The organism is Tropicibacter sp. S64 (genome assembly GCF_049803835.1).
Classification (GTDB): Bacteria; Pseudomonadota; Alphaproteobacteria; order Rhodobacterales; family Rhodobacteraceae; genus Pacificoceanicola.
In genome coordinates, this window is sequence record NZ_JBNAGK010000001.1 from 508,883 (window position 1) to 564,220 (window position 55,338).

The 55,338-nt window shown below is 65.9% G+C and carries 53 protein-coding genes and 1 pseudogene; 23 read left to right on the plus strand and 31 right to left on the minus strand.

The annotated features are described in order from the left end of the window. Nucleotides 1-122 precede the first annotated feature (122 nt). Nucleotides 123-1,355, plus strand: coding sequence for a mandelate racemase/muconate lactonizing enzyme family protein (locus tag ACP159_RS02370; protein WP_425098014.1), 1,233 nt, complete (start codon nt 123-125; stop codon nt 1,353-1,355). A 96-nt stretch (nt 1,356-1,451) separates the two neighbouring features. Further along, entirely contained in the window at nt 1,452-1,751 is a 300-nt protein-coding gene (locus tag ACP159_RS02375) for an ArsR/SmtB family transcription factor (protein ID WP_425098015.1), read from the plus strand. Between the two features lie 57 nt (nt 1,752-1,808). Here ACP159_RS02375 and rlmH read toward each other — a convergent pair whose 3' ends face one another. The 5 genes from rlmH to deoC form a co-directional block, all read right to left on the minus strand. After that, nucleotides 1,809-2,279: a 23S rRNA (pseudouridine(1915)-N(3))-methyltransferase RlmH gene (gene rlmH, locus ACP159_RS02380; protein ID WP_425098016.1), complete on the minus strand. Its 471-nt coding sequence runs from the start codon at nt 2,277-2,279 to the stop codon at nt 1,809-1,811. Between the two features lie 6 nt (nt 2,280-2,285). Beyond that, a complete protein-coding gene (gene rsfS / locus ACP159_RS02385) occupies nt 2,286-2,660 on the minus strand; it encodes a ribosome silencing factor (protein ID WP_425098017.1) in 375 nt (124 codons plus the stop codon). A 194-nt stretch (nt 2,661-2,854) separates the two neighbouring features. Then, complete coding sequence (locus ACP159_RS02390; protein WP_425098018.1) at nt 2,855-5,188, minus strand: aldehyde dehydrogenase family protein; 2,334 nt, start codon at nt 5,186-5,188, stop codon at nt 2,855-2,857. Continuing rightward, nucleotides 5,185-5,475 (minus strand): hypothetical protein, encoded by a 291-nt coding sequence (locus ACP159_RS02395; protein WP_425098019.1) that lies wholly within the window; start codon nt 5,473-5,475, stop codon nt 5,185-5,187. The genes ACP159_RS02390 and ACP159_RS02395 overlap by 4 nt, the downstream gene beginning before the upstream one ends. 54 nt (nt 5,476-5,529) lie before the next feature. Next, nucleotides 5,530-6,525, minus strand: a complete 996-nt coding sequence (gene deoC / locus ACP159_RS02400) for a deoxyribose-phosphate aldolase (protein ID WP_425098020.1) — start codon at nt 6,523-6,525, stop codon at nt 5,530-5,532. 208 nt (nt 6,526-6,733) lie between these two features. Here deoC and ACP159_RS02405 point away from each other — a divergent pair, with 208 nt between their 5' ends. The 6 genes and pseudogenes from ACP159_RS02405 to ACP159_RS02430 all read left to right on the plus strand — a co-directional run bounded on the left by ACP159_RS02405 (nt 6,734) and on the right by ACP159_RS02430 (nt 11,867). After that, nucleotides 6,734-7,693 (plus strand): metal ABC transporter solute-binding protein, Zn/Mn family, encoded by a 960-nt coding sequence (locus ACP159_RS02405; protein WP_425098021.1) that lies wholly within the window; start codon nt 6,734-6,736, stop codon nt 7,691-7,693. 3 nt (nt 7,694-7,696) lie between these two features. After that, nucleotides 7,697-8,458 (plus strand): zinc ABC transporter ATP-binding protein AztA, encoded by a 762-nt coding sequence (gene aztA, locus ACP159_RS02410; protein WP_425098022.1) that lies wholly within the window; start codon nt 7,697-7,699, stop codon nt 8,456-8,458. A 1-nt stretch (nt 8,459) separates the two neighbouring features. Next, nucleotides 8,460-9,356: pseudogene (locus ACP159_RS02415) on the plus strand (metal ABC transporter permease); the annotation flags it as partial. 18 nt (nt 9,357-9,374) lie between these two features. Then, entirely contained in the window at nt 9,375-10,280 is a 906-nt protein-coding gene (locus ACP159_RS02420; protein WP_425098023.1) for a metal ABC transporter permease, read from the plus strand. Between the two features lie 88 nt (nt 10,281-10,368). Further along, nucleotides 10,369-11,046, plus strand: coding sequence for a haloacid dehalogenase type II (locus ACP159_RS02425; RefSeq protein WP_425098024.1), 678 nt, complete (start codon nt 10,369-10,371; stop codon nt 11,044-11,046). Further along, nucleotides 11,046-11,867 (plus strand): alpha/beta fold hydrolase, encoded by an 822-nt coding sequence (locus ACP159_RS02430; RefSeq protein ID WP_425098025.1) that lies wholly within the window; start codon nt 11,046-11,048, stop codon nt 11,865-11,867. The genes ACP159_RS02425 and ACP159_RS02430 overlap by 1 nt, the downstream gene beginning before the upstream one ends. Nucleotides 11,868-11,949: 82 nt before the next feature. On the opposite strand, the gene truB is transcribed toward ACP159_RS02430, so the two are convergent. Continuing rightward, on the minus strand, nt 11,950-12,858 hold the full coding sequence (gene truB / locus ACP159_RS02435; RefSeq protein ID WP_425098026.1) for a tRNA pseudouridine(55) synthase TruB: 909 nt from the start codon (nt 12,856-12,858) through the stop codon (nt 11,950-11,952). A gap of 195 nt (nt 12,859-13,053) precedes the next feature. Between truB and ACP159_RS02440 the strand changes: the two genes are divergently transcribed. Beyond that, on the plus strand, nt 13,054-14,487 hold the full coding sequence (locus tag ACP159_RS02440; RefSeq protein ID WP_425098028.1) for a methyl-accepting chemotaxis protein: 1,434 nt from the start codon (nt 13,054-13,056) through the stop codon (nt 14,485-14,487). Between the two features lie 155 nt (nt 14,488-14,642). On the opposite strand, the gene metG is transcribed toward ACP159_RS02440, so the two are convergent. The 3 genes from metG to ACP159_RS02455 form a co-directional block, all read right to left on the minus strand. Then, complete coding sequence (metG, locus tag ACP159_RS02445; RefSeq protein WP_425098029.1) at nt 14,643-16,355, minus strand: methionine--tRNA ligase; 1,713 nt, start codon at nt 16,353-16,355, stop codon at nt 14,643-14,645. Between the two features lie 87 nt (nt 16,356-16,442). After that, the gene (locus tag ACP159_RS02450; protein WP_425098030.1) at nt 16,443-17,195 is read right to left on the minus strand and encodes an SDR family NAD(P)-dependent oxidoreductase; all 753 of its coding nucleotides are present in this window, start codon (nt 17,193-17,195) and stop codon (nt 16,443-16,445) included. Between the two features lie 99 nt (nt 17,196-17,294). After that, the gene (locus ACP159_RS02455; protein WP_425098031.1) at nt 17,295-18,542 is read right to left on the minus strand and encodes a UbiH/UbiF/VisC/COQ6 family ubiquinone biosynthesis hydroxylase; all 1,248 of its coding nucleotides are present in this window, start codon (nt 18,540-18,542) and stop codon (nt 17,295-17,297) included. Nucleotides 18,543-18,587: 45 nt separating this feature from the next. Here ACP159_RS02455 and ACP159_RS02460 point away from each other — a divergent pair, with 45 nt between their 5' ends. After that, nucleotides 18,588-19,919: an amidase gene (locus ACP159_RS02460; RefSeq protein WP_425098032.1), complete on the plus strand. Its 1,332-nt coding sequence runs from the start codon at nt 18,588-18,590 to the stop codon at nt 19,917-19,919. Here the strand turns inward: ACP159_RS02460 and ACP159_RS02465 are convergent. Beyond that, nucleotides 19,916-20,395, minus strand: a complete 480-nt coding sequence (locus ACP159_RS02465) for an SRPBCC family protein (protein WP_425098033.1) — start codon at nt 20,393-20,395, stop codon at nt 19,916-19,918. The genes ACP159_RS02460 and ACP159_RS02465 overlap by 4 nt on opposite strands. Nucleotides 20,396-20,400: 5 nt before the next feature. Further along, entirely contained in the window at nt 20,401-20,730 is a 330-nt protein-coding gene (locus tag ACP159_RS02470; protein ID WP_425098034.1) for an ArsR/SmtB family transcription factor, read from the minus strand. A 375-nt stretch (nt 20,731-21,105) separates the two neighbouring features. Between ACP159_RS02470 and ACP159_RS02475 the strand changes: the two genes are divergently transcribed. The 4 genes from ACP159_RS02475 to ACP159_RS02490 all read left to right on the plus strand — a co-directional run bounded on the left by ACP159_RS02475 (nt 21,106) and on the right by ACP159_RS02490 (nt 27,507). Further along, a complete protein-coding gene (locus tag ACP159_RS02475) occupies nt 21,106-22,293 on the plus strand; it encodes an aminotransferase class I/II-fold pyridoxal phosphate-dependent enzyme (RefSeq protein ID WP_425098035.1) in 1,188 nt (395 codons plus the stop codon). 25 nt (nt 22,294-22,318) lie between these two features. Then, the gene (locus tag ACP159_RS02480) at nt 22,319-25,528 is read left to right on the plus strand and encodes a DNA translocase FtsK (RefSeq protein WP_425098036.1); all 3,210 of its coding nucleotides are present in this window, start codon (nt 22,319-22,321) and stop codon (nt 25,526-25,528) included. Between the two features lie 179 nt (nt 25,529-25,707). Next, nucleotides 25,708-26,307: a LolA family protein gene (locus tag ACP159_RS02485; RefSeq protein ID WP_425098037.1), complete on the plus strand. Its 600-nt coding sequence runs from the start codon at nt 25,708-25,710 to the stop codon at nt 26,305-26,307. Between the two features lie 573 nt (nt 26,308-26,880). After that, the gene (locus ACP159_RS02490; protein WP_425098038.1) at nt 26,881-27,507 is read left to right on the plus strand and encodes an OmpA family protein; all 627 of its coding nucleotides are present in this window, start codon (nt 26,881-26,883) and stop codon (nt 27,505-27,507) included. A gap of 56 nt (nt 27,508-27,563) precedes the next feature. On the opposite strand, the gene ACP159_RS02495 is transcribed toward ACP159_RS02490, so the two are convergent. Then, on the minus strand, nt 27,564-28,469 hold the full coding sequence (locus tag ACP159_RS02495; protein WP_425098039.1) for a LysR family transcriptional regulator: 906 nt from the start codon (nt 28,467-28,469) through the stop codon (nt 27,564-27,566). A 184-nt stretch (nt 28,470-28,653) separates the two neighbouring features. Here ACP159_RS02495 and ACP159_RS02500 point away from each other — a divergent pair, with 184 nt between their 5' ends. After that, on the plus strand, nt 28,654-29,103 hold the full coding sequence (locus ACP159_RS02500; protein WP_425098040.1) for a DUF4399 domain-containing protein: 450 nt from the start codon (nt 28,654-28,656) through the stop codon (nt 29,101-29,103). Between the two features lie 65 nt (nt 29,104-29,168). On the opposite strand, the gene ACP159_RS02505 is transcribed toward ACP159_RS02500, so the two are convergent. The 5 genes from ACP159_RS02505 to ACP159_RS02525 all read right to left on the minus strand — a co-directional run bounded on the left by ACP159_RS02505 (nt 29,169) and on the right by ACP159_RS02525 (nt 35,470). Next, nucleotides 29,169-29,729, minus strand: coding sequence for a type 1 glutamine amidotransferase domain-containing protein (locus ACP159_RS02505; protein WP_425098041.1), 561 nt, complete (start codon nt 29,727-29,729; stop codon nt 29,169-29,171). Between the two features lie 97 nt (nt 29,730-29,826). Further along, nucleotides 29,827-31,257, minus strand: a complete 1,431-nt coding sequence (gene creD, locus ACP159_RS02510) for a cell envelope integrity protein CreD (protein ID WP_425098042.1) — start codon at nt 31,255-31,257, stop codon at nt 29,827-29,829. Nucleotides 31,258-31,405: 148 nt separating this feature from the next. Then, nucleotides 31,406-33,430 carry an FAD-dependent oxidoreductase gene (locus tag ACP159_RS02515; protein WP_425098043.1) on the minus strand — a complete coding sequence of 675 codons (2,025 nt, stop codon included), beginning with the start codon at nt 33,428-33,430 and terminating at the stop codon, nt 31,406-31,408. A gap of 192 nt (nt 33,431-33,622) precedes the next feature. Further along, nucleotides 33,623-34,525 carry an EamA family transporter gene (locus ACP159_RS02520; protein WP_425098044.1) on the minus strand — a complete coding sequence of 301 codons (903 nt, stop codon included), beginning with the start codon at nt 34,523-34,525 and terminating at the stop codon, nt 33,623-33,625. 21 nt (nt 34,526-34,546) lie between these two features. Continuing rightward, nucleotides 34,547-35,470 (minus strand): fatty acid desaturase, encoded by a 924-nt coding sequence (locus ACP159_RS02525; protein WP_425098045.1) that lies wholly within the window; start codon nt 35,468-35,470, stop codon nt 34,547-34,549. A gap of 111 nt (nt 35,471-35,581) precedes the next feature. On the opposite strand from ACP159_RS02525, the gene ACP159_RS02530 reads away from it, so the two are divergent. Beyond that, nucleotides 35,582-36,439, plus strand: coding sequence for a helix-turn-helix domain-containing protein (locus ACP159_RS02530; RefSeq protein ID WP_425098046.1), 858 nt, complete (start codon nt 35,582-35,584; stop codon nt 36,437-36,439). On the opposite strand, the gene ACP159_RS02535 is transcribed toward ACP159_RS02530, so the two are convergent. Beyond that, nucleotides 36,436-37,671 carry an MFS transporter gene (locus ACP159_RS02535; protein ID WP_425098047.1) on the minus strand — a complete coding sequence of 412 codons (1,236 nt, stop codon included), beginning with the start codon at nt 37,669-37,671 and terminating at the stop codon, nt 36,436-36,438. The genes ACP159_RS02530 and ACP159_RS02535 overlap by 4 nt on opposite strands. Nucleotides 37,672-37,797: 126 nt before the next feature. Here ACP159_RS02535 and ACP159_RS02540 point away from each other — a divergent pair, with 126 nt between their 5' ends. Beyond that, the gene (locus ACP159_RS02540) at nt 37,798-38,307 is read left to right on the plus strand and encodes an REP-associated tyrosine transposase (protein ID WP_425098048.1); all 510 of its coding nucleotides are present in this window, start codon (nt 37,798-37,800) and stop codon (nt 38,305-38,307) included. A 210-nt stretch (nt 38,308-38,517) separates the two neighbouring features. Here ACP159_RS02540 and ACP159_RS02545 read toward each other — a convergent pair whose 3' ends face one another. Beyond that, a complete protein-coding gene (locus ACP159_RS02545) occupies nt 38,518-39,171 on the minus strand; it encodes an ImuA family protein (protein WP_425098049.1) in 654 nt (217 codons plus the stop codon). Between the two features lie 112 nt (nt 39,172-39,283). Between ACP159_RS02545 and ACP159_RS02550 the strand changes: the two genes are divergently transcribed. Continuing rightward, complete coding sequence (locus ACP159_RS02550; protein WP_425098050.1) at nt 39,284-40,327, plus strand: aldo/keto reductase; 1,044 nt, start codon at nt 39,284-39,286, stop codon at nt 40,325-40,327. A 61-nt stretch (nt 40,328-40,388) separates the two neighbouring features. Here the strand turns inward: ACP159_RS02550 and mutY are convergent, their stop codons facing one another. Further along, complete coding sequence (mutY, locus tag ACP159_RS02555; protein ID WP_425098051.1) at nt 40,389-41,435, minus strand: A/G-specific adenine glycosylase; 1,047 nt, start codon at nt 41,433-41,435, stop codon at nt 40,389-40,391. Between the two features lie 87 nt (nt 41,436-41,522). On the opposite strand from mutY, the gene ACP159_RS02560 reads away from it, so the two are divergent. The 3 genes from ACP159_RS02560 to ACP159_RS02570 are packed head-to-tail and all read left to right on the plus strand — an operon-like array spanning nt 41,523 to nt 43,895. Continuing rightward, on the plus strand, nt 41,523-42,035 hold the full coding sequence (locus tag ACP159_RS02560) for a DUF721 domain-containing protein (protein ID WP_425098052.1): 513 nt from the start codon (nt 41,523-41,525) through the stop codon (nt 42,033-42,035). Nucleotides 42,036-42,078: 43 nt separating this feature from the next. Beyond that, the gene (locus ACP159_RS02565) at nt 42,079-42,774 is read left to right on the plus strand and encodes a DsbA family protein (RefSeq protein WP_425098053.1); all 696 of its coding nucleotides are present in this window, start codon (nt 42,079-42,081) and stop codon (nt 42,772-42,774) included. Further along, on the plus strand, nt 42,771-43,895 hold the full coding sequence (locus ACP159_RS02570; protein ID WP_425098054.1) for a CaiB/BaiF CoA transferase family protein: 1,125 nt from the start codon (nt 42,771-42,773) through the stop codon (nt 43,893-43,895). The genes ACP159_RS02565 and ACP159_RS02570 overlap by 4 nt, the downstream gene beginning before the upstream one ends. A gap of 137 nt (nt 43,896-44,032) precedes the next feature. Here the strand turns inward: ACP159_RS02570 and ACP159_RS02575 are convergent, their stop codons facing one another. The 4 genes from ACP159_RS02575 to ACP159_RS02590 form a co-directional block, all read right to left on the minus strand. Beyond that, nucleotides 44,033-45,166: a saccharopine dehydrogenase family protein gene (locus ACP159_RS02575; RefSeq protein WP_425098055.1), complete on the minus strand. Its 1,134-nt coding sequence runs from the start codon at nt 45,164-45,166 to the stop codon at nt 44,033-44,035. Then, complete coding sequence (locus ACP159_RS02580; protein WP_425098056.1) at nt 45,163-46,218, minus strand: saccharopine dehydrogenase; 1,056 nt, start codon at nt 46,216-46,218, stop codon at nt 45,163-45,165. The genes ACP159_RS02575 and ACP159_RS02580 overlap by 4 nt, the downstream gene beginning before the upstream one ends. 49 nt (nt 46,219-46,267) lie before the next feature. Beyond that, the gene (locus tag ACP159_RS02585; protein ID WP_425098057.1) at nt 46,268-46,927 is read right to left on the minus strand and encodes a histidine phosphatase family protein; all 660 of its coding nucleotides are present in this window, start codon (nt 46,925-46,927) and stop codon (nt 46,268-46,270) included. Nucleotides 46,928-46,990: 63 nt separating this feature from the next. Next, complete coding sequence (locus ACP159_RS02590) at nt 46,991-47,938, minus strand: mechanosensitive ion channel family protein (protein WP_425098058.1); 948 nt, start codon at nt 47,936-47,938, stop codon at nt 46,991-46,993. 146 nt (nt 47,939-48,084) lie between these two features. Between ACP159_RS02590 and map the strand changes: the two genes are divergently transcribed. Next, nucleotides 48,085-48,894: a type I methionyl aminopeptidase gene (map, locus tag ACP159_RS02595; protein ID WP_425098059.1), complete on the plus strand. Its 810-nt coding sequence runs from the start codon at nt 48,085-48,087 to the stop codon at nt 48,892-48,894. Nucleotides 48,895-48,981: 87 nt separating this feature from the next. Here map and ACP159_RS02600 read toward each other — a convergent pair whose 3' ends face one another. The 3 genes from ACP159_RS02600 to ACP159_RS02610 form a co-directional block, all read right to left on the minus strand. Continuing rightward, nucleotides 48,982-49,947, minus strand: coding sequence for an MBL fold metallo-hydrolase (locus tag ACP159_RS02600; protein WP_425098060.1), 966 nt, complete (start codon nt 49,945-49,947; stop codon nt 48,982-48,984). A 118-nt stretch (nt 49,948-50,065) separates the two neighbouring features. After that, nucleotides 50,066-50,623 (minus strand): 16S rRNA (guanine(966)-N(2))-methyltransferase RsmD, encoded by a 558-nt coding sequence (gene rsmD, locus ACP159_RS02605; RefSeq protein WP_425098061.1) that lies wholly within the window; start codon nt 50,621-50,623, stop codon nt 50,066-50,068. Further along, entirely contained in the window at nt 50,620-51,828 is a 1,209-nt protein-coding gene (locus ACP159_RS02610; RefSeq protein WP_425098062.1) for an NAD(P)/FAD-dependent oxidoreductase, read from the minus strand. The genes rsmD and ACP159_RS02610 overlap by 4 nt, the downstream gene beginning before the upstream one ends. A gap of 83 nt (nt 51,829-51,911) precedes the next feature. On the opposite strand from ACP159_RS02610, the gene ACP159_RS02615 reads away from it, so the two are divergent. Beyond that, complete coding sequence (locus tag ACP159_RS02615; protein WP_425098063.1) at nt 51,912-52,400, plus strand: peroxiredoxin; 489 nt, start codon at nt 51,912-51,914, stop codon at nt 52,398-52,400. 83 nt (nt 52,401-52,483) lie between these two features. Here the strand turns inward: ACP159_RS02615 and ACP159_RS02620 are convergent, their stop codons facing one another. The 4 genes from ACP159_RS02620 to ACP159_RS02635 are packed head-to-tail and all read right to left on the minus strand — an operon-like array spanning nt 52,484 to nt 55,222. Beyond that, nucleotides 52,484-52,774: a 4a-hydroxytetrahydrobiopterin dehydratase gene (locus ACP159_RS02620; RefSeq protein WP_425098064.1), complete on the minus strand. Its 291-nt coding sequence runs from the start codon at nt 52,772-52,774 to the stop codon at nt 52,484-52,486. Continuing rightward, entirely contained in the window at nt 52,771-53,970 is a 1,200-nt protein-coding gene (locus tag ACP159_RS02625; protein WP_425098065.1) for a GNAT family N-acetyltransferase, read from the minus strand. Before ACP159_RS02625 ends, ACP159_RS02620 begins: the two co-directional genes overlap by 4 nt. A 32-nt stretch (nt 53,971-54,002) precedes the next feature. Next, nucleotides 54,003-54,758, minus strand: a complete 756-nt coding sequence (locus tag ACP159_RS02630) for a glycerophosphodiester phosphodiesterase family protein (RefSeq protein ID WP_425098066.1) — start codon at nt 54,756-54,758, stop codon at nt 54,003-54,005. Beyond that, the gene (locus ACP159_RS02635; RefSeq protein WP_425098067.1) at nt 54,758-55,222 is read right to left on the minus strand and encodes a RidA family protein; all 465 of its coding nucleotides are present in this window, start codon (nt 55,220-55,222) and stop codon (nt 54,758-54,760) included. Before ACP159_RS02635 ends, ACP159_RS02630 begins: the two co-directional genes overlap by 1 nt. Nucleotides 55,223-55,338: the final 116 nt, after the last annotated feature.

A 55,338-nucleotide genomic window follows, 5' to 3' on the forward strand; every position in this document is an offset into this window, starting at 1 on the left:
CCGCTACCCGCCCCCCCGCGGTTCTTTTTTCCCCCCCCCCCCCGGGGGGGGGGGGGGGGGGCCCCCCCCCCCCCCCCTCGGTCGGATCGCAAGGCGATCCGAAAAACCTGAAAGGCAAAACGATGAAATTGCAGGACCTCGACATCATCGTCACCGCGCCGCCGCACCCCGGCTGGGGCGGGCGCTACTGGATCCTTGTCAAGCTGACCACCGCCTGCGGCATCACCGGCTGGGGCGAGTGTTACGCCTCCTCCGTCGGACCCGAGGCGATGAAGGGCGTCATCGCGGATGTCTTCCAACGCTACTTCGAGGGGGAGAACCCCGAGAACATCGAACGGATGTTCCGCCGCACCTATTCCTCCGGCTTCACCCAGCGTCCTGACCTGACCGTCATGGGCGCCTTTTCCGGGCTGGAGATCGCCTGCTGGGACATCCTCGGCAAACACCGGGATCGCCCGGTCTGGGCGCTTCTGGGCGGGATGATGAACGAGCGCGTGCGCGCCTACACCTACCTCTATCCCCTGCCGCAGCATAACCTCAACGACTTCTGGACCAGCGCCGAACAGGCCGGGGAGGCCGCCGCCGACTGCGTGGCGCGGGGATACACGGCGGTGAAGTTCGACCCGGCGGGTCCCTATACCATGCGCGGCGGCCATCAGCCCGCCCTGTCCGACATCGCGCAATCCGTCCGCTTCTGCAAAGCCATCCGCGAGGCTGTCGGGGAAAGGGCGGACCTGCTGTTCGGCACCCATGGCCAGTTCACCACCGCCGGGGCGATCCGTCTCGGGCAGGCTTTGGAGCCCTATAATCCCCTTTGGTTCGAAGAGCCGGTGCCGCCGGACAATCTGCTCGAATATGCCGAGGTCGCCCGCGCCGTGCGCATCCCCGTCGCTACCGGCGAGCGGCTTACCACCCGTTCCGAATTCGCCACGGTGCTGCGCTCGGGTGGCGCGAAGATCCTGCAACCGGCGCTTGGCCGGGCAGGGGGGCTTTGGGAAGGGCGGAAACTTGCCGCTCTGGCCGAGAGCTTCAACGCCGAAATGGCGCCGCACCTCTATGCCGGCCCCGTGGAATGGGCCGCGAACATCCAGCTTGCCGTGGCCATTCCGAACCTGCTGATCGCCGAGACCATCGAAACGCCGTTTCACGAAAAGCTGATAAAGCGCTCTATCTGCGTCGAAAACGGCTTTGTTTCCGCACCGCAGGCCCCCGGCCTCGGCATCGAGGTGGACGAAGCGCTGGCGCGGGCGCATCCCTACACAGGCCGCGATCTGCATCTCCAGATGCAGGATGCGCCCTGCAATTACGCGGAGGGCAATAGCTTCCAGGGAGGCGCCCCCGCCAGCGAACCGTGATCTCGCCTTTTTCGAATCGCGCTGGTATAAGGGCGGAAATCTGAAATCCGAGATATACCCGTGAACGTCCAGACCCCTCCTGCTCCGCCCAGCGAAATGGCGTCGAATGCTGCCAATGCCGCGGCCTTCCTCAAGACGCTGGCCCATGAAGGGCGGCTGATGATCCTGTGCCACCTCGGCTCGGGCGAGAAGTCCGTGGGCGAATTGGAAGACTTGCTCGGCATCCGCCAGGCCGCCGTCAGCCAGATGCTGGCGCGGCTCCGCGAAGAAGGGTTGGTCGTGACCCGGCGTGACGGCAAGACGATCTATTATTCGCTGGCGGATGACAACACGAGCAGGGTCATCGGCCTGCTTTACGAATTGTTCTGCGCCGGACCGGACGGGGACTGCACCTGATCCGGGAGGCGGTACGCCTTTTGGCCCGCGCGACCGGGTGAAGACGCGGCAGGGCGATCAGACGCGGTGATACGGGCTTCCCGCCAGGATGGACGCCGCGCGATAGAGTTGTTCGGTCAGCATCACCCGGACAAGCATATGTGGCCAGACCATCTTGCCGAATGACAGGCTCAGGTCCGCCTCGGCGCGGAGCGACGGGTCGATGCCATCCGCCCCGCCGATGACGAAGGCCAGGTCGCCGGCGCCATCGTCCCGCACCCGGCCCATCCAGTCCGCGAACTCCGGCGAGGTCATCACTGTGCCCCGCTCATCGAGGCAACACAGCGACGCGCCGCCCGGCAGCGCCCGGCGGAGCAGTTCCGCCTCGCCAGACATGCCGCTGCCCTTGCGGTCGTCCACTTCATGCACGGAAACCGGGCCAAGGCTCAGGGCCCGCCCGGTTCGGTCGAATCGCTTGATGTAATCGTCAATGAGCGCACGTTCGGGGCTCGCCCGAAGGCGGCCCACCACGCAAAGATGGATGCGCACGCGGGATCAGGCGCCGGTCGGCGCGGCTCCGCGGGCCATGGGCACCCACATCTTCTCGAGCTGGTAGAACTCGCGCACTTCCGGACGGAAGATGTGAACGAGCACGTCGCCGCTGTCGATCAGCACCCAGTCGCCGGTTTCCTTGCCCTCGGTCTTGGCCAGAACGCCGAGCTCGCTCTTCAGCGTCTCGGTGATCTTCTCGGCCAGTGCCGTCACCTGACGGGACGACCGCCCGGAGCAGATCACCATGTGATCGCACACGGAGGTCTTGCCGCGCAGATCGATCTGCACGACCTCTTCGGCCTTGTTTTCATCGAGGGATTGCATGATCGCGGCGAGTACGTCGTCGCTGGTCACATTGATCCGGGCACCCGCGTTCATTGCGGTTCCGGTACTCGCGGTATCAACCGCACCTGCATTCGGAGTCAGGACACTGTCCTCCTTGACCAATCACGCCGCATGAACGCCCCGGCGCCGGGCATGGCTTCAATGTAACACCGATGGCGGCAAATCTCAACGCCGCCGCGCCGCGGCGAAACGGCGGGCCGAATTTCGGGCTGAAACTCTGCTCGCCGTCACGCGCCGTAGGGCACCCAGACCGTCTTCACTTCCGTGGCAGCGTCGAGGAAGGCCCGGCCCTCGCCTGCGCTGCCGAACCAGTCGCGTGCCTTGCCGTGGTTCACCCAGGTCCGTTTGAGGTTCCCCGCCGCACCTTGTTTGATGGTTTGCGACAGGTCTGTCGACGAGAAGCTCCAGGCCGCATCCACGTCCGCATGGCTGGCGAGCGTCGGGGCCAGGTCCGCGTGCGGTCCGGTCAGGATGTTCACAACGCCGCCCGGCACGTCCGAGGTGTCGAGCACCTGGTAGAAATCCGTCGCGGCCAGCGGGAAAGGCTCGGAGGCGACGAGCACCACGCGGTTGCCCATGGCGATCGCCGGGGCCATGACCGAAACGAGGCCAAGCAGAGGCAGGTCGTCGGCGCAGAAGGCCCCGATCACCCCGCAGGCCTCCCGCATCGCCAAGGCTACGCCACGCATCGGCACGGCGCGCACGTCGCCGTCGAACTTGTCGGCCCAGGCGGCATAGGTGAACAGCCGGTCGATGGAAGCCTCGACCTCCCTTGCGCCGCCTTTGCCGCCGGTCAGCCGGTCGATTTGCCGGGCAAAATCATCCCCCCGCGCCGCAAGGTTTTCGGCGATGTAATAGAGCACCTGCGCCCGCAGATGCGCTGACGCCCCGGTCCAGCCCGCTGCGCCCCGCGCCGCCTCCACCGCGTTTCGGACGTCCTTTCGGTTCGCGATGGGCGCCTGGCCGATCAGCTTGCCCTTCCTGTCGAAGACGGCGCGGGCGTAGCCGCCGTCGGGCCGCGCCTGCTTGCCGCCGATGTAGAGTTTTGCGGTCCGGTCCACCGGCTGCGGCTCGCTGTCGTTGCCGGTGAAGGCCCTTACCGGCTTCAGAGCCTTGCGAGTCTCGTCCGCCTTGGTATAGGCGCTGAGTCCCTCCCAGCCGCCCTCCCGGCCAAAGCCGCTCTCCCGGACGCCGCCAAAGCCCGCCGCGGCGTCGAACATGTTTGTGCCGTTGACCCAGACCACGCCCGCCGCCAGTTTCGGCGCGATGTCGAGTGCGGTGTTGATGTTCTCGGACCAGACCGAGGCCGCGAGGCCATAGCGCGTGTTGTTGGCGATCTCTACCGCCTCTCCGGGCGTGCGGAAGGTCGTCGAGACCAGAACCGGGCCGAAGATTTCCTCCTGCATCAGGGTCGACGCCGTCGACAGCCCGGTGATGAGCGTCGGCGGATAGAAGCAGCCCTCCGGAGTGCCGCTGCATTGGTAGACCTGCCCGTCGCTGGCCGAGACCAGCGCGGCGATGCGGCTGCGTTGCTCGGGGTCCACGATGGCGCCCACGTCGATGCATTTGTCCATCGGGTTGCCGATGCGCAGACGGTCCATCCGCGTCTTCAGCCGGGCATGGAACGTCTCCGCGATACCTTCCTGAACGAGGAGCCGCGAGCCGGCGCAGCACACCTGCCCACCGTTGAACCAGATGGCATCGACCAGCCCCTCGATGGCCGAATCGATGTCCGCATCCTCGAATACGATGTAGGGCGACTTGCCCCCAAGTTCGAGCGTCAGCGCCTTGCCCGTGCCCGCCGTGGCCGCGCGGATCTTGCGACCCACCTCGGTGGAGCCGGTGAAGGCGACCTTGTCGACTTCCGCCGCAACAACCATCGCCCCGACCTCGCCATCGCCGGTGACGATATTGACCACGCCCTTCGGCAGGCCCGCCTGGCGGCACAGATCGGCAAAACAAAGCGCCGTCAGGGAGGTCCATTCCGCAGGCTTGAGCACGACGGTGTTGCCCATGGCCAGCGCGGGCGCAACCTTCCAGGCCAGCATCAGCAGCGGGAAGTTCCACGGGATCACCTGTCCGCAGACGCCGAGCGCCTTGCGTCCCGGCAGTTCGCTTTCCGTCAGCTGCGCCATGCCCGCGTGATAGTAGAAATGCCGCTGCGCCAACGGAATGTCGATGTCGCGGCTCTCGCGGATCGGCTTGCCGTTGTCGAGCGTTTCCAGAACCGCGAACAGTCTGGAGTGCTTCTGCAGAAGGCGCGCGAGCGCGTAGAGATACCGCGCACGCCCCTTTCCGCCGAGGGCGTCCCACGCGGGCTGCGCCTTCCGCGCGGCCTTCACCGCTGCCGCGACATCGGCTTCGGAGGCCTGCGTGATCTCCGCCAGCACCTCGCCCGTCGCCGGGTTGCGCGTCTCGAAAGTCTGGCCCGGTTTGCCGAATGCCCCGTCGATGAAACAGCCGAAGCGGGCGCCCTGGTCGGTGATCCAGGCCAGCGCATCGGCGGCGCTCTCGGGGCTGGGGCCGTAGTCCATGGTTTCGAAGATGTCCTTGACGGTCATGAGAACTGCTTTCTCGCAAAGAGGAAGAGAATGTAGAGGAGCCAGAGCAGCGCCGCGCCGGTCGCGACGCGCTGAATCCAGGCGGTCCTGCGATGCACGGCGGCAAAGGCGCGCAGGGCCTCGGGCACGTCGCCATCGGGCAGATCGTACTCCGGTTCCGGGCCGAGCATCCGCTGCAGGCGGGTCGGCAGATCGCGCATGGCCCGGCGGAGCCGCTTGCGCCGCCACTGCTTCGCGCCCATCCAGAGCATGAAGGAGATGGCAAACAGGCTGTAGAGCGGGTTCATGGCCATACCGTCACGCTGCCCTGTTTCTTCTTGGTCCAAATACCCATTGCGCCGTCAGCCCATCGCGTGGCGCCAGCTGGCGGAATAGGCGCCGGTCACGTGGTGTTCGAGCTGCCGCTCGATGTCGCCGAGCAGCGAGGATGCGCCGAACCGGAACAGGTCGGGACGAAGCCAGCGGTCGCCGAGTTCCTCCTTGATGAGCGCGAGGTAGTTCAGCGAATCCTTCGCCTTCGAAATCCCGCCTGCGGGCTTGTAGCCCACGCGGTAGCCGGTTCTCTGGTGGTATTCCCGGATCGCCCGGATCATCACGAGGCTGACGGGCAGGGTGGCGTTCACGCTTTCCTTTCCGGTCGAGGTCTTGATGAAATCCGCGCCGGCCATCATGCAGACAAGCGACGCCCGCGCCACATTCTGCAGCGTGCCAAGCTCGCCGGTGGCCAGGATCGCCTTCACATGCGCCTCGCCGCAGGCCTCGCGGAAGGCCTTCATCTCGTCGTAGAGCCCTTGCCAGTCGCCGCTCAGCACCTTGCGGCGGGAGATGACGATGTCGATTTCGGCCGCACCGGCCTTCACGCTCTCCTCGATCTCGGCGATGCGCAGATGCATGGGAGAAAGCCCGGCGGGAAAGCCGGTAGAGACCGCCGCCACGGGAATGCCGGAACCCTCCAGCGCCGCCACCGCCGCCTCGATCATGTCATGGTAGACGCAGACTGCCCCGACTTTCAGGTCCGGCAGACCGATGGCGTCGAGCAGGTCCGCACGAACCGGGTGCCGCGCCTTGGCGCAGAGCCGGGCCACGCGGCCCACGGTGTCATCCCCGGCCAGCGTCGTCAGGTCGATGCAGGAGACGGCTCGTGCGAGCCAGGCCGCCTGATAGTCCTTCTTGACCGAGCGCCGCCCCGGCAGCGTCGCGGCGCGGCGCTCGATGGCGGAGCGGTTGGCCCGGGCGCGCATGACCCAGTCCATGTCCAGGTCCATTCCCGGATTCCGGGCCTCGTGCAACTGCGGCAGCTGGACCGCTGCGGTGATTGTCGTTTCGGATGGGGTCATCCTCTCCTCCCGGCGACGAGATGGGTTTTCGTCCAAGGTGGCCTTGCAGCGGCGGGAATACAAGCGTTCCGCGACGGCGCATGCCGGGCGGGATGCCTGCCAGACAGGCGTTCTCGCGGAGCGGGACTGGCTTTACATGAGAATAATTCGCAACAGTGTTGACCTTTTGCGAATGGCTCGCATATAGAAGCCTGACAAGGAGCTGCAAATGTCCCTGCACCGCCGACACGTTCTGACCGGCCTTCTGGCCACCCCGCTGCTGGCCCGCCCCGGGTTTGCCGCCGCGCCTGCGTCCGTCATCGCCACCACCGGCATGATCGCCGATGCGGCCCGCGCGATTGCGGGGGATCTGGCGGATGTGCGGGCGCTGATGGGGCCGGGAGTGGACCCGCACGGCTATCGCCAAACCCGGTCCGACATTGCTGCAATGGCGCGGGCCGATCTCGTACTGGCCAACGGGCTCTATCTGGAGGCACAGCTGGAAGAGTTCCTGACCGGCCTCGCCCAGCGTCTCCCCGTGCGGCTGGTGGCCGAAGCCCTGCCCGAGGACATGCGCCTGTCCCACGCGGATTACGCGGGGCGCTACGATCCGCACATCTGGATGGCTCCACCATTGTGGCGCTATGCGGTGGAAGCGACACGGGACGCGCTGAGCGAAGTCCGTCCGGACCACGCGGAAACCTTCGCCGCCAATGCCGTGCACTATCTGGCGCAGATCGACGCATTGAACACCTACGCGCAGGAGACGCTGGGCAAGGTTCCGGAATCCGCCCGTATTCTCGTGACGGCGCATGACGCCTTCCGCTATTTCGGGCGGTCCTACGACTTCGAGGTCGAGGGGATCCAGGGCATCTCCACCGAATCCGAGGCCGGCCTGCAGCGGATCGGCGCATTGGTCGATCTGCTGGTCGAACGCGGCATCAAGGCGGTCTTTGTCGAAAGCTCCGTGTCTGACCGCAACATGCGGGCCCTGATCGAGGGGGCGGCGGCGCAGGGGCACGAGGTTCGCATCGGCGGGGAGCTGTTCTCGGACGCGATGGGCGAACCCGGCACCTACGAGGGCACCTACATCGGCATGATCGACCACAACGTCACCACCATAGCCGCGGCTTTGGGCGCGGATGTGCCGGAGGGCGGCATGGCCGGCAAGCTGAAGGCGGGCGGCTGACCGATGAGCCCGCGTGACACCTATGCCGAGGTCGACCTGAGCCGCAGCCCGCTTGTGCTGCGCGACCTGACCGTCGCCTATGACGCGGACACCGTGGTCCAGGACGTCGACATGACGGTCCGTCCCGGCAGCATGACCGCCATCGTCGGGCCGAACGGCGCGGGCAAGTCTACCCTGCTCAAGGCGGCGCTGGGAATCGTCCGGCCGCTCGCCGGGCAGGTGAGCTTCTGGGGCGGCCCGATCACCGAGCGCCGCCGCCGCGTCGCCTATGTGCCGCAGCGGGCCAGCGTGGACTGGGATTTCCCGACACGGGTGATCGACGTCGTGCTGATGGGACTTTACCAGGAACTCGGCCTGTTCCGGCGGGTCAACGCGGTGCAGCGAGCCACCGCCACGGCTTGTCTCGAACGGGTCGGCATGCAGGACTTCGCCGGCCGCCAGATCGGTCAACTGTCCGGGGGCCAACAGCAGCGCGTCTTTCTGGCGCGGGCGCTGGCGCAGGGCGCGGACCTGTATCTGCTGGACGAACCCTTCGCCGGTGTCGACGCTGCCACCGAGGCGGCGATCATCGCGGTGCTGAAATCGCTGCGGGACGAAGGCCGGACGGTGGTTGCCGTGCACCACGACCTCGGCACGGTCCGGCAATATTTCGACCACGTCTTCCTGATCAACCGGCACCGCATCAGCGAGGGGCCGGTGGCCGAAGCCTTCACGCAGAAAGCGCTGGACGCGGCCTACGGCGGGCGCGTGCAACTGAAAGGCTGAGATGCTGTTCGAGGCACTGACCCTGCAACTGGGCTACAATGCGGCGCTGGTGGCGCTCGGCGCCGCGGCGCTCGGGCTTGCCGCGGGAGTGGTGGGCGCCTTCCTCTACCTCCGCAAGCGCTCGCTGGTTTCCGATGCGGTCAGCCATTCGACGCTGCCGGGGCTGGCGCTGGCCTTTCTGGTACTCGTAGCGCTTGGTGGAGACGGCCGGAACCTTCTTGGCCTGATGCTCGGCTCGGCTTTGTCCGCCTGGGTCGGGCTGCTCGTCGTCGGCTGGCTCACGCGCACGACGCGCCTGCGCGAGGATGCGGCCGTCGGGGCGGTGCTTTCGGTCTTCTTCGGTTTCGGCATCGTGCTGCTGACGGTGATCCAGACCATGACGAGCGGACGGCAGGCGGGCCTCGACAGTTTCCTGCTCGGCTCGACCGCCGGGATGCTAAGGTCCGATGCGCTGCTGATCGCGGGGGGCGGCATTGTCGTGCTGGCCGCTGTCTGGGCCCTGCGGCGGCCTTTGCTCCTCACCGCCTTCGACGAGGGGTTCGCGCAGGTGCAGGGCATCGACACGCACCGGCTCGACCTTGCGCTGATGACGCTGGTCCTCGCCGTGACCGTGGTGGGGCTGAAGATCGTCGGGCTGATCCTCATCGTTGCGCTGCTGATCGTCCCCGCCGCGGCGGCGCGCTTCTGGTCGGACACGGCATCGACCGTGGTGCTGCTGTCCGGGCTGTTCGGCGGCCTCTCGGGGTACATCGGTGCGTCCCTGTCCGCCACCGCGCCGAGCCTGCCAACCGGGCCGATCATCGTGTTGATCGCCTCCGGGCTTTTCACAGTGTCGATGTTCGCCGCCCCGTCGCGCGGGATCATCGCGGCGATGCTGCGTCACCGCCGGCTGAGCAAACTGGCCGGGGAATCCTGAATGGGGTACGAATTCGTCGCCCTCTCGTTGCCCCCTATGGTCATCGGCATGCTGGCCGCCATGGCCTGCGCCTTGCCCGGGAACTTTCTGCTCCTGCGGCGGCAGGCGATGATCGGCGACGCCATCAGTCACGTCGTGCTGCCCGGCATAGTCGTCGCCTTCCTGGTGACCGGGACCATTTCCGCCATCCCCATGATGCTCGGCGCCGCGGCTGCGGCCCTTGTCTCGGTCCTGCTCATCGAAGCGGTGCGGCGCTACGGCAAGGTCGAACCGGGCGCCGCCATGGGTGTGGTCTTTACGACCATGTTCGCGGGCGGGGTCTTGCTGCTGGAACAATCGGACACGTCCTCGGTGCATCTCGACGTCGAACATGCGCTCTACGGAAATCTCGAAAGCCTGATCTGGCTGGATGCCGCGGGCTGGGAGTCGCTGACGGACCTTGTCGCGCTCGCCCTCTTGCCGCCGGAACTCTTCCGGATGGCGTTCACCTTCGTGCTGATTGCCCTGTTCACGCTGGTCCTCTGGCGTCCGATGAAACTCGCCACCTTCGATGAGGGGTTTGCCCGCTCTATCGGGCTGCCGACCGCGGCCATCGGCCTCGGCATCGTGGCCATGGCGGCGCTGGCCGCCGTCGCCGCCTTCGACGCGGTCGGCTCCATCATCGTCATCGCCATGTTCATTTGCCCCCCTGCCGCCGCGCGTCTCATGACGAACCGGCTCGAGCACCAGGTCCTGTGGTCTCTGGTGTTCGCGGCCATCAGCGCGCTGCTCGGCTATGTGCTCGCGGGCTACGGCCCGCTCTGGCTCGGGGGCACCGCCTCCGTCTCGGCGGCGGGGATGATTGCGACCGTATCGGGCCTGATCCTTGGGCTTGCGGCACTGGCCGGTCCGCAAAGGCGCGCCTGAGCCCTGCCCGGTCAAGAAGATGCAGGGCACGGGGTTTTCCAACCGTGCGCCGTGTGTCAGGGTCGCGCGATGGAACGGGAGGAGCGCCATGGCAATCAAGGTCTGTGTCTTCGACGCCTATGGCACGTTATTCGACGTCACGGCGGCCGCGCGGCAGGCGGCGGAGCAACCCGGGCAGGCGGCACTGGCCGAGATCTGGCCCGCGCTGGCGGCGGACTGGCGGGCGAAACAACTGGAATACAGCTGGCTCAGGGCGATCACCGGCGATCATGTGCCGTTCTGGCAGGTGACGCAGGACGGGCTCGACTGGGCGATGGAGAAGGCAGGACTGGACGATCCGGAGCTGCGGGAGCTTCTTCTGGCTCTGTACTGGGAGCTTGCGGCCTACCGCGAAGTGCCGATGATGCTGGCCACGCTCAAGGCGCAGGGACTGTGTTGCGCGATCCTGTCCAACGGCAGCCCCGACATGCTGGAGGGCGCGGTGGATCACTCCGGCATCGGCTTGTACCTCGACGCGGTGCTGTCGGTGGAGGACGTCGGTGTCTTCAAACCCGCCCGCGCGGTCTATGACATGGTTGGCGCTCGCTTCGGCTGCAGTGCGGACGATGTGCTCTTCGCTTCCTCCAACGGCTGGGACGCGGCGGGGGCGGCGGCCTATGGCTTCCGGACCGTCTGGGTCAACCGCACGGGCCTGCCGCAAGACCGCCTGATGGCGCAGCCGCACCATGTACTGACCGATCTCACATCCTTGCCGGAGCTTGTCTGATGCCGCGTTTCTTTGCTTCTGATGGTGTTGCCCTGCACTACGAAGACGAGGGGAGCGGCCTGCCGCTGCTTTGCCTTTCCGGCCTCACCCGGGACACCCGCGATTTCGACTTCCTCGCCCCGCATCTGGACCGCGTCCGGCTGATCCGCATGGATTATCGCGGGCGCGGCCAGTCGGACTGGGCGCCGCACGAAACCTACCAGATCCCGGTCGAGGGCCGCGACGCGTTGGAGATTCTAGACCATCTGGGACTGGAGAAGGCGGCGGTTCTGGGCACCTCGCGCGGCGGGCTGATCGCCATGGTGCTGGCCGCGACGGCCAGGGACCGGCTGACCGGTGTGGCGCTGAACGACATCGGGCCGGAGATCGCGGCGGAGGGGCTGGAGTTCATCAAGGGCTACCTCGGCAAGCAGCCGCCATTCCGGACTTTCGAGGAGGCCGCCGAGAAGCGGGCCGCCGCAATGACCGGCTTTCCGAACGTCCCAATGGAGCGCTGGCTGGCGGAGGCGCAGATCCTTTACAGGCAGGGCGCGGACAAGCTGCGCATCACCTATGATCCGAAGCTGCGGGAGGCGGTTCTGGACAGCGGCGCACAGCCCGCTCCCGATCTCTGGCCGCTGTTCGACATGTTGAAGGGCCTGCCGCTCTGCGCCTTGCGGGGCGCAAACTCGGACCTTCTCTCGCCGGAGTGCTTTGCCGAAATGAAGCGCCGCCGTCCGGACATGATCGCCGCCGAGGTGCCGGACCGGGGGCATATCCCCTTCCTGGACGAGGCGGAGTCGCTGGATGCGCTGGGGCGCTGGTTGAAAATGGTCGGCTGAGGCGGTTGGTCCGCCGTCGCGATATCCGTTCCGTCAACGGGCAAGGCGTGATCCGGGCTGATGCCCGGGCCGCTTGGTCCGGTCAGCCCGTCACGAACACCCGGCTCGGGTGAAGTTCCCCGGCCTTGAAGACGCCGACGGCGATGGCCCGCCCCTCGTGAGAGGCCCAGACCTCTGCGCCGTATTCCACATCGGATGCGATCACCATGCCGGGGTTGCCGTTGCGCAGCCGCGCCGCGCCCTCGGGCGTTGCCTTGACTTCGGGCAGGTCGGCCAACCCCTCCTCCAGCGGCCGCAGGTGGGTGTCGAGTTCCGGTGTCTTGGCCATCCGGTCGATGTCCTCCAGCGACAGCCCGTCCTCGGCGTCGAACGGTCCGGACCAGATTCGGCGCAGGCGCAGAACATGGCCATGACAGCCGAGGTCCTTGCCCAGGTCGCGGGCAATGGACCGCACGTAGCCCCCCTTGCCACAAACCATTTCAAGTTCGACGTGATTTTCATCGGGCCGGTCGGTCATCACCAGTTCGTCGACATAGAGGGGCCGCGCGGCGAGAGCCATCTCCTCTCCGTCGCGGGCGCGCTTGTAGGCGCGCTCGCCATCGACCTTCACCGCGGAGAACTGCGGCGGCACCTGTTCGATGTCGCCGACGAAGCGATTCAGGGCGTCCTTGATCGCGTCATCGCTCGGGCGCAGGGGGCTTTCGGCGATCACCTCGCCCTCGGCATCGTCGGTGTTGGTGGCCTGTCCGAGCCGGACGATGAAACGGTAAGCCTTCAGGGCGTCAGTAATATATGGCACCGTCTTGGTCGCCTCGCCAAGCGCGACGGCGAGGACTCCGGTTGCTTCTGGATCGAGCGTACCGGCATGGCCGGCCTTTTTCGCATCGAACGCCCAACGCACCTTGTTGACCACGGACGTCGAGGTGATGCCCGCGGGCTTGTCCACGACCAGCCAGCCGGAAATGTCGCGACCCTTGCGCTTGCGTGCCATCTTGCGTCCCCTTGCGATGAGGCAGGCCGGGTAGCAATGCAGGCGCGGACTGTCAATCCGGTTGCCCCGGAATACATCGACAATCTGAAATGTGGGGATAAGCGTAAACCACTTTTCCTTAGCAAGTCCGTTAGGAACGTTTTGGGGTACTGAGGAATGACGGACAGATTTGAAAGAATAGTCCAGGACTATGGTTTGGATGGGTCGCGAGGCGCGGACCTGAAAGAGGCGGCGAGGCTGGTCGGACCGCACATCGACGCGGTGCTTGAGGCGTTCTACGAAAGAGCGCTGGCAGACGCGGACAGGGCAGGATTTTTCACAAGCCCGGATCGCATCACCTTTGCCCGTGAGGCGCAGAAGAAGCACTGGCTGCGGCTGCTGTCCGGGGTGTTCGACAAGGAGTATTTCGAGTCCGTGCAGCGGATCGGCCTGACTCACGCCCGTATCCAGTTGCCGATCAATGTCTACATGTCGGCCTATGCGCTGGCCGCGTCCGATATTCTGGATTGCCTCATTGGCAAGTCCTCAGGTTGGTTCGGAGCGCGCGGGCGTACGCGGCACATGGCCACGGCTGTCATGCGGGCATTCACGATGGATATGGCGCAGGTGATCGAGATCTACGCCGCGAAAGTGCAGGACGAGCAGGACCGCGCCTTTACCTTCCTCGACGCCGCAATCGAGACGATGGCTCGGGGCGACCTGACTCACCGGATTCCGGACCCTTCGCCGGACGGCTTCCCCGAGAGTTACAACCCCATTCGCGAGCGGTTGAACGCCACGGTCACGCGCCTGTCCGGCATCCTGTCCGCGATCGGCGCCCGCGCCGCGGAATTGACACGGTCGACCAACGAGGTCGGCGGCAATATCGACGAGTTGTCCCGGCGGACGGAGAGCCAGGCCGCGTCGCTGGAAGAGACCGCGGCGGCCATGCAGGAACTTTCGACCAGCGTGTCCGGCTCCACCGAGGCCACCGACAGCGCCAGCCGCGTGGCCTCAGCGGCACGCAGGGAACTGGAGGACGGCATCGGCCTGATCCGCGACACAGGCGAAGCCATGGCCCGCATTCAGGCAGCTTCGGACCGTATCTCGCAGATCATCGGCGTGATCGACGACGTGTCGTTCCAGACCAACCTGCTGGCCCTGAACGCCGGGGTGGAGGCGGCCCGGGCCGGGGACGCCGGGCGCGGCTTTGCCGTGGTTGCGAACGAGGTCCGGACATTGGCGTCCAGTACCGCCGAGGCGGCGGGTGAGATCAAGCAACTGATCAACGCCAGCGCCGACGAAGTGGCGTCCGGAGTGAAGCTGACGGAAAACGTCGGCGATGCCTTCGGGAAGATCATGGAGCGCTTCAACAAGGTCTCCGAACTCACCACGATGGTGGCTGCCGCCGCGCAGGAGCAGTCCCGCGCCGTGGGCGAGGTCAACACCTCGGTCTCCCAGATCGACCAGATCACCCAGCACAACGCCGCCATGGTCGAGGAGACGACCGCCGCCACGCAGATCATGCGCAGCTGTGCGGGTGAGATGCAGACCATGCTGGGCAATCTTCGGCTTGTGAAAGACGCGCCGGAACAGGGGCTCTATCAGTCTCAGACCCAGCAACACCGGGGCAGGGGGCGGGCCGCCTGAGGCGTCCTGATCCGGTTCCGGTGCGGACTGGCCACCGTACAAACGGGACGCATCACACGCGGGTCACGCGGGCGGCGGGCCGGAGGGCCATCCCCTGCGCCGCGTGGGCAAGACGTTGACCGCATCGGGACAGTCCCCGGGCTGACGACTTTCGGTCAGCCGCGCGTCCCGGCGAAACGCTCTTGCCAGTCGGTTCGCTGGTCGTCGGTGATCTTGGTGAAGAGGTTTTCCGGCACTGCAAACGCGTGACCGGCCGGCAGACGGGACAGGGCCTCCTCGACCGAGGAAGGCCATTCGGTCTTGTCGCAGGCCATCGCCTCCAGCATCGCCTTGCTTGCACTCGGGATGAACGGCGACGACAGCACGCCGTAGAACTGGATCAGATTCAGGGCCAGCGCGATCTGCGTGCCCGCCTGCGCTTCGTCGGTCTTGATCGTGGACCAGGGCGCGGCCTCCTGCAGGTACTCGTTGCCCATGACCCAAAGGGCCCGCAACGCGGCGGCTGCCTTGCGCACGTCGATGGCATCCATGTGCTGCTGGTATTCGTCCAGCTTGGCCTGCAGGTCCTTGAAAAGCTGCTCTTCCAGCGGACCGAGGGCGCCGCGCTCCGGCACGGTCTCGCCGAACTTCGAGCGGCAGAACTTGGTCACCCGGCTGACGAAATTGCCGAGCACGTCCGCGAGGTCCTTGTTCACGTCCTGCTGGAAGCCCTCCCAGGTGAATTCCGCGTCAGAGCTTTCCGGCGCATGGGAAAGCAGCCACCAGCGCCAGTAATCCGCCGGCAGGATCTCCAGGGCCTGATCCATGAACACGCCGCGCCCGCGCGAGGTGGAGAACTGGCCGCCGTCATAATTGAGGTAATTGAAGGACTTGATGTAGTCGACGAGCTTCCACGGTTCGCCCGAACCGAGGATCGTGACCGGGAAGCTGAGCGTGTGAAACGGCACGTTGTCCTTGCCCATGAACTGGGTATAGCGCACGTCGTCCGCGCCCTTGTCGGTGCGCCACCAGCGCTCCCAATCCGTGCCCTTGCCCGCATCGACCCATTCCTGCGCGCAGGCAATGTACTCGATCGGCGCGTCGAACCAGACGTAGAAAACCTTGCCTTCCATGCCCGGCCAGGGCTCATCGCCCTTCTGCACCGGCACGCCCCAGTCGAGGTCTCGGGTGATGCCGCGATCCTGCAGGCCGTCGCCGTCGTTCAGCCACTTCTTCGCAATGGACGTCGTCAGGACCGGCCAGCCCTCGCGGGTGTCGATCCACTCCTCCAGCCGATCCTTCATCGCCGACTGCCGCAGGTAGAGGTGTTTCGTCTCACGCATTTCCAGATCGGTCGAGCCGGAGATGGTCGAATGCGGGTTGATGAGGTCCACCGGGTCGAGCTGCTTGGTGCAGTTGTCGCACTGGTCGCCGCGCGCCGAGTCGAAGCCGCAGTTCGGGCAGGTGCCCTCGATGTAGCGGTCCGGCAGGAAACGCCCATCGGCATGGGAATACATCTGCTTTTCCGAGACTTCGCGGATCAGGCCCTGTTCGTCCAGCACCTTGGCGAAGTGCTGGGTCAGCTTGCGGTTCTGCTCCGACGAAGACCGTCCGAAGTGGTCGAAGGACAGCCCGAAGCCTTCCGCGATCTTCGCCTGCACCTGCCACATCTCGGCGCAATACTCCGCGACCGGCTTGCCCGCCTTGGCGGCGGCGAGTTCGGCGGGGGTGCCGTGCTCGTCGGTGGCGCAGAGGAAGAGCACCTCGTTGCCCCGCGCGCGCTGGTAGCGGGCGTAGAGATCAGCCGGAAGCTGGCTCCCAACGAGGTTGCCGAGGTGCTTGATCCCGTTGATATAGGGAATGGCGGAAGTAATCAGATGACGGGCCATGGCTCACCTCAAGTCGCGTTTGCGCGGTGATTACAGCGTTTCGCGGCATACTTGAAGCCGCAAGCCTCACGAAAGTCGCTTCGGCGCCTACTCCCGCAGCGCAGGCAGTCCGACGCCGGTCGACTCGAAGCCGCCGTCCACCGCCACCACCTGCCCGGTGACGTAGGAGGCTTTCTCCGACGCCAGGAAGCAGATCGTCTCCGCCAGCTCCCGCTCCGAGCCGTAGCGGTTCAGCGGGATGGCATCGTGGTAGGCCTGGATGATCGCGGGCGAATGAACGGCGACGGAAAGCTTGGTCTTCACCGGACCGGGGCAGACGCAGTTGGCGCGGACGCCGTATTCACCCAGTTCCGCGGCATATTGCTTGGTCAGCTGGATGACGGCGGCCTTGGAGGTGCCATAGGCCACGCGGAGCGTCGAGGCGCGCAGGCCGGAAATGGACGCGATGTTGACGATGGCCCCCCGTGTCGCCTTCAGGGCATCGGCAGCGGCCTGCGAGCAGAGGAAGACGCCATCGAGGTTGGTCTCCATGACCCGGCGCCACATCTCGAAGGTGCAATCGGCAATCGGGCCGAATTCGGCGACACCGGCATTGTTGATGAGCGCGTCGACGCGGCCCGACCAGTCGAGGGTCTCGGAGACCATCCGGTTGACCTGCTGCGGGTTCGACACGTCGTAGGGCAGGGCGAGGATGTCCTCGCGCGTCGCGGCGGCGGAATCGAGCTCGGCGGCGTCCCGGTCGACCATGACCACCTGCCAGCCCATTTCGAGGAACAGGTCGGTCGTGGCGAGGCCGATGCCGCGGGCGGCGCCGGTGACGATTGCGCATTTACGGGTCATGTGGATGTGTCCTCCCAAGGATTTGCGGCCCTTGTGGCACGGGCCGTGCGCCTTGGGAAGGGTGCGGGGCGCAGCCCCGCCCTACGGGGGGTCGCGCCCCTAGGCTTTCATCAGGTCCGGCAAGTCCCCGGTCAGCCCCGCCGCCTCGCGGATGAAGCCCCGGCGCAGGGACGGGGCGTTGCCGACCAGTGCCATGCCGATGTCTCGGGTCATCCGGAGAAGCGGATTGTCGTTGGAGAACAGCCGGTTGAACAGGTCTGTCGCGGCGGCGAGCGACGCGGTGTCCCAGCGCCGCCAGGCCTGGTAACGGTCCAGCACCTGCGGGCTGGCGAAATCCTCGCCGCGCCGTTGCGCATGGCTGATCACATGCGCCAGCGCGGCCACATCGCGCAGCCCGGCGTTCAGACCCTGCCCGGCAATCGGGTGCATCCCGTGCGCCGCATCGCCGACAAGCGCCACGCGCTCCGCAATAAACCTGTTCGCCAGGGTCAGGTTCAGCGGGTAGGTGTAGCGCCCGCCCGCGAGGCTGATCTCTCCCAGGAAATCGCCGAACCGGGGGCGCAGGATGTCGAGATACTGCGCGTCTGGCAGCGCGTTGATCGCCCGCGCCTGCGCGTCCCGCTCGCTCCAGACGATGCTGGAGCGGTTGCCGGTCAGCGGCAGGATGGCGAGCGGCCCGGCGGGCAGGAACAGCTGATGCGCCACGCCGCCGTGAGGCAGTTCGTGCGCGATGGCGCAGACCAGCGCGGTCTGGCCGTAGCTCCATCCGGTACGCCGGATCCCGGCACGGGCGCAGGTGCCGCTTTGCCGCCCGTCCGCCCCGACGATCAACCGGGCGGTCAGCGTCTCACCGGTGGCCAGCGTCACCCTGGCCCTCACCTGGTCCGTCTCCTGAGCAATCACTGTTTCACCGGCGCGGTGCGTGATCCGATCGTCCGCCTCCATCGCGTCCAGCAGGGCGCGGCGCAGGTAGCGATCCTCGACCATGAAGCCCATCGGGCCCTCTTCGATCTCGGCACTGTCGAAATGCAGGCCGAGGAAGACCTCCGCCTCCCCGACGCGCCCGTCCGAGACCTTGATCTCCCGCATCGGCTGGGCATCGTCCTTCAAGGCATTCCAAAGCCCGAGCGCTTCCAGCATCCGCTTCGACGACAGGGCCAGCGCATAGGAACGCCCGTCGAAATCCCCCGCCTCGCGGGTGGCGACCGGCAAGGCGTCGACGACGATGGAGCGCAGCCCGGTCTGCGCTGCGGCGAGGGCGAGAGCAGGGCCATTGAGGCCACCGCCGATGATGATCAGATCGCTGTCCATGCCGCTCAATATGCGCCCCGGATCGGGATTGTCCATGCGCCCCGCTGCCGCTACCGTCCGGAGCAAAGAGAGGACCTTGGCATGAGCGACTATTCGAAGCGGAGCGCCGCGGCGCTGGGACGTGGCATCGGCGCGGGCGAGATCGATCCCGTTGATCTGGCAGAGGATTTCCTGGGTCGTATCCGTGCCCACCCGATGGGCGCGCGCATCTATGCGCGGTTGACGCCTGAGCGGGCGCGGGCCGAAGCTCTGGCAGCGCGCGAGCGGGCGAAGGCCGGGCAGAGGCTTTCGCCGCTCGACGGCGTGCCGGTCAGCTGGAAGGACCTCTTCGATACGGCGGGCACGGTGACCGAAGCCGGCTCGCACCTGCTGCGCGGTCGCATCCCGGACCGGGACGCAGAAGTGCTGCGCAACGCGACGGCGCTCGGCCTCGTCTGCCTCGGCAAGACGCATATGTCGGAACTGGCCTTTTCCGGCCTCGGCCTCAATCCGGTGACACAGACGCCGCCCTGCGTGAACGATCCGGACGCGGTGGCAGGCGGCTCCTCTTCCGGCGCGGCGGCCTCCGTCGCCTTCGGCCTCGCGGCGGCGGCGGTCGGCTCCGATACCGGTGGCTCGGTGCGCATCCCGTCGGTCTGGAACGACCTCGTCGGTCTGAAGACCACCTCCGGCCGGCTCAGCCTGAAAGGCGTGGTGCCGCTCGCGGCGAAATTCGACACGGTCGGTCCCTTGTGCCAGACCGTCGAGGATGCGGCCCTGATGCTCGCGGCGCTGGAAGGCGGCAAACCGGCGGACCTGCGCGGCGGTGAAGGCCTGAGTGGCAGGCGCTTCGCGGCGCTTCAGACCATCGTGCTGGACGACCTGCGCGATGCTCCGGCCAAAGCCTACGAAGACGCTTTGAAACGGTTGGAACAGGCGGGCGCGGAAATCGTTCCCTTCGATTTTCTGGACCTTGCCGGGCCTATGGGCGACGCCGGAGTGCTCTACACCACGGAGGCCTGGGCAACCTGGGGCGCGACCATCGAGGCCGACCCGCATCTGATGTTCCCGCCGATCCGCGAGCGTTTCGCTGCCGGGGCCAATCCGACGGGCAGCGACTATATCGCTGCCTGGCACAGGCTCGAAGCGATGCGGGCGAAGTGGCTGGCCGCGACAGCCGGGTTCGACGCCGTTCTTTGCCCCACGGCGCCGAACCTGCCGCCGAAAGTGGACAAGCTGATGGAGCAGGGCGACTATTACGTCACGGAGAACCTCCTGACCCTGCGCAATACCCGTGTCGGCAACCTGACCAGCGGCTGCGCGATCACCCTGCCGACAGGCACCAAGAGTTGCGGGATCAGCCTGATGGGGGCACCCATGGCCGAGGAACGCCTGCTGCGGGTCGCTCTCGCCGCCGAACGGGAACTGGCCTAGGCCGCGCCGACATGCGCGGCCAGCTTGGCCAGCGTCTGGAAACCATATTCCACCGCGCCAAACCCGATGGCCCCGGCACGCTGCGCCTTCGTCGGATGCATCTGTCGCAGGGTGACGACGGTCTTGCCGTTGGCCTGTTCGTCGAAGGTCACGATCATGGCGAAACGGCCCGGATCGTCGTCCTTGTCATCGCCGTGCAGCACCTCGATGAGCGCGTTCTCCTCCAGCCGCACGAAGCGCATCCGGTTGGGATAGACCGTGCCATCCGAGGTCGTCATGGTGAACCGCCAGACTCCGCCGACGCGCAGGTCCATCTCCAGTGTGTCGATGGCGTGATCGTCCGGTCCGAACCACAGCGGGATCTGCTCCGGATCGGCCCAGGCGCGGTAGACCAGGCTGCGCGGCGCGTCGATCAGCCGGGTCAGGACAATCTCGCGGTCGAGGGGCCAGTCGGCCCAGGGGGAAAGGTCAGTCATCGCGGTCACTCCTTCATGCTGTCGATATGCGCTTCGAGCCGGTCGAGGCGGGATTCCCATTCGGCAATGTGCCTGCTGATCCAATGCTCCGTCTCCTGCAGGACGGCGGGCACGATCCGGCAGGTTCGCACACGCCCTTGTTTTTGCGTGGTCACGATGCCGCTGCGTTCAAGGATTCCGACATGTTTGAGCAGGGTCGGCAAAGTCAGGTCGAACGGTTCGGCAAGGGCGCTGACGCTTTTTTCCCCTTCGCAAAGCCGTCCGACGATGGCCCGGCGGGTCGGGTCCGACAGGGCGGCGAAGGCCAGATCGAGGCGAGTCGAATGGTTTTCCATGTATGAAACTATTGGCTCAGGCAGGCCCGCAGTCAACAAATACTTTCACAAAGTGCAAAGTTTTCTGTTCTGCGCGACACCCTTCGTCTTCCTTGGTCCCCAAAATACCTTGGGGGCAGACAGTGTTGCGCCATCTGACCTGGCGGCATTAGCGACGGCACAGCCCCGAAACAAGATTTTGTCCCGGCAAAATTTTTCCCCGGCAAAAGGTTGACTCAACGCGCGCAAACCCACCGAAACATTTTTGCGACATTCCCGCCACAGACCGGCCCGCACCCGCCAAGATTCTGGACAGCGCCGGGGCGAAACCCGTATCCTGACCCAAAGCGGGGCAAGAACGATCCCGCACCCCGAGGCAGTACAAAGCGAAACCTGATGTTCCCCGAGCGGTTCTCGAACCTACCGGCTTATGCGTTCCCGCGTCTGCGGGCGCTTCTGGATGCGCACGACGGCGGCGGCCCCGTGCGCCATATGTCCATTGGCGAGCCGAAACACCCGTTTCCGGCGTGGATTTCCGACATCGTGGTGCAGAACGCCGCCGATTTCGGGAAGTATCCGCCGAACGAGGGCACGCCGGAGTTGCGGGTGGCCATCACCGGCTGGATCAGCCGCCGGTTCGGGGTCGGGATGAACCCTGACACGCAGGTGATGAGCGTCAATGGCACGCGCGAGGCGCTGTACAACGCCGGAATGGCGCTCTGCCCCGAGCAGAAGAATGGGCAGCGGTCCGTGGTGCTGATGCCCAACCCGTTCTACCAGGTCTACATGATCTCGGCGATTTCCACCGGGGCGGAGCCGGTCTTCGTGCCCGCCTCCGCCGAAACCGGCCACCTGCCGGATTTCGCCTCCGTTGCGCCCGACATCCTCGCCCGGACCGCGATGGTCTATATCTGCTCCCCGGCGAACCCGCAGGGGGTGATCGCGGATGAAGCTTACTGGGAAAGCCTGATTGCGCTCGCCGAAACCCATGATTTCCAGGTCATGGCGGACGAATGCTATTCCGAGATCTACCGCGACTCGCCGCCCCCCGGCATCCTGAGCGTCGCGAAACGCATGAACGCGCACCCCGAGCGGGTCGTCTCCTTTCATTCGCTGTCAAAACGCTCCTCCGTTCCGGGCCTGCGCTCCGGCTTCGTCGCGGGCGGACCGGAGAGCATCTCGCGCATGAAGCAACTTCGTGCCTACTCCGGCGCCCCGATCCCGCTGCCCTTGCAGGCGGCGAGCGCGGCGCTTTGGGAGGACGAGGCGCATGTCGAGGACAACCGGGCGCTCTACCGGGCGAAATACGCGCTGGCCGACCGCATCTTCGGCAACGTGCCGGGTTACATGCCACCGCAGGCGGGCATGTTTCTCTGGCTGCCGGTCGAGGATGGCGAAGCGGCGACGCTGAAACTGTGGAAGGAAACCGGCGTTCGGGTCCTTCCGGGCGAATACCTTTCGAAAGACACCCAAACCGGGAACCCGGGGAAGGGGTACATCCGCGTGGCCATCGTGGCCCCTTATGACGAGACCGAGGCCGGTCTGACGTTGATCAGGGACTGTCTGTATGGCGACGACTGCTAAGACCAAGAAAAAGACGAGGCGAGGCATGGCATCTTATCAGTCCCGGGGGCGCGATCCCCTCTTCGACACCGACACGGCGCTGACGCTGGAAAAGCGCGGGCGAGAGCTTCTCGGCCTCGGGCTGGTGGCGGTGGGGCTGATGGCGGCGGCCACGATTGCCTCCTACACGCCGGACGATCCCTCCTTCATGACGGCGACCGACGCGCCGGTGCAGAACTGGATGGGCCGCATCGGGGCTTCCATCGCCGCGCCTCTGTTCATGATCATCGGCTGGGGGTGCTGGGCGATCGCGGCCTGCTTCCTCGTCTGGGGCGGTCGGCTGGCGCTGCACCGCGATGACGTAGGGGTCATGTCGCGGCTGGTCTTCGCACCGATCTGGGTGGCGCTCTCGGCGGTCTATGCCTCGGGCCTGACCGAAAGCGCCGGCTGGAGCCACAATTTCGGTCTCGGCGGATTGTTCGGCGACATGATGATGGGCTCGATCCTGAACCTGATGCCGGTGGATGCGGGGATCGGTCTCAAGCTCGTGCAACTGACGCTCGGTGCGGTGATCGTCGTGTTCGGGGCCTTCGTGCTTGGGTTCACCCGGCTCGAGGTGAAGACCCTGGCGCGCTTCCTTTTGCTCGGTCTCGTCGTGACCTATGCCAACGTCATGGCCCTGCTGGGTAAGGGCGCGGGAGGCGCGATGGACGCGGCGCAGCGCATGCAGGCCGCCTCCGCCGAACGCCGCGAACGCAAGCGCCAGGAGGCGGCGGAGGCCGCCGAATGGGCTGCCGCGCAGGAGGCCATTCCCACCCCGCGCGTGAGCGCCGCGCCGCGTGTGCGCCGGGCCGAAACCCCGGTCTACGACGAGGAGCCAACGGATTTCGTGGTGGATGACACCGACGATTTGCCCGCGCCGCCCCGGGAAAAGGCCGGGTTCCTGTCGCGGATGCCGTCCCTGATGAAACGCGAAGAGCCGCGGATGCGGATGCCCGAGCCGGAGATGGTCGACGCTGTCATGGACCACGACGTCGATGCACCGGGCGAGGACCGGGTGAAGGCGAAGATCGCAGACGTGATCCGCGCCCGGCGCGGCACGGATTCTGCCGTCGCCAAGGCGCCGTCTTACGATCCGACCAAGCCGCTGACCAAGGGGCGCGGCCACGGACCGAAGCCGCTGATCTTCAATCCCGCACCGCGTCCCGAGGCGCGTATCGAACCGCCGCTCACGGCGCCGGAACCCAAGGTTGCCGCACGGGCCGAGCCGCCGCTGACCGCCTCGCGCACGGTCAGCCCGACGGCCGCCGCCGCTCCGGCGCTGGCCGCGACCCGTGCCGCCGCTGCCGTGTCCGCCGCCCCGGCTTTCCTCCAGAAAGCAAAGACTTACGCCCCCTCCCCTGCCGAGGAGGAAGACTACGACGCAGCGTTCGAGGCCGAACCCTGGGAGGAGGACGACACCGCTCAGACTTTCGCATCGGTGGATGAGGATGCGAATGGCGCGGCCTATGGCGCGATGCGGGACTTCGACGATTACGGTGAGGACGATGACGACGACCTCATGATCCTCGACGACAGCACCCCGACGCCGCCCCCGCCGCAGTTCCTGCGCCGCCCCGCGCCTGCGTCGGAGCCGAAGAAGGCCGTGGTGCAGCAGCCGGTGCGCAAGCCCATGGTTCCGTCGAAGCGGGCGCAGGCCGAGGCACAGCCGCAGCTGAAATTCGAGGACAACACGCCGGATTACGAACTGCCGCCCCTGAGCCTGCTGATGTCGCCGGACCGCATCCAACGGCATGTGCTGTCGGACGAGGCGCTGGAAGAGAACGCCCGGATGCTGGAATCTGTGCTGGACGACTACGGCGTGAAGGGCGAGATCGTCTCCGTCCGCCCCGGCCCTGTTGTCACCATGTACGAACTCGAGCCCGCGCCGGGCCTCAAGGCGTCCCGCGTCATTGGCCTCGCCGACGACATCGCGCGTTCCATGGAAGCGCTGTCTGCGCGGGTTTCCACCGTGCCGGGCCGCTCGGTCATCGGGATCGAACTGCCGAACCAGGACCGCGAAATGGTCTCCTTCCGCGAGATCCTCTCGTCGCGTGAATATGGTGACGGCAAGCATTCGCTCCCCTTGGCGCTCGGCAAGGACATCGGCGGCGAGCCGATGGTCGCCAACCTCGCGAAGATGCCTCACCTGCTGATCGCCGGCACCACCGGCTCGGGCAAGTCCGTGGCAATTAACACGATGATCTTGTCGCTGCTCTACAAGCTGACGCCGGATGACCTCAGGATGGTGATGATCGACCCGAAGATGCTCGAACTCAGCGTCTATGACGGCATTCCGCACCTCCTGTCTCCCGTTGTGACCGACCCGAAGAAGGCCGTGGTGGCGCTGAAATGGGTCGTGGGCGAAATGGAGGACCGCTATCGCAAGATGTCCAAGATGGGCGTGCGCAATATCGACGGCTACAATGGCCGCGTTGCGGATGCGCTGTCGAAGGGCGAATTGTTCAGCCGCACGGTGCAGACAGGGTTCGACGACGAGACCGGCGAGCCGGTATTCGAGACCGAAGAGATCGTGCCGAAGAAGATGCCCTACATCGTCGTCATCGTCGACGAGATGGCCGACCTGATGATGGTGGCGGGCAAGGAGATCGAAGCTTGCATCCAACGCCTCGCGCAGATGGCCCGCGCCTCCGGCATTCACCTCGTCATGGCGACGCAGCGTCCTTCCGTGGACGTCATCACCGGCACCATCAAGGCGAACTTCCCGACGCGGATTTCCTTCCAGGTCACGTCCAAGATCGACTCCCGAACGATCCTTGGCGAGATGGGCGCGGAGCAGCTTCTGGGCATGGGCGACATGCTCTACATGGCGGGCGGCGCAAAGATCACCCGCTGCCATGGTCCGTTCGTCTCGGACGAGGAAGTCGAGGAGATCGTGAACCACCTCAAGGCCTTCGGCCCGCCGGAATATGTCTCGGGCGTGGTGCAGGGCCCGGATGACGAGAAGGCGGAGAACATCGACGCGGTTCTGGGGCTCTCCACCGGTGGCAATACCACAGGCGAGGATGCGCTCTACGATCAGGCGGTTCAGATCGTCATCAAGGACCGCAAGTGCTCGACCTCCTACATCCAGCGCAAGCTCGGCATCGGCTACAACAAGGCCGCGCGGCTCGTGGAGCAGATGGAGGAGGAGATGGTCGTCTCCCCCGCCAACCATGTCGGCAAGCGCGAGATCCTCGTGCCGGAGCAGCAGTAGGGCCTGTCGGAACGCAGCCGATACACGGAACCCGGTGGCCTTTCCCGGGTTCCTGACCTGACGGGTGGACCCTTGAACCGGGGGTTTCCGCCGACGATATCAGGTAAAAGGCGCGGCGTTATCGCATAACGCGCGTCGCGGTGCCATATGTGCCGCATCCCGATCAGGAAGGAACGAGTATGGACCGCAGAGCATTCACCGCAGGCATCCTGGCCATGGCGACCCTTGTCGCCGCCCCCGCCAGTGCGCAGCAGTTGTCGCTGGGCGCGATCTCGCAGTATCTCAACACGATCAAATCCGCCGAGGGCAGCTTTACCCAGATCAACGGCGACGGCACCATTTCCACCGGCACCATCGCCATCAAGCGGCCGGGCAAGGTGCGCTTTGATTACAACCCGCCGGAACGGGCGTTGGTGCTGGCGTCCGCCGGGTCGGTCTATATCCTCGACCGCAAGCTGAACGCGCAGCCGGAGACCTATCCGCTGAACCAGACGCCCTTGTCGATCATCCTCGACCGCAATGTCGACCTGACGAAGGCGGGCATGGTGACAGGTCATACCTTCGACGGCACTGCGACCACCGTGACCGCGCAGGATCCGAAGCGGCCTGAGTACGGCACCATCCAGTTGAAGTTCACCGGCAATCCGGTGCAGCTCCGCCAGTGGATCATCACGGACGGCGACGGCAATCAGACGACGGTTGTCCTGGGTGACCTGCAGACGAAGACCCTCTCGAACCAGATGTTCTACATCGACCCGGAGCTGAAAAAGCTGCGGTGATTCGGAAATGTTTCGCGCGCGAACACGCGGGTTGCGACTCCATGGGTTGAAGGTTAATTCCGTCCCGCCACCAAGGATTTCAAATTGTTTACCTCGGTAAACGGCCTGTTAATCCGGGTTAACAAAACGAGGCCTGGTCCCCTGCGGATCGGGCCTTTTTTGTATCAGAAGGGTAGAAGCTGACTGTTTACGTTTGGGAAACATTCGGGTCGTGATATGTCTTTCTGACAAGCAAGAACAGGGCGGTAGCGCCCGGAATTCAGAGGTGAATCTGGTAGGAGCAGAATGCGCGTGCGGGCTGGTTTTCCGTTGGTGATGGCGGTGGGGTGGCTGGTTTCCGGATTGGGGGTGGCGGTTTCGGTTTACGTTGCGCTCCAGTTTCCGGAAACGGGCAGGGCAACCGCAGAGGGTATGTTTCACCGGACCGAGGCGCAAGACGTGGGTGTGGCTGGCAAAGTTCCTCATGCGCCTGACTTTGCAATTGTTTCCCGGCCGGCTCAGCGGCCCGGGGTTGAAGAATTCGGCTTGGGCAAGGGTGGGAGCCTTGCAGGCGAGGCAGCGCCGACTTTGGACATGGGTCCGGTCTGGCCGCCTGCGGAAACCCGAGCAGAGGCGGCGGCCGACGCGGGCGACGGTCCGGGGGACGACATCGTGGCCCGCGCGGTGGGGGGACCGCTGGACCGGGCGCAGACTCCGCATGAAGCGGTGCTGCGCCCGGATTTCGGGCGTTTGCCGGAGAAACGGATCGGGTCGGACGAGGGCAAGAGCCGGTTTCCCGGGTTGCCCGGGGTTCAGCCGGACAGGCAGCACGCGCCTCTGTCTGCCTGTGCCGCTTTGGTGACAACGCTGGCGGCACGGACACGGGTGTATTTCAGCTATGGCTCCGCCGAGGTCGCGCCGGGGGCGAAGGAGGCGGTGGAGGTGCTGGCGGCGGCGGTGAGGCTCTGTCCGGATGTTCACGTGACCGTTCTCGGCTTTGCCGATCCGGCGGGGGATGCCGTGGCGAACCGGGCGCTGAGCCTGGCGCGGGCAAAGGCGGTGCAGACGGTGATGGCGCACGTCGGTTTTTCAGGAACCCGTCTGCACGCGCGCTCCCACCTCGATGGCCATCCGGAATCCTGCCTGCATTTCGACGTGGTGGACAGGCGGGTGGAGTTCGAGGTCTCGCTTCACGGCGAAACTTTGGCGCTGGCCAACTGAATAACGAAAACCCCGGACGTTGCCGGGGTTTCTCTGGTCCTTCGGTCTCATCTGGCTTACCAGCCGTTCGGTCCCTTGTCGGCAAAGGCATGCACGAGGAAGTCGATGAAGGCACGGACCTTCGGCTGGGTGAAGCGGCCCGGCGGGTAGACGGCGTAGATGCCCTGTGTTTCTACCGGCAGGTCCGGGATGACCTCCTCGACAAGGCCCGCTTCCATGGCATCGTGGTAGAGGTAGGAGGGCAGGTAGGCGATGCCGAGACCGGCGGTGCAGGCATTGAGCAGCGATTGCCCGTCATTCACCGTGAGCCAGCCCGCCGTGCGCACCTGACGCTTTTCGCCGGAGGGGGCGGTAATCTTCCAGACGTTGCCGGAGGCCTGGTTGGAATAATGCAGGAGCTTGTGCTCGTTGAGGTCGTCGATCCGCTGCGGTCGGCCGAACTGCTCGAAATACTTCGGCGAGGCAATCATGCGCTTCGTCGTTTCGGTCAGCTTGCGGGCGCGCAGGGTGCTGTCCTCCAGCTCGCCGATGCGGATCGCCATGTCGAAGCCTTCGGAGATCAGTTCGACGTAGCGGTTGTTCAATACCATGTTGACGGTGATGTCCGGGAATTCCGCGAGGAAGTCGCCCAGAACCGGCGACAGGTGGTTCACGCCGAAATCCGTCGCCACGGAAATGCGCAAGAGGCCCGAGGGCGCGGATTGCATGGAGGTGACCAGCGCGTCGGCCTCCCCGGCATCGTTCAGAACGCGGCGGGCGCGGTCATAGTAGGCAAGGCCGATCTCCGTGGGCGAGACGCGGCGGGTCGTGCGGTTGAGCAGACGGGCACCGAGACGCGCCTCAAGGGACGACACGTGCTTCGAGACGGCGGATTTCGAGATCCCCATCTTCTTCGCGGCGTCGGTGAACCCCCCCTGATCGACGACCGTTGCGAAGGCTTCCATTTCCGTGAGTCGGTCCATGCTCGGCTCTCTTTCTGCGTTCCGTATTCCGTTTTTTTGCCGCCCAACTGCGGCTGAACTTGGGCGGGGCCGCGACAATTGCGGGGTATTAGGCCCCTTGTTGCAGGGCCGGAAACGCGGGAAGGCGGGCGTATGCCGCGGAATGTGCTACGCCTTGCGGACACGCAACAGGGAGGATTTCAACATGTCGATTCGGGTTCTGATTGCAGCGGCTCTGGCCGTCGCGGGGTCCGTGGCCTTGGCGCAGCAAGGCGGCGAGACGCCTTCGCCGGAGGGCGCATCGGTCTATTTCGTCAATATCGCGGATGGGGACACGGTCTCGTCTCCGGTCACGGTTGTCTTCGGCCTCAAGGGAATGGGCGTCGCGCCCGCCGGTACAGAGAAGGAGAACACCGGCCACCATCACCTGCTGATCGACCGCGCGCCGTTCGGCGAGGGGGAGGATGGCATGGACGAAATGATGAACGGCCTGCCCGCGGACGATCACCACAAACACTTCGGTGGCGGTCAGACGGAGGTGACGCTCGATCTGGCGCCGGGACAGCATACGTTGCAGCTGGTGCTTGGCGATGCCGGGCATGTGCCGCACAGCATGCCGGTGATGTCGCAGCAGATCACGGTGACCGTGGAATAACGAGCAAGAGAAAGCGGTGCGCCCGGGGTGGGCGCACCGCTCTTTCATGGCAGGCGCAGGTTGGCTCAGGCCGCTTTGCGGTCGTGTTTGCCTTCCTCGATCTCCTCGACGATCTTCGACACGAATGCCTTGAGATCGCCCGGGTTGCGGGAGGTCACGATACCCTTGTCGGTTGCGACTTCCTGATCGACCCAATGCGCCCCGGCGTTGATCACGTCGGTCTTGATCGAGTGATAGGACGTCATCGTCCGGCCCTTTGCGATACCGGCCTCCACCAGCACCCAAGGCGCGTGGCAGACGGCGGCAATGACCTTGCCGGACGTTTCAAAGTCCTTGGCAAGCGACAGCACCGCGTCCTCGACGCGCAGCAGGTCCGGGTTGATCTGGCCGCCGGGAATGACGAGGGCGTCATAGTCGGCGCATTTGGCGTCGGCGATCTTCAGATCGGCCTCGGCCTCCCGGCCCCAGTCGCCGCCGTCCCAGCCCTTGATCGCCTTGCCGTCAAGCGTGGCGACATGGACCGTCGCGCCCTTGGCTCGGAGCTGGTCGCGGGGGAATTCCAGTTCCGACTGCTCGAAACCGTGGGTGGAAATGATGAGGATCTTGGCAGAGTCGATGCTCGGCATGATGTGTCTCCTTTCACATGTGTGACTTGGGAGACCAACCCGGGAAGCCGCGCCCTGTTCCATCACAAGGCGCGGCCTGACGGGACGTGACGCAGGATCACTCCGGTTTTTGTGGCGCCTGGACCGTCGGATTGGCCCCCCGCAGGGCACGGGCAAGAAAGCCGGGGCGGCGGTCGCCTTCCGGACCGTGCCAATCCTCATTGCGGGTCAGGATCATCGTGACCGCGAGAGCGAGAAAGGCGAGGGTGGATCCGGCAAGAAGGGCATAGTCCGCCGATTGCAGGATGAAGTAGAGCACCGCGTAGACCACCGTGAGCGCACTGCCGAGGACCAGCGCCCGCTTTCCGAGTTTCAGGCCGATCACGCCGAAGAGGGTCAGGAGCGCGATCACCGCGCCCGCGGAGAGGGCGTAGGCGAGGGCGAAACCGAGGTGTTCGGCGTAGCTGACCATCAGGAGGACAAAGACCGTCTGCACGAGGCCGACAAGGATGTATTGCACAGCATGGGCGGTCCGTCCGGTGCCGCGTTCGATCAGCAGGATCGTCAGGAACGTCAGCGCGATGAACAGCACGCCATAACGGGCGGCCCGCCAGGCCTTCTGGTAGAAGTCGTTGAGTTCGATGTAGCGCAGGCCAAAGGCGGTTTGCCGGGCGGTGGTGTCATGATCCTCGCGCGAAACCTGCGGCAGGGCGCGGGCCAGATGCGGGATGCGCCAGTCGGCGGAGAAGCCGTCATCGCTGATGTCGGAGGTGTCAGGGAGGAAGGCGCCGCCGAAGGAGGGATGTGGCCAGTCGCTTTGCAGGTGCACGATGCTCTCGCGACCCACCGGGGCGACGTAGAGTGACTGTGCGCCGTTGAATTCCAGTGTCAGGCGGTAGTCCTGCGACCCGAGCGGGTCGCCAACCACGGCGCGAATGCCCTGCCTCTCGGTCTGCGGTTCCAACGGTACGTCATTGCCGTCCACACTCAAAGCCGCCGCCCCGCGCAGGGCTCGGTTGCTGCTCAGGCCGAGCCGCACTTCGGCCTCCTCCCACAAGAGCCGCTCGTTCTGCGCGATCTGGCCTTCCGCCGCCTCCGGGGCGAAATCGAAGGTCAGCACGCTGTCCGCCCGGTACACCGGCACGTTGAAAATGCCTCGGCTGCGGATCTCGGTGCGGGTGGTGAATCCGGCGTTGAAGGTTTCGGGAAAGAGGTAGACCGGCGCGGACCGGCGGGTGATGGTCTCCTCGAAGCGCTCGAAGACCTCCTTGTCGGTGTCCGGGTCGACCATGACAACGCCGGTGTCCGGGTCGACCCGGGGGCGGGAGGAGACCTGTGTGACGGTTTCCTCCACCGGGATCACCAGTTGCGGGCCGGAGAGGGTCTGCTCGCCGCCCCATTCCTCGCTGACTGCATAGAGAGTGCTCTGCGAATAGGCGCGGCGGTCCTGAATGACCTCGGCGGCGAAGAACATCGGGATGAACATCAGAAGGACAAGAAAACCGACGCCGATGAAGCGGCGGCCGGGGGATTTTGAAACGGTACTCATGGGGCAACCCTCGCTCGTTGGACTGACCTTGAGCGATAGGGGCCCGGGGAGCAATCCCGCCGCAGCGGGTGTGCAGAGGTCGTGCAGGACGACGGACGCCGCTCGTCCGCCTGTTCAGGCGAACATCGCCCCGCCCGCCGTCCCGTGGTCAGAGCGTTGCGGCGAGGCGGGTGCCTTGGTCGATGGCCCGTTTGGCGTCGAGTTCCGCCGCGACATCCGCACCGCCGATGATGTGGCAGGGGATGCCTTTGGCTTCAAGCGCGTCGGCGAGGGAACGGTTGGAGAGTTGCCCGGCGCAGAGCACGACAGTGTCGCAGGGGATGACTTCGGGCCGTTCGCGGGCCTCGCCGTAGGAGATGTGCAGGCCTGCATCGTCGATGCGCTCGTAATTGACGCCGGCCTTCATCTCCACGCCTTTCATCTGGAGCGTGGCGCGGTGAATCCAGCCGGTGGTCTTGCCGAGGCGCTTGCCGGGGCGTTCGGCCTTGCGCTGGAGCAGCGTGACCTTGCGGGCCGGTTTGTCCGGTTGCGGTCCTTCGGGGGCGAGGCCGGAGCGATGCTCGGACGGGTCGGTGACGCCCCATTCGCGCAGCCAGTCGGGCAGGTTCACCGTCGGACTGTCTTCGGTGACAAGAAACTCCGCCACGTCGAAACCGATGCCGCCCGCGCCGATGACGGCGACGGACTTGCCGACCGGGGCCTTGCCTTTCAGCACGTCGATGTAGCCGAGGACCTTGGGGTGGTCCTGCCCCGGGATGGCCGGGTCGCGCGGGGTGACGCCGGTGGCGATGATGACCTCGTCGAAGCCTTGCAGGGTTTCTGCGGTGGCTTCGGTGCCGAGTTGGAGGGTCACGCCGGTGGCGTCGAGCATGGTGCGGAAGTAGTCCACCAGCCCGTGGAATTCCTCCTTGCCCGGCACCTGTTTGGCCATGTTGAGCTGGCCGCCGATTTCCGTGTCGCGATCGTAGAGCGTGACGTTGTGCCCGCGCTCCGCCGCGGCGATGGCGGTGGAAAGGCCCGCGGGACCGGCGCCGACCACGGCGATGGTCTTCGGCTTGTCAGCCGGGGTCAGGACGATCTCGGTCTCGTAGCAGGCGCGGGGGTTGACGAGGCAGCTTGAGACCTTGCCGGAGAAGGTGTGATCGAGGCAGGCCTGATTGCAGGCGATACAGGGTGCGATCTGCGCCGCCTTGCCGTTTGCCGCCTTGTTGACGAAATCCGGGTCGGCGAGGAAGGGACGGGCGAGGGAGACCATGTCGGCGCAGCCGGTGGAGAGGACCTCCTCGGCAACCTCCGGCGTGTTGATGCGGTTCGAGGTGATGACGGGGATGCCGACCTTTCCCATGAGCTTCTTCGTCACCCACGCAAAAGCGGCGCGGGGGACCGAGGTGGCAATGGTCGGCACACGCGCCTCGTGCCAGCCGATGCCGGTATTGATGATCGTGGCACCCGCCTTTTCGACCTCCCGCGCGAGTTGCACGACTTCCTCGAAGGTCGAGCCGTTCGGGACCAGGTCGATCATCGACAGGCGGTAGATGACGATGAACTCTGGCCCGACGGCGGCGCGGACGCGGCGGACCACCTCCAGCGGCAGGCGGATGCGGTTCTCGTAGGAGCCGCCCCAGCGGTCCGTGCGTTTGTTGGTATGCGTGACGATGAACTGGTTGAGGAAATAGCCCTCGGAGCCCATAACCTCGACGCCATCATACCCGGCTTCCTTCGCGCGGACGGCGGCGGTGGCGATGTCGGCGATCTGCTTCTCGATGCCGTCCTCGTCGAGTTCCTTGGGCGGGAAAGGGGAGATCGGGGACTTGATGGCGGAGGGAGCGACGCAGTCGGGGCCATAGGCATAGCGGCCCGCGTGCAGGATCTGCATGGCGATCTTGCCACCCGCCTCATGCACGCGCGTCGTGATCAGGCGGTGGTTGGCGATGTCCTTGTCGGTGAAGAGCCCTGCCGCTCCGGGGAAAACGCCGCCCTCCCGGTTCGGGGCCATGCCACCGGTGACCATCAGTCCGACGCCGCCGCGGGCGCGGGTGGCGTAGAATTCCGCGACGCGGTCCCAGTTCCCGGTTTCTTCAAGGTTCGTATGCATCGAGCCCATGAGCACGCGGTTCTTCAGCGTGGTGAACCCGAGGTCGAGCGGGGCGAGCATATGGGGGAATGTGGACATGGCGGACCTCCCGTTGGCCGTGGCTGTGCGCAGAACACAGCATGCGGCCGCGGCTGTCACTGTGCAACGCTGCGTCACGGGAGGTGCGGGCGGGGCTGGGCGAAAATTTTGCCGGGACAAAATTTTCTATCGGGGGCTTTGCCCCCGGAGCCCCCGAGTATTTGCAAAGAGAAGAAACAGGGGCGGTTGGGGTCAGGTAACGAGGATGAGCGCGAGGATGGAGGTGGTCAGAAGGGCGATGCCGGTGAGTTCGCGCTTTGTCACGGTCTCGTGGAAAAACAGGACCGAGGCCGCGAGGGAGAGCAGGAGTTCGACTTGACCGAGGGCGTAGACGTAGGCGGCGGTTTGGAGGGTGAAGGCGGTGAACCATGAGAGGGTTCCGGCCATGGAGGTGAGGCCGAGCCAGACGGCAGTCTTGCGGGCGCCCCAGGCTTTTGCGATCTGGCCCGGTTCGCGGCGGTGGAGCCAGAGCGCCATGGCGAGGGCCTGCATGGCGGTGACGCAGACGAGGCTGATGGCGGCGCGGAGGATCGGGTCTTCCGACGGGATTTCCAGCGTGGCGGCGCGGTAGCCGACGCCCGCGATCGCAAAGAAGAAGCCGGAGCCGAGGCCGAGGAGGACGGCGCGGCTTCTCAGGCCCTTCCAGAAGGCGTCCGGGCTGTCGGGGGTTTGCGAGAGCATCAGCACCCCGGCGAGACCGATGGCAATGGCGAGCCAGCCACCGAGCGAAATGTGTTCGCCAAGCAGCAGCAGGCCGACGAGGGCGGTTTGCAGCACTTCGGTTTTTTTCAGCGTGATGCCGACGGCGAAATTGCGTTCGGCGAAGGTCAGGACGACGAGGACGGTGGCGAGGATCTGGCCGAGACCGCCGAAGGCCGCCCAGCCCCAGAAGGTCCAGTCGAGGGGTGGGATGGGCTGGCCGGACCACAGCAGGTAGCCCGATGTGACCACCATCGCGGCGGGCGACGCGTAGGCGAAGCGGGCGAAGGTGCTGCCGGTGGCCGAGAGCGTGCCCCCGGCCAGCATCTTTTGCAGCATGAAGCGCACGGTCTGAAAGGTGGCCGCCGAGAGCGTGGCGATGATCCAGAGTTCCATGCCGCAAGCTATGGCGGGGGTTTACGGCTTTGGCCAGAGCGGATGCGGCACCGGGTCCTTGGCCCGCCAGAAATAGCGGCGAAAGATCTCGGCGTAGCTGCGATACCGGTAGCCCTCGTTGCGGCTCAGATACCGCGCACGGTTTTTCCGGTACAGCACCGGCAGGCGATACCATGGCACGGCGGCGTGCATGTGGTGGACGACGTGGAGGTTGTTGTTGAGGAAGATCAGCGCCAGCGGGCCGCGGTCTTCGATGATGACGGTGCGGCCGCGCGCCTGCTCATGCGCCTGATGTTCGAGGAAGGTGCGGATCTTCAGGATGGACAGGGCGGCGTAGCTGGCCGTCAGGAAGGCCCAGAGCGGCATGGGTGACAACACGGCCCAGAGCCAGAAGACCATGGCAACCGCAGGAATATGCAGGAGCCAGCCGAGCCAGACGCGGCGGTTCCCGTCTTTCAGGGCCTCCAGATCGCTGGCAAGGAAGGCCCAGGTGCCGATGGCTGGTCCGAGCACCATGCGCCCGGCGAGCGTGTTGTTCACCCGGGCCAGCCGCTTGCGCCAGTTTGGCAATGTCGCCCAGACTTTCGGGTCGAGGTAATTGCTTTCCGGATCGTCGTAGGGGTCGGTCAGGATCGAGTCCCGGTGGTGGGCGAGGTGGGTGTCCTTGAACCGCAGATAGGGCACGACCAGCGACAGGGCCGGGAAGACGAGCAAGGCGTTCCAGAAGCGGGAGCGGAACGGGTGGCCGTGCAGCATCTCGTGGGTCAGGGAGGAATGCAGCGCGGCGGCGAGCGTGACGCAGAGCATGCCGAGCGGGAGCCAGAGCGCGGCGGCATATGTGACCCCAAGGAGCCAAAGCGCATAGCAGAGCAAAAGAAGACCAAGGGTTGGCCATTCGAGGGTTCGCAATCTCTGGATGATCCGGGGTGAGATCCTGTCGCGCACGGGCAAGCTCCAGAATAGGAAGCGGTTCCCCCTCATGTAACGCTTTTGTGATGATCGCGGGAATTCCGCTTCTGATTAACAAAAGTCTCGGAATGTGATATTTCTCACAGGATGAGGAGTATCATCGACAAGCGAGACCGGGCGCGGTTGCTGCGCAGCCGCATGGCGCAGGCCATGACGCAGGCCGGTTTGAGCCAGACCGAACTGGCGCGGCGCATCCGTGTGGACCGGTCCACCATTTCGCAACTCCTGAAAGACGACGGCGCCCGGTTGCCGAACGCGCATCTGGTCGGCGCCTGCGCCGAGGCGCTGGATGTGTCCTGTGACTGGTTGCTCGGGTTGTCGGACCGACCGGAGAGCGCGGCGGTGCTGCTGGCCTCGCAGATGACGGTGTCGCAGGCACCGCGAGCCCTGATCGACGAGCAGATCTTCGACTGGCACCGCGAGGCTGAGGGCTACAAGATCCGGCATGTACCGGCGGGCCTGCCCGACATGCTGAAGACCCGCGCCGTGCTGGAATGGGAATACGGCCCGCACCTCGGGCGCACGACGGAACAGGCGATCAACGCCGCCAGCGACCGGATCGAGTGGATGCGGGTGTCGCGCTCGGATTACGAGATCGCTATGCCGCTGCATGAGCTGGACAGTTTCACGCGCGGGGAGGGGTACTATTCGGGGCTGAGCCGCGATGTCCGCAAAGCGCAGCTGGGCCACATGCTCGACCTTGCGGAGGGGCTTTACCCGCGCCTCAGGATGCACCTCTTCGATGCCCGCAGGCTCTATTCCGCGCCGATCACGCTGTTCGGGCCGCTGCTGGCGGTGATCTACATCGGGCAGAATTACCTCGCCTTTCGGGACACCGGGCGGATCGGTATGTTCACCGGGCATTTCGACCACCTCGTGAAGGAAGCGGGTGTGGGGTCGCGTGCGGTGCCGGAGCATATCGCGGCGCTGTCGCGGATGCTCTAGCGGCTCCCTGTCTCGCTGTCCCGGAAGCGCGAGAGCAGGCGGCCGACGGTGAACGAGGTGCGCGGCGCGTAGATATAGGGCGTGCGGTCCTCTGCCGTCGGACGGACGCGCATGCGGATGATGCCGAAGACGATCAGGCCGACATGGCCGACCGCAATCAGCGTGAACAGCGCGGGCGGGCCGAACGACTGGATCAGGGCCGAAGCGATCCAAGGCGCGGCGATGGCCCCCACAGCGTACCAGAACATCAATGCGGCGGAGAGTTCGACCCGCTCATGGGTCTCGGCGAAGTCGTGCGCGTGGGCGGCGGAGACCGAATAGATCGGGAAGGTGAACAGGCCGAAGACGGCGGCGGTCAGCATGATCCCGGCGGTGGGTAGACCCTGCACCGTGGCGGTCAGGGTGCAGCTGGCCACGGAGGCGACGGAGAGCCAGATCAGCACGGTGCGTCGGTCGAACTTGTCGGCAAGCCAGCCCACCGGCAGCTGCGAGACGGCCCCGCCCGCGACATAGGCCGCGAGGAAGACGGCGATCTGCGACGTGGCGAGGCCCACCTCCGTACCGTAGATCGGCCCGACCATGCGGAAGGACGCGCCGGAGAGCGCGGAAACGAGCACGCCTGCAACCGCCAGCGGGGAGCGATGCCAGGCAAGTCCGGGATTGAGCCGCGGCGCGGCGGGGACCTCCGGCTGGTCGAGCCGTGTCAGGGTCAGCGGCAGAAGCGACGCCGCGCAGAGCACGGCGAGCACCGTGTAAGAGGCGTAGTGCGCCGGTTCCAGAACGGAAATCATCAGCTGTGCGACAAGCGAGGCGCTGATGTCGGCGACCCGGTAAGCGCCCATCGCCCGCCCGCGCGTTTCGTTGGTGACCTTGGATTGAAGCCAGGCTTCGATCACCGTGTAACACCCCGCGATGCACATGCCCTGCCCGATGCGCAGGAGCGCCCAGGCGAAGGCGCTGTCGGTCAGGCTGTGGCCGAGGATGCCGATGATGCCGAGCGCCGTGAAGGCGGCGAAGCCTCGCGAATGGCCGACGGAGCCCATCAGGCGCGGCGCCCACCAGCACCCGAGGAAGAACCCGAGGAAATGCGCCGAGCCGAGGAGACCGATTTGTGTCGTGGTGAACCCCAGAACGAAACCCGAGAGCGCATCGAGCGGGCCAAGCCCTCCGGAGGAAAGCTGGAGCAGGATGACCGAGAGGAACAGGGCCGCGAAGGACAGGACGAGTCGCATGGGTTCCAGATTGCAGCCGGAGCCGCGGTTGTCACGGCCTTATGCGACGGGACGTGTCGTTTTGCCGGTGCCGGAATTGGTCCTGCGATTCAACCTTGGTTTACCAAGCTGTGGCAGGCTGCGCATATGGTCCAGTATCGACGCCTGCGCGTGCCCGGGGGCACGGTCTTCTTCACGGTCTGCCTTGCACGGGTCGGCGCCCGCCTGTTGGTGGATGAAATCGACACCCTGCGCTGGGCCGTGGGCCGGACGCTGGGCGAACGCCCGGTGGAGGTGCTGGCCTGGGTGGTCCTGCCCGACCGGATGCACGCGGTCTGGCGGATGCCGGAGGGGGACAGCGACTATTCCCGCCGCTGGGGCGCGATCAAGGGGCGGTTCAGCCTCGCCCTCGCGGGTGCGGGGCAAAGCCCCGCCCTACGGGAGCCGCGGACGGGGGACGCGGGCATCTGGCAGAAACGCTTCTGGGAGCATCATATCCGCGGGCCGGAGGACCTGCGCGTGCACCTCGAGTACTGCCGGAAAGCGCCGGTGGAGGCTCGTCTGGTGACATGGCCGGAGGACTGGCCGTACAGCAGTTTTCACAAGGAGGCCGGCGCCGTGCAGTCCCTGCCGGAACGGAGTATCCGCGCCTCCTGACGCAGTCGGATAGTGGCCCCTTTCAGAGCCTTTTGCAGTTTCGGCTCCCGTGGCATCAATATGACTGTTTCCATGCGCGCGGAGGATACCGAAACGCCGCTGCGGAACACCCCTCTTCGGTTTCTTCTTGGTCCAAATACCCCCGGCCAACCCATCCGCCGGGCACCGTCCCCGGTCCGCCGCGCTTCGGCCTGACCGGACGCCCCGCCATCACACCTGCGCAACATCCCGTAGGGCGGGGCTTTGCCCCGCACCCTCCGCTCGCAACCCACGGCCATCGCTCCACCACCCCTGCGGTGGCAGCATCCGTGCCCGCAGCCGCTCCAGCCGCCACAGGTCCCGCCCCGCCCGATGCGCCGGATCGAGGCTCCAGCGCGTCTCGATCCCCGCCGCCCCGCCGCTCCCCGGCGTCAGCAGCAACCCCAGCGGCTGGCAGAGGCCCACCGCAGCCCCCGTCTCGGCGGCGAGGTGCAGTCGTCGCACCGGGGTCATCGCGGGCGGCTCCGCAAGGTCCAGCACCACCAGCGGCACCGCCCCGCTGCGCAGCACCTCCTCCATGCACCACATCAGGTCGGCGGTGTTGCGGGGGCTGACAAACACCACCCGCCCCGGTTGCACCCAGCGCACCATGCCGTCCGGGTTCAGCCCGTTCGCCCCGCCCATGTCCACCGCCCGCCCGCGCTCCGGCGCGATCCAGAAGACATCGCCTGTCATCTGCCCTGCCAGCCACAGCGCCAGCGTCCGCCGGGCCCGCCCGCAGAGCTCGTGCACCCGCGCCATCGGCAGGCGCACCTCCTCCCAGAGCGTCAGCGCTTCGGGCGGACGATGTGGACGGCGGGAGAGGAGCGGGTCGGCGGGTCTCATGCGGCGCAGGATACATGTTCTCATTTTGTTCCGAAAGAGATTCGGCACATGCCCTTGGCATCCCCGGCGACGGGGCTAAGGTCGCGCACAACGCACGGACAGGAGAGATCGCATGAAGATGAACCCGCTCGGCCGCACCGGACTCACGGTGTCCGAACTCTGCCTCGGCACCATGACCTTCGGCCGCCAAACCCCGGAGGCGGAGGCGCACCGGCAGATGGACATGGCGCTCGATGCGGGCATCAATTTCATCGACTGCGCCGAGATGTACCCGGTCAACCCCATCGAGGCGGCGACGGTCGGCAACAGCGAACGCGTCCTCGGCAGCTGGTTCGAGAAAACCGGGCGGCGCGGCGACTACGTGCTCGCCACCAAGATCTCCGGCGCGGGCAACATGAAGATCCGCGACGGCGAGCCGATCTCCGGGGATGTGATCCCGAAGACCGTCGAAGCCTCGCTGAGGCGACTGAAAACCGATTACATCGACCTCTACCAGCTGCACTGGCCCAACCGGGGCAGCTACATGTTCCGGCAGAACTGGCGCTACGATCCGTCGGGGCAGGATCGCGCCGAGACCCTGCAGCACATGGCCGACGTGCTCGGCGCCATGCAGCGCGAGGTGGAGAAAGGCCGCGTCCGCGCCTTTGGCCTCTCGAACGAGAGCACCTGGGGCACGGCGATGTGGCTCAAGGTGTCGGAGGAGATGGGCGGGCCGCGCGTGGCCTCGGTGCAGAACGAATACTCACTGCTCTGCCGTCTGGCGGACACCGACCTCGCCGAACTGATGGTCAACGAGGATGTCGGCCTGCTGCCGTTCTCGCCGCTTGGCGCGGGGCTGCTGACCGGCAAGTACCAGAACGGCGCGGTGCCCGACGGCTCGCGGATGTCGGTCAACGGGGATCTCGGCGGGCGCAAGTCGGAGCGGGTGTTTCCCGCGGTGCAGGCCTATCTCGACATTGCCGCGCGGTTTGGTGTCGATCCGGTGCACATGGCGCTGGCCTGGTCGGCCCGGCGGCCTTTCGTGACCTCCTCGATCTTCGGGGCGACGCAGGTGGAGCAGCTGGAGCATTTGCTTGGCGCGGTTGACCTGAACCTTGGCGGCGACATGCTGGAAGCCATCGACATGGCACACAAGGCGCATCCGATGCCGTATTGACGAGGTTTCTGGCCCGAGGGGGCGTTATGAGCGTTGCAGTCCCGGACTTGATCCGGGACATCTACCCCCGCGCCAGATCGAATGCCTTTCGCATCACCGTCGGCAGGTCGCTTGGCGAGAACGCGTCTTTCTCGACGAACACGCCCCGCACCGGCTGGCGGTCCATTGGCACCAGCGCAGTCTTCACCATAAGCCGCAGGTGAAAATGCGTGAAGGTATGCCGCGCCTCGCCCGGCAGAGTCTTCCACTCGGCGCGGATCGGCGGGGACTCGACCGGCTCGCCCTCGATCCAGTCCGACCCGGGCCAGCCCAGCATGCCGCCCAGCAACCCGCTGTCCGGCCGCGTCTCCAGCAGCACCGCCCCGTCAATCCGCCGCGCGAGATAGGCGATGCCGAAGCGCACGGGCTTCACTTTCTTCGGCGCTTTCTTCGGCAGCACAGCCGCCGTCCCGGCCTCCCAGGCCGCGCAGGACCTACGCCACGGGCACAACCCGCAGGCCGGCCGTTTCGGGGTGCAGATCGTGGCACCGAGGTCCATCACCGCCTGCGCGTAATCCCCGGGCCGTGCCTCGGGCGTGAGCCCTGCCGCGTACTCCGTCAGCACTCCCTTCGCCCCGGGCAGCGGTGTGTGCTCGTCGTAAAGACGCGCCATCACCCGCTCGACGTTGCCGTCCACGACTACCTCCGCCCGGTCGAAGGCGATCGCCGCCACCGCTGCCGCCGTATAGCGCCCGACCCCGGGCAAGCCGATCAACGCCTCATGCGTGTCCGGAAACACACCGCCGAAGTCATCGCGCACCACCCGTGCGCATTTCAGCAGGTTCCGCGCCCGCGCGTAGTAGCCAAGCCCGGCCCAGGCGGCCATGACATCGGCATCTTCGGCATTTGCCAGATCGACCACCGTGGGCCAGCGCTGGGTGAACTTCTCGAAATACGCCTTCACCGCCGCCACGGTCGTCTGTTGCAGCATGATCTCCGACAGCCACACCCGATAGGGATCGGGTCGGACCCTCTCCCGCCGTGCGGCAGGTCCCACCCGCCAGGGCAAAACCCGGGCATGGCGGTCATACCAGTCCAGCAAATCCTCCGCGCGGGCGCTCTCACGCAAGTTTGATCTCCTTGAGAAAGGCCAAAACCGGGGCTGACGTCGCCTCCGCGCGGCACTAGAATAGGCCTCGGCCGGGAGAGTCAAACCATGACGAGACGCAACACATCCACCTACGGCTTTGCCCATACCGCGAAGCTTCTCGAAGGCAACATCCGCAAGGCCTCGGAATCGCGTGGCTTTGCGCAATCACGCGTGCTGACCCACTGGCCCGAGATTGCCGGAGAGGAGATCGCCCGGATCTCGCGTCCCGTGGAAATCTCCTATGCCCACAAGGGATTCGGCGCGACGCTGACGGTGCTTACCACCGGCGCCATGGCCCCGATGCTGGAGATGCAGAAGGAACAGCTGCGCGCCCGGATAAACGCGGTCTACGGCTACAACGCGGTCACGCGCGTGCGCATCACCCAGACCGCCGCGACGGGCTTTGCCGAGGGCCAGGCAGACTTTCACCATCGCCCGAAACCGACACACAAGTCCGTGCCCTCCCAGGAGCAGACCGCCCGCGCCCGCACCGTCACCACCGGGATCGGCGACGAGGGGCTGCGCGCGGCGCTTGAACGTCTGGGGGCAAACGTCATATCCAAGAGCGAACGCCGCTGAACGCGGTCACCCTGCCCGGTCAAACCATGAAAGAGGACCCCGCATGAACCGCATCATTGCACCCGCCGTCGCCGTCATCGCCCTTGGCGCAGGAGGCTACTGGTGGAGCACACAGTCCGGCAACGACGACATGATGGCCGCGCAGGCCGAGACCGCGACGGCGGCCGCCGCTGACGCGACAGAGACGGCCAGTGCCGAGGCGCCGAACGAATTCGGCATCCCGGACATGACCATGGGCAATCCGGACGCGACGGTGGAGATCATCGAATATGCCTCCTTCACCTGTCCGCATTGCGCCAACGCGGCGGCCAACCTGATCCCGCAGATCAAGAAGAACTATGTCGACACCGGCAAGGTGAAGTTCACCTACCGCGAAGTCTACTTCGACAAGTACGGCATGTGGGGCTCTCTCATCGCCCGCTGCGGCGACGGCTCCAAGTTCTTCGGCATCGCCGACCTGATCTACAAAGGCCAGCGCGAATGGGTCCGCGCCGGGAACGACGCCGCCATCGCCGACGAACTGCGCAAGATCGGTCGCCTCGCCGGGATCGGCAGCGAGCAGCTCGACGCCTGCCTGACCGACGGCGAGAAGCTCAAGAACCTCGTCGCCTGGTATCAGGCCAACGCGACCGCCGACGACGTGACCGCGACGCCGACCTTCATCATCAACGGCGAGAAGTACTCGAACATGAACTACGCGGACTTCTCGGCGATCCTCGACGAGAAACTCGGCGAATGACCGCAGGCAAGGCCGCCACGCGCGGGCCGCTGGAAGGTCTGAAAGTCATCGAACTGGCGCGTATCCTGGCCGGCCCCTGGGCCGGTCAGACGCTGTCGGACCTTGGTGCGGACGTGCTGAAGATCGAGGCGCCGCAGGGCGACGACACCCGCCACTGGGGCCCGCCGTTCATCGAGCGCGACGGCGACCGCTCGGCGGCCTATTTCCACTCCTGCAACCGGGGCAAGCGCTCCGAGGTGGTCGATCTCGCGTCCGAGGCAGGGCAGGCGCGGATGCGGTCGCTGGTCGCGGATGCCGACATCCTGATCGAGAACTTCAAGGTCGGCGGGCTGAAGAAATACGGGCTGGATTACGACAGCCTCGCAAGCTTGAACCCGCGTCTGATCTATTGCTCGATCACCGGCTTCGGGCAGGACGGACCCTACGCGCATCGCGCCGGGTATGATTACATCATCCAGGGGATGTCGGGCCTGATGTCGATCACCGGCGACCCCGACGGCCAACCGCAACGCGCGGGCGTCGCGGTCACCGACCTTTTCACCGGCCTCTACTCGGTCGCGGGCATCCTTGCCGCCGTGCATCAGCGTTCGGTGACGGGGCGGGGACAGCATGTCGACATGGCGCTGCTCGACTGCGCGGTTTCGGCCACCGCCAACCAGGCGATGAATTACCTTTCCACGGGCACCCCGCCGGGGCGGACCGGGAATTATCACCCGAACCTGACGCCCTATCAGGTCTTCGACTGCTCCGACGGGTTCATCATCATCGCCACGGGCAATGATGCACAATATCAACGGCTTTGCGGGCTTCTGGGTCTCGACGAGATGGCGACGGCGCCGGAGTTCCTGACCAATGCCGACCGGGTTCAGAACCGGGAGGTCATGATCGCGCGGCTGATGCAGGCGACGCGGGGCTGGACCAAGGCCGACCTGCTGGCGGGGTGCGAGTCGCGGGGCATCCCGGCGGGGCCGATCAACGATATGGCCGAGGTCTTCGCTGACCCGCAGGTGATCGCGCGGGGCATGCAGATTGCGCCGGATGGGGTGCCGGGGGTGCGGGCGCCGTTCCGGTTCTCCGATGCGGATCTGGTTCTGGACAGGGCGGCTCCGAAATTGCCGTGAGGGATTTCGCCCCGGCTGCGCCGGGTCGAGAGGCGGGGGGCTTCGCCCCCGGACCCCCCAGGTATTTGGGGACCAGAGAAGACCCGGGCAGGTCCCGGCCCCGGACGTGGGTTGCCAGGACCGGAAGCGCGTCGGGTTCAGGCCGTGACGTGATCCACGATCATCAGATGTTGCGCGAGGGTCTGGACCTCGTCGAGGTAGCGCTGCACCAGCTTGGGGTCGTCCGGGGCTGCACTGACACCCGGAGCGATCTCGCGGTTCATAACCGATTGAACCGCAAGAGAAACCGGGATCGACACCAGACGCGCCATGGCGGTGCCGCGTGCGTCGCCCCAGGCGTCCATGACATAGGTCTTGTGCCAGACCGTCGCGCCGTCCCGTTCGACCTGAAGATCGACGCAGAGCACCACGCGGTCCGGTTCGCCCTCGTCATAGGCGTTTTCTTTCAACAGGGTAGCGGCGATCTCCTGCAGGCGCTCGTTGCTTGCACCCGGGGCTTCGGCGAAAATGTCGGCCCAGGCCTCGGCCCAGCCGTTGAGGCGCAGGGTGCCGCGAACGAAGTCCTTGACCTTCCATGTCTTTTCGAAGTGATAATCGTCCATGAAGGGCAGGCTGTCGCGGTTCGGGTAAACCTCGAAGGTCTCGGGCACCGGCAGCGGCGCGTCATAACGGCCAAGCGCGTCCCACGGGCGGGAGACGTTCAGTTCCGAATAGTGCCGGATCGACCGGGACGGCGATTTCAGTGCCTTGAGAACGCCCACCGGCGCCCAGCTGAACTTGTAGCGGAAGGCGTTGGGGATCTTCGGGACGCCACCGCAGTAGCTCAGAAAACTCACCGTGTTGTCAGGGGCATAAGCCTTTGATGCCTTGTAATCGGCGACGAGGTGATGCGCCATGAGGTGATCGATCCCCGGATCGAGGCCGATTTCGTTGACCACCCGCACGCCGGCGGCCTTCGCCTTGCCATCCAGCGCCCGCATCTCGGGCGCGATGTAGCTGGAGGAGACGAAGTTCGCGCCTTTGTCGATGGCCATTTCAGCGAGAGCCACGTGCCAGTCACCGGGCAGCATGGAGACCACCACGTCGCCCGCCTTGACCTGCGCAGCGAGCGCTTCGGGTGAAAATTCATGAATGTTCTCCGTCAGATCACCAACGGCTTTCCGGGCCTTGGCGACCGTCCGGTTCCAGACGCAGACGTCCTCGCCCGCTTCGATCAGCCGCCGCAGGCCGGGAACCGTCGAGAGGCCTGTGCCACACCAATGTATCGTCATGCCTTCTCCTCCGGCTTGTGTTCGTCAAAGATCGCCTTCGCCCGTCCCCAGACGCCTGCGTCGATCGAGTCCAGCGTCGCCAGCCAGGGCAACATCTGTCCGGCGAAATCCAGCGAAGATTCCAGCGGGAGCAGCGAGGGCAGGTTGTCGATTGCCATCACGTCGAGCACCGGATTATCGGCCACGCGCACCACGGGCGTCTGCCAGTCGGTCTCATGGGTGTAGACCTTGACCGGGGAGAAATCGGACTGCGGGTCGCAGGCGATGTCCCCGATGACGCGAAGTTTGCGCGGCGCGGTGACGGCGTTCTCGGGCACGAAGACCGGGCAGCCGGGTCGCGCCAGGATGCAGTTGAAGAACAAGGCGTGTTCAAGGACTTCGGGGAAAGGGCCGCCATGGGCGGTTTCGGCCATGTCCCAGCCGGTCACCGGGATGTCCAGCGCGGCGCAGAGGTCGGAGGCGCCGGTGCCGACTCGTCCCAGAGCGCCGATCACCATAGCGTTTGCCGGTCCGCCGCCCGCCAGAGCGGCGCGCAGGTCGGTCAGCATGGCGTCCGAGTTGGCCCAGGTACTCACCGGCGGGCAGATGTCGCCCCGCGCCTGCGCCGCCCAGGCCAGCACCGAGACGGCGGCGCCGGCATAGCCCGCCCAGTAGCCGAAGGCCGCCACGCGCCGCCCGTCCGCGTCCAGCAGGTATTCGAGATCGTAAAGCGTGCCGCCACCTGCCGCGAACCGCTTCAGGAGCCGCGCCCCGGCGGATTGCCCCTTGTAGGCGTGGCCGAACATGATGTGACGGTGGGGCAGGGGGGTGCCGTCGTCGGGCAGTTCCTTCAGCCCGTAGATGATCGCATCATGCGGCGCGTCCGGCCAGGACCCTTCACGGGCCACCTCAGCGCCGGCGTCGACATAGCCGGACAACGGCACGGCCCGCGTGTCGCTTTCTTCGATGGTGACGCGAAAGCCCTTGTCGTTCAGGGCTTTCACCCCCTCGGGCGTGATCCCAACCCGCTCTTCGTTGGGGCGGCTTTCCGCGCGAATCCAAAGGTGTGTCATGCCGGCTCCTTGACCAATCCGGCGCAGGCTAACGCAGGCCCTCGCGGGGTTAAAGGTGGCTTCTGGCGTGCTGGCGCTCCGGCGTGTCGAGATGCGGGATGGCGTTGAACTGGGTCAGGGCAAGGCCGGTGGAGAGCGGCTGGATGCGGTGCAGCGAGCTGTTCTCGATGGCAAGGCAGGCGTGCGCCATGGCGGGCACGTCGAGCCGCATGACGATGCGCATGGCCATGCCGATCAGCCCGCCGGAGGTCACCACGAGGGCGCGCCCCTCACCCGCCGCGATCTCGGTCAGAACGGCGCGCACGCGGGTCTCGAAATCCGCGAAAGTTTCGCCGGGGTTGTCGATGCGGTTGCCCTGCCAATGCTCCAGCAGGACGGGCATGTGGGCGATGAACTGCTCCCGGTCCTGCGGCATGGGGATGCCGTGTTGCCGCTCCAGTGCCATAGCGAGGTAGAAATAGGTCATCTCGTTCAGCCGTTCGTCACGGATCGGCTTTTCCGCGCAGTCCGGCGCTATGCCCTCGGCAGTCTCGATGTGCCGCCGCAGGGTGCCGGTGTAGACCCGGGCAAAGCGCTCGCCGCTTTGCCGGAAATAGCCGCCAAGCCACTCGGATTGCTGCCATCCCAAGGGGCTGAGCTGGTCATAGCTTTCCTCCTCGCGGGCGCTGGAATTGGCCTGACCGTGGCGAACGAGGGTGACAAATGACATGGGGCGGCTCCTTTGCCCCGTTGCTTACGCGCAGGGGGCAGGGAGGGAAAGCCCCGGTCGCGCTCAGGCAACGTCGCGGTCCGCGTCGTCCTCCGTGCCGTCGAGCCCGTTGCGGCGGGGGCCGGGACGCGACGTGCTCTCGGGCACTTCCTTGTCGCCGCGTTCGATGTGCAGGGTGCGCGTGGGGAAGGGGATGTCGACCCCGGCGGCGTCGAGTGCCTCTTTGACGGCACGCTTCATGTCCGCCTGGTATTGGAAGAAATCGCCGGATTTCACCCACGCCCGGACAAGGAAATCGACCGAGCTGTCGCCAAGGTTGTTCACCTGCACGAAGGGCGCAGGGTCCGCCATGGTCCGCACATCCGCCTGCAGGGTCTCGCGGATCACACCCTCTGCTTGCGCGAGGTTGGCACCGTAGCCGACACCGAAAGTCCATTCGGCACGGCGGGTGTCATAGACCGAGTAATTCTCGATCACGTTACCCCAGACGCTGGAGTTCGGGATGATCACCTGCACGTTGCTCAGGCTGGCCAGTTCAGTGGTGTTCAGCGTGATGTCCTTCACCGTGCCCATCTCTCCCGCCACTTCGACGAAATCACCGATGCGGATGGGGCGGAAGATGATCAGCATGACGCCCGCGGCCACGTTGGACAGCGTGCCTTGCAAGGCCAGCCCGACGGCGAGGCCGGCGGCACCGAGCGCGGCGACGATGGAGGTGGTCTGGACCCCGAAAGTGTTGAGAACGAACAGTGCCGCGAAGATCAGGACGATATAACGCGCGGTGTTGCCGAGGAACTGGAACAGCGTGGCGTCCAGCCTGCGGTTCTTTTCACCCAGGGAGCGGATGCGGCGACGCACCCAGCCCGCGATGATGAACCCCAGCGTGATGATGACCAGCGCCGCGACGACGTTTCCGAGCATTTGAGCGAGGAATTCGAGCGTCAGCACGTCGGCGAGCGACTTGCCGTTGTAGATCTCGGTGTGCAGCAGCGATTGCAGTTGGTCCAACATGGCCTGTTCCCATAATTATTTCTAACTCTACGCATGGGCAGCGCTTTTGGTTCCCGCAAACATGGCTGTGATTGCTGCGTCGCCGCATAGGCTGGCAAATCCTCGGCAAAGCCGCTAAATGTATTGGAAATGGAATGGAGCAAGGCGTGAATATCGACCACGGCGGGCGCACCACGCGCGATGGCATCCGGATTTACCAGGACGCGGACTTTGCAGGGATGCACAAGGCCGGCGAGCTGGCTGCGCGGATTCTCGATGAGGTCTCGGCACATGTCTTCGTCGGCCAGAGCACCGGCGCAATCGACGATTTCATCCGGAACCGCGTGGAGGAGGCGGGCGCCGTTTCCGCCACCATCGGCTACAAGGGCTACCAGCACGCCAGCTGCATTTCCGTCAATCACGTCGTCTGTCACGGCATCCCGGGACCAAAGACGCTGAAGGATGGCGATATCCTCAACGTCGATGTGACGGTGATCGTGGACGGCTGGTATGGTGATACGTCCCGCATGTACGTCGCCGGCAAGCTGCCGCGCAAGGCGGAGCGGCTGATCGAGGTCACCCACGACAGCCTGATGCGCGGCATCGAGGCGGTCAAGCCGGGCAACACCTTCGGCGACATCGGCCATGCGATCCAGAGCTATGTCGAGGCCAATCGCATGTCGGTGGTGCGCGATTTCTGCGGCCACGGCCTCGGCCGCGTCTTCCACGCGCCGCCGAACGTGCTGCATTACGGCCGTCCCGGCACCGGGCCGGTGCTGGAAGAGGGCATGTTCTTCACCATCGAGCCGATGGTGAACCTCGGTCGTCCGGAAACCAAGGTGCTGGCCGACGACTGGACCGCCGTGACTCGCGACAAGTCGCTGTCGGCGCAGTTCGAGCATTCCGTGGGCGTGACCGCCGACGGGGTCGAGATCTTCACGCTCTCGCCCGCCGGCACCTTTCACCCGACCTACTGACCGGACGCCAGGGAGGCGCGCCGCCTCCCGGTTTCCAATTGCTTCAAATATCCCGGGGTCCGGGGCAGCGCCCCGAACTCTTTACGCTCACCATTGCCAGAGCGCTGGAACGAATTGGTAGGTATCTCCAGCCTTCCTCACATGCCCGACACCCGGGAAGGGGAAGTGATAGCCCAGCACCGCCATCCGGTCCGCCGCCGCCATATCGAGAAGGCGCATCCGGGTTGCCACCGTCGCGTCGCCGTCCATGTCGAAATTATTGTACCACCCCGGCTGGGCGAAGTTCATATAGGCGTGATTCATCGAATCCCCGAGCGCGATCAACTGCTGCCCGCCGCTCTCCACCACCACGGCGAGGTGCCCCGGTGTATGGCCCGGCGTGTCGATCACCCGGATGCCCGGCGCAACCTCCTGCTCGTGGGTCAAGAGGGTCCACTCCGCCCCGTCCACGCTGATCGAGTTGACCGCGCCGACAACGAATTGCTGCATCTCGGGCGGCATCGACGCGGCAAGCCCATCCTGCATCCAGAAGTCGTGTTCCACCTGTCCCAGGAAATACTGCGCATCCGGCAGGATCGCCTCGTCGAAATCGTCGCGGATTCCCCAGATGTGGTCCGGGTGTGCGTGGGTGATGATCACATGGGTGATCGACGCGGCGTCGATCCCCGCCTTGCCGAGGTTGCCCATCAGGTCCCCGGCGGTCGGCAGGAAGCGCGAGCCGGAGCCGACATCGACGAGCACCACTGCGTCGCCCAGTTCGATCACCACGTGGTTGGTGTGCGAGTAGTTCGTCTCGGTCGAGAGGAAATAGTCGCTCAGGAACGCCTTCACGGCCTCCGGATCGGCATTCACGCCAAGCCCGTTTGCCGGAACCTCCAGCCGCCCGTCGGACACGACGGTCAGCTTCGCCTCACCAAGGGTGAAGCTGAAATGCGACGGGTTGCCCGCCACCGGGGCGGTCAGTTCGGCGCGGGCGGCCACCGGCAGGGTCAGGGCAGGCGCCGCGGCGGCCATGCTGAGGATCTCGCGGCGGGTTGGTTTGAACAGGGTCATGGCTCCTCCCTCGGAATGCACATATTCGCATGTGAGAGTAGCATTGCCGTGGCAGGAATCCAGTCATGTTGTCATTCCGCACGACCCGTTGCGCCGCGGCAGGATGCGCCTGCCGGGTTCAGCCGTTCGACAGCAGGGTCACCACCGTGTCGCCGTACTTGCGCGATTCAAGCAGCGTGAAGCCGTCAGGAGCGGTTTGCGGGGCATTCTCCTCCCAGACGATGAGCGCGTCCGGAGCGATCCAACCCGCCCCTCGTGCCACGGCGAGGGCCTTCTCACCAAGCCCCTTGCCATAGGGAGGATCGAGAAAGACGAGGTCCGCGGGTGCCTCGGCCTGAGGCAGTCGCAAGGCATCGGTGCCAAGCAGCTTCACCCTGTCCGCACAGCCGAGCAGCGTCAGGTTCTCCCGGATCAGCCCCTGGCCGACGCGCCCCTTCTCGACGAAGGTCACGAACGCCGACCCGCGCGACAAGGCCTCCAGTCCCAGCGCGCCCGTCCCGGCGAACAGGTCGAGCACCCGGCTGCCGTCGAACGGTTGCCCGAACCGCCCGCCGTCCAGCATATTGAACAGCGCCTCGCGCACCCTGTCCGTGGTGGGACGCAGATGCGCCCCCGGATCGCCCTTGCCGACCGCTGCCAGCCTGCGCCCGCGGAACTCTCCGGCGATGATCCTCACGCTTTCAGAAGGGCCTTGAGATCGGTCTCCGGGTCGGCAACCGCCTCCGGTGACGGACTCTTGCCGCCCTCGATCAGGCGTTTGCCGACCATGTAGGCGCGGCTGTCGTTCATCGCGTCGAGCGCCAGCAGCCGGTCTCCGGCGAAGTACCAGTGCGACAGTGCTCCACTGCCGCCATTTCGCACCACGACACGGTCGTAGCCCGTGCTCAGCCCCGCGATCTGCAGCTTGATGTCGTACTGGTCGGACCAGAACCACGGCTTCGCCTCGTAGGACCGCCCGGCTCCCATGATGTTGTCCGCCACCAACTCCGCCATGTCGATCGCATTGCCCACCGATTCCAGCCGCATCTGCCCCGCCGCGCCCGGGAAGCTGGCGCAATCGCCCGCCGCCCAGATGTGCGGATCGGAGGTCTGGCCCTGGGCGTTGACCTTGATGCCGTTCTCGATGTCGAGACCCGCGCTCTCGGCAAGGCCGCTGGCGGGCAGGATGCCGACGCCAACGATCACGAAATCCACGTCGAGCATGGTGCCGTCCGCCAGTTCGGCGCCGGTCACGGCGGTCTCGCCGATGATCCGCGCCAGTCCCACACCCTCGCGCAGGTCCACGCCATGGCCCATGTGCAGGGCGCGGAAATAGGCCGAGGTCTCCGGCGAGGCAACCCGTTGAAGGATGCGGTCCGCTGCCTCCACCAGCGTGACCTCAAGGCCGAGTTTCGACGCCACCGCCGCCGCCTCCAGCCCGATGTAGCCGCCGCCGACGATCAGCACCTTCGCGCCTTCGGTGAAGCGCGGTGCCATGGCGTCGACGTCGGCAAGGGTCCGGACTTCGAAAACGCCGTCGAGAGCGCCGCCGATCGCCGCAGGCAGACGGCGCGGATGCGAGCCGGTGCAGAGCACAAGCTTGTCATAGGCAATGAGCTCATCGCCCGCGATCACGGTCTTGCCGCTGCGGTCGATGCCATCGACCCGCAGCCCGGTGCGCAGGGTGATGTCCTGCTCGGCATAGTAGCTCTCGGGACGCAGGTAGAGCCGTTCCAGCTCCATGTCGCCGAGCAGGTAGGCCTTGGACAGGGGCGGGCGCTGATAGGGCAGGGCCGGTTCCTCGCCGATGAGGGTCACGTCCCCCTCGTATCCCTTGGACCGCAGACGCGCGACCAGGGTGGCCGCCGCCTGTCCCGCTCCGACAACAACAACTCCGGCCATGATCTCTTTCTCCCGCTTTCCCTTTTCCGTGCGGAGCCTATAGTCCCGCGTCAGGGAAACGCAAATACAGGATGATCCAGAACATGACGATTCAAATCGGCGACACGCTGCCTTCGGCAACTTTGTCTCGTATGGGCGCCAACGGGCCGGAACAGGTGGAGCTTGGCTCGCTGCTCAAGGGCCGCAAGGTCGTGATCTTCGCCCTGCCGGGCGCGTTCACCGGCACCTGCACCACCGCCCATGTGCCGAGCTTCATGCGCACCCGGGACGGGTTCGCCGAAAAGGGTGTGGACGAGGTCATCTGCCTCTCCGTCAACGATCCTTTCGTGATGGGCGCGTGGAGCGAGTCGACTGGCGCGGGCAAGGCCGGCATCACGATGCTGGGAGATCCGGCGGCGGAATTCACCAAGGCCGTGGGCATGAACTTCACCGCCCCACCCGCAGGTCTGATCGACCGCTCGAAACGCTATGCGATGGTCGTCGACGACGGCAAGGTCACGGTGCTGCACGCCGAGGAAAACCCCGGTGTCTGCGAAACCTCAGGCGGCGAGGCGCTGCTCGCGGCGCTCTGAAACGTACAGGGGCCGGGTGGATCTCTCCCCGGCCCCTGTTTCTTCTTGGTCCAAATACCCGAAAAGCGGGGCGCAGCCCCGCCCTACAGGCCGTCGAGCTTGCGGGCCAGCTTGGCGTCCAGCGCCGACAGCCCGCCCACATCATGCGTGGAGAGCGTGACCTCCACCGTCTTGTACACGTTGGACCACTCCGGGTGGTGGTTCCATTTCTCCGCCCAGAGCGCCGCCCGCGTCATCCAGGCGAAGGCCTCGGTGAAGTCTTCGAACTCATAGGTCTTGCGGATCGCGTCGCGACCCTCGACCATGTCCCAGCCGTTGGCCAGCAAGGGCTCCAGCACCGTCTTTCTCGCGGTCTCCGACAGTTTCTCGGTCATTGTTGCTCCTCCTGCGCCGTTTTCCGAAACGGGCCGTAGGCCGTAAGGATCTCGATGTCCTCGTCCACGGCAGCCCGCTCCTCGATCAGATAGCGCGCCACCGCGTCGGAGAACCCCTTGTCGGAAATCCAGTGCAGCGAGTGCGTGGGTTTCGGCAGGTATCCGCGCGCCAGCTTGTGCTCGCCCTGCGCGCCCGCTTCGACCCGCAAGAGACCCAGCGCGATGGCATAGTCGATGGCCTGATAATAGCACGCCTCGAAGTGCAGGCAGGGATGATCCTCGATACAGCCCCAGTACCGGCCATAGAGCACCTCCCGCCCGATGAAGTTCAGCGCCCCGGCCACCGGCACCCCCTCGCGCTCGCACATCACCAGCGCGATGTCGTCCCGTAGCGTCTCCTGCGCGATGTCGAAGAACCGCCGCGTCAGGTAGGGCGTGCCCCATTTCCGCGAGCCGGTGTCCTGGTAGAACCGCCAGAAGGCGTCCCAATGTTCGGGCCGGATATCGTCGCCGGTCAGAGTCCGGATTGTGCCGCCGAAATCCTGCGCGGTGCGGCGCTCCTTGCGGATGGTCTTGCGCTTGCGGGAACTCAGCGAGGCGAGGAAATCGTCGAAACTGCCATACCCGTGGTTCTCCCAATGGAACTGCTGCGTCATGCGCCGCAGCAGGCCCATCTGCTCACCCGCCAGCGCTTCGGCCTCCGTGCAGAAGGTGACATGCAGCGAGGAGACGTCGTTCTGCGTGGCGAATTCGATCGCGCCTTGAGTCAGAGCCGCCAGCCCGACGGCATCCTCGCCCGGTTTCGTCAGGAACCTTCGCCCTGTCGCCGGGGTGAACGGCACGGCAATCTGCAGTTTCGGGTAGTAGCGCCCACCCGCGCGCTCCCAGGCATGCGCCCAGTTGTGATCGAAGATATACTCGCCCTGGCTGTGCCCCTTGGCATAGAGCGGTGTCACGCCGATCAGCACACCGTCCTTCTCGGCGGTCAGGTAACGCGGCTCCCAGCCGGTTCCTGGCCCGACCGAGCCGCTGTCCTCCAGCGCCTTCAGGAACCGATGGGTCGTGAACGGATCGAAGGGGCGCCCGCCGTCCGCGGTTTCCGGGCAGGCGCAGCTGTCCCACTCCTCCGCCGGGATCGCGGCAAGCGACGTCAACACGTTGACGGAAATCAGCGGGGCCTGGCTCTGGTCGTTCATCGCCTCATTATCTGGCCCCGTCTGCGGCGCAATCAAGCGGCGTAGCCCTCGAAAGTCACATTGTCCGCGACGATCCGCGCTGCTGCCTCATCCTGCGGCGACCGGATGGTCCAGCACAGGATCGGCACGCCGCGTGCCTTCAGCGCGGTAACCGCAGGTGCGCCGAGGTCCGTATGCTGGTGCGAGATGAAATCGGCGTTGGCGCGATCGAAGTCCGGGATCCCGGAAAGGTGTTCGCAGGTCGCCCGCGGCAGGGTCGGCCACTCTTTCGGGTCGAAGGCGCAGGTGGTCAGACCACGCGGCAGGGCCGGGGCCTGTTCGGCCAGACGGACCACCGAATGCGGGTTGAAGGACATCAGCGCCACCGGGCCGTCGTAGCCCTCCAGCGCACGGACCGTGGCCTCTTCCAATTCGCCGATGCCCGCGCCGAGCGCGCCGTCCTGATCCTTCACCTCGATCAGCAGCGGGACGCGGCCCGCGACCAACGCAAGGACGTCCGCCAGCGCGGGAATCCCCTCGTCACCATGCAGGAGCGGGATCGCGCCGAGCTCTGCCCGGGTCTTGTCCCGCACCATTCCGCTTGTCCCGGTCAGGCGGCGCAGGGCCTCGTCGTGAAAAACCATGGCCTGCCCGTCGCTGGACAATTGCAGGTCCAGTTCGATGCCATAGCCCGCCGCAATTGCGGCCGTGAAGGCCGCGCGGGAGTTCTCCGGGCGACCGGCGGCCTTGTCGTGATAGCCGCGGTGGGCGATGGGACGTGTCAGGAAAGCGTCGGGAAGGGTCGGCATCAGGCGATCTCGAAAATGCCTTCGATCTCGACCGCAACCCCGAGCGGCAATGCTGCCGCAGAGACAGCGGATCTGGCGTGACGCCCGGCGTCGCCGAGAATGGCCACCATGGTGTCCGAGGCGCCGTTGATCACCTTGGGCTGGTCCTTGAAATCGGCGGTCGAGTTGACGAAGCCGGTCAGTTTCACCACCCGCTTGAGCTTGCCCAGATCGCCGCCGCAGGCCGCCCGCACTTGGGCCAGCAGGCTGAGCGCACAACTCTGCGCCGCAGCCGCGCCGGCCTCGACATCCATGGTCTCGCCCAGTTTCCCGCAGACCAGTTCGCCGTTCTTCATGCTGATCTGGCCGGACACGTAGAGTGTCGATCCGGTCAGCACATAGGGGACGTAATTCGCCGCCGGGGCGGGGGCGTCGGGCAGGGTCAGCCCAAGCTCACTCAGGCGGGCTTCGATGTCGGCACTCATGGCAAATCCTCCGGTTTCAAGGCGTCCCGGGACTTCCTTCACCCCCAAGTGCGCTGCCAAGAGACCGCTATCGCGGGACTTTTGTGCTGTCGGGGGCGTCAGGTCATGCGCGAAAC

Excerpts from the sequence above, each read along its gene's own strand:
- aztA (WP_425098022.1), top strand. The coding sequence starts at position 7,697 with ATGAGCCCGCGTGACACCTATGCCGAGGTCGACCTGAGCCGCAGCCCG.
- ACP159_RS02550 (WP_425098050.1), top strand. The coding sequence starts at position 39,284 with ATGAAGATGAACCCGCTCGGCCGCACCGGACTCACGGTGTCCGAACTC.
- ACP159_RS02390 (WP_425098018.1), bottom strand. The coding sequence starts at position 5,188 with ATGACCGTCAAGGACATCTTCGAAACCATGGACTACGGCCCCAGCCCC.
- ACP159_RS02480 (WP_425098036.1), top strand. The coding sequence starts at position 22,319 with ATGGCATCTTATCAGTCCCGGGGGCGCGATCCCCTCTTCGACACCGAC.
- creD (WP_425098042.1), bottom strand. The coding sequence starts at position 31,257 with ATGAGTACCGTTTCAAAATCCCCCGGCCGCCGCTTCATCGGCGTCGGT.
- ACP159_RS02625 (WP_425098065.1), bottom strand. The coding sequence starts at position 53,970 with ATGAACGACCAGAGCCAGGCCCCGCTGATTTCCGTCAACGTGTTGACG.
- ACP159_RS02450 (WP_425098030.1), bottom strand. The coding sequence starts at position 17,195 with ATGACCCGTAAATGCGCAATCGTCACCGGCGCCGCCCGCGGCATCGGC.
- ACP159_RS02535 (WP_425098047.1), bottom strand. The coding sequence starts at position 37,671 with ATGCGACTCGTCCTGTCCTTCGCGGCCCTGTTCCTCTCGGTCATCCTG.
- ACP159_RS02615 (WP_425098063.1), top strand. The coding sequence starts at position 51,912 with ATGACGATTCAAATCGGCGACACGCTGCCTTCGGCAACTTTGTCTCGT.
- ACP159_RS02465 (WP_425098033.1), bottom strand. The coding sequence starts at position 20,395 with ATGACTGACCTTTCCCCCTGGGCCGACTGGCCCCTCGACCGCGAGATT.
- ACP159_RS02540 (WP_425098048.1), top strand. The coding sequence starts at position 37,798 with ATGGTCCAGTATCGACGCCTGCGCGTGCCCGGGGGCACGGTCTTCTTC.
- metG (WP_425098029.1), bottom strand. The coding sequence starts at position 16,355 with ATGGCCCGTCATCTGATTACTTCCGCCATTCCCTATATCAACGGGATC.
- ACP159_RS02585 (WP_425098057.1), bottom strand. The coding sequence starts at position 46,927 with ATGTCATTTGTCACCCTCGTTCGCCACGGTCAGGCCAATTCCAGCGCC.
- ACP159_RS02620 (WP_425098064.1), bottom strand. The coding sequence starts at position 52,774 with ATGACCGAGAAACTGTCGGAGACCGCGAGAAAGACGGTGCTGGAGCCC.
- ACP159_RS02505 (WP_425098041.1), bottom strand. The coding sequence starts at position 29,729 with ATGCCGAGCATCGACTCTGCCAAGATCCTCATCATTTCCACCCACGGT.
- ACP159_RS02485 (WP_425098037.1), top strand. The coding sequence starts at position 25,708 with ATGGACCGCAGAGCATTCACCGCAGGCATCCTGGCCATGGCGACCCTT.
- ACP159_RS02530 (WP_425098046.1), top strand. The coding sequence starts at position 35,582 with ATGAGGAGTATCATCGACAAGCGAGACCGGGCGCGGTTGCTGCGCAGC.
- ACP159_RS02545 (WP_425098049.1), bottom strand. The coding sequence starts at position 39,171 with ATGAGACCCGCCGACCCGCTCCTCTCCCGCCGTCCACATCGTCCGCCC.
- ACP159_RS02575 (WP_425098055.1), bottom strand. The coding sequence starts at position 45,166 with ATGACGATACATTGGTGTGGCACAGGCCTCTCGACGGTTCCCGGCCTG.
- ACP159_RS02635 (WP_425098067.1), bottom strand. The coding sequence starts at position 55,222 with ATGAGTGCCGACATCGAAGCCCGCCTGAGTGAGCTTGGGCTGACCCTG.
- ACP159_RS02600 (WP_425098060.1), bottom strand. The coding sequence starts at position 49,947 with ATGACCCTGTTCAAACCAACCCGCCGCGAGATCCTCAGCATGGCCGCC.
- ACP159_RS02455 (WP_425098031.1), bottom strand. The coding sequence starts at position 18,542 with ATGGACAATCCCGATCCGGGGCGCATATTGAGCGGCATGGACAGCGAT.
- rsfS (WP_425098017.1), bottom strand. The coding sequence starts at position 2,660 with ATGAACGCGGGTGCCCGGATCAATGTGACCAGCGACGACGTACTCGCC.
- ACP159_RS02405 (WP_425098021.1), top strand. The coding sequence starts at position 6,734 with ATGTCCCTGCACCGCCGACACGTTCTGACCGGCCTTCTGGCCACCCCG.
- ACP159_RS02395 (WP_425098019.1), bottom strand. The coding sequence starts at position 5,475 with ATGAACCCGCTCTACAGCCTGTTTGCCATCTCCTTCATGCTCTGGATG.
- ACP159_RS02430 (WP_425098025.1), top strand. The coding sequence starts at position 11,046 with ATGCCGCGTTTCTTTGCTTCTGATGGTGTTGCCCTGCACTACGAAGAC.
- ACP159_RS02425 (WP_425098024.1), top strand. The coding sequence starts at position 10,369 with ATGGCAATCAAGGTCTGTGTCTTCGACGCCTATGGCACGTTATTCGAC.
- ACP159_RS02590 (WP_425098058.1), bottom strand. The coding sequence starts at position 47,938 with ATGTTGGACCAACTGCAATCGCTGCTGCACACCGAGATCTACAACGGC.
- ACP159_RS02580 (WP_425098056.1), bottom strand. The coding sequence starts at position 46,218 with ATGACACACCTTTGGATTCGCGCGGAAAGCCGCCCCAACGAAGAGCGG.
- deoC (WP_425098020.1), bottom strand. The coding sequence starts at position 6,525 with ATGACCCCATCCGAAACGACAATCACCGCAGCGGTCCAGCTGCCGCAG.
- ACP159_RS02495 (WP_425098039.1), bottom strand. The coding sequence starts at position 28,469 with ATGGACCGACTCACGGAAATGGAAGCCTTCGCAACGGTCGTCGATCAG.
- ACP159_RS02370 (WP_425098014.1), top strand. The coding sequence starts at position 123 with ATGAAATTGCAGGACCTCGACATCATCGTCACCGCGCCGCCGCACCCC.
- ACP159_RS02515 (WP_425098043.1), bottom strand. The coding sequence starts at position 33,430 with ATGTCCACATTCCCCCATATGCTCGCCCCGCTCGACCTCGGGTTCACC.
- ACP159_RS02630 (WP_425098066.1), bottom strand. The coding sequence starts at position 54,758 with ATGCCGACCCTTCCCGACGCTTTCCTGACACGTCCCATCGCCCACCGC.
- ACP159_RS02560 (WP_425098052.1), top strand. The coding sequence starts at position 41,523 with ATGACGAGACGCAACACATCCACCTACGGCTTTGCCCATACCGCGAAG.
- ACP159_RS02475 (WP_425098035.1), top strand. The coding sequence starts at position 21,106 with ATGTTCCCCGAGCGGTTCTCGAACCTACCGGCTTATGCGTTCCCGCGT.
- ACP159_RS02490 (WP_425098038.1), top strand. The coding sequence starts at position 26,881 with ATGGGTCCGGTCTGGCCGCCTGCGGAAACCCGAGCAGAGGCGGCGGCC.
- ACP159_RS02470 (WP_425098034.1), bottom strand. The coding sequence starts at position 20,730 with ATGGAAAACCATTCGACTCGCCTCGATCTGGCCTTCGCCGCCCTGTCG.
- ACP159_RS02420 (WP_425098023.1), top strand. The coding sequence starts at position 9,375 with ATGGGGTACGAATTCGTCGCCCTCTCGTTGCCCCCTATGGTCATCGGC.
- ACP159_RS02570 (WP_425098054.1), top strand. The coding sequence starts at position 42,771 with ATGACCGCAGGCAAGGCCGCCACGCGCGGGCCGCTGGAAGGTCTGAAA.
- ACP159_RS02520 (WP_425098044.1), bottom strand. The coding sequence starts at position 34,525 with ATGGAACTCTGGATCATCGCCACGCTCTCGGCGGCCACCTTTCAGACC.
- ACP159_RS02375 (WP_425098015.1), top strand. The coding sequence starts at position 1,452 with ATGGCGTCGAATGCTGCCAATGCCGCGGCCTTCCTCAAGACGCTGGCC.
- ACP159_RS02500 (WP_425098040.1), top strand. The coding sequence starts at position 28,654 with ATGTCGATTCGGGTTCTGATTGCAGCGGCTCTGGCCGTCGCGGGGTCC.
- truB (WP_425098026.1), bottom strand. The coding sequence starts at position 12,858 with ATGGCACGCAAGCGCAAGGGTCGCGACATTTCCGGCTGGCTGGTCGTG.
- ACP159_RS02460 (WP_425098032.1), top strand. The coding sequence starts at position 18,588 with ATGAGCGACTATTCGAAGCGGAGCGCCGCGGCGCTGGGACGTGGCATC.
- ACP159_RS02565 (WP_425098053.1), top strand. The coding sequence starts at position 42,079 with ATGAACCGCATCATTGCACCCGCCGTCGCCGTCATCGCCCTTGGCGCA.
- ACP159_RS02610 (WP_425098062.1), bottom strand. The coding sequence starts at position 51,828 with ATGGCCGGAGTTGTTGTTGTCGGAGCGGGACAGGCGGCGGCCACCCTG.